We start from the raw sequence: 57,671 nt of genomic DNA, 5'->3' as shown, positions 1-57,671 counted from the left end.
ATTCTCCGAATGTTTCTGGCCGGACCGCATCCGAGAATCCCGTACATGCCGTCAGGGTCCTCGCAGCTCTCCCCTGCGCGGGGCCCTTCGTGCGGGGCCGATCCACCGCGAGCGGAACGAGGTCCCGCCGGGGCCCGGGTGCGGGCTCCGGCGAGAACGGGTCAGGTGTGTTCCACCGGCACCCACAATTCGGCCTCGGCGGTGGTTCCGTCCCGGGAGTACTCCACCTTCAGCAGTTCGGGCCCCGGAACGGTCCGGTAGGCGGGGTTGGCGGGGAACCACTGGCCATAGGCATCGGCCCACAGGCGCTGCAGGGATCGGGGGTGCTCACTGACCGGCCCCGAGGTCGGGAACACCACCCAGGTGCCCGCGGACACCTCCAGGGTTTCCATGCCCTGAGCCCCTGGGGCCGAGGTGGCCGCGCCCTGGTAGTAGTCGATCTCGTTGCCCTCCTCCCGGTCCGGGCCCAGAGGCATCGTCACCCCCAGCACACCGGCGGGTTCCTGGTCGGACAGCTCGGCGATCCGCCTCCGGAGCTGCTTGTCCAGGCCCCGGACGAAGTCCTCCATGGCGGTGTTGCGGCCCAGGTGGACGATCGGGACCCGTGCTCTGGGGCCCACGATCCGAAAGTCCCCCTTGTCCACGATCCGGTACTGCATCGTCTCGCTCCCTTCGACGGTGAGGCGGAAGGCCATCCGCGGTTGGAAGGAGAGCACCGCCCCGGTGCGCCGGGCCTGTCCGGGAGAGATCCCGTGCATGGCGCGGAAGGCCCGGGAGAAGGCCTCGGTGGAGCTGTAACCGTGTTCCACCGCGATCTCCAGCAGAGTCCGGCTGCCACCGACGACCTCGGAGCCGGCCAAGGTCAGCCTGCGCCGACGCACGTACTCGGCCAGAGGCATCCCGGCCAAGGCGGCGAACATGCGGCGCAAATGGTGCCCGGAGGTGAGCGCGACCCTGGCCATCGCCGCGGCGTCCACCGGTTCGGTGGTCCGGACCTCGACCAGCTCCAGTGCCTTGTTCAATCTCTCCAGCACGGTGACTCCTCCTTCGCTCACCACCGAAGTTACGGAGGGGACCCCTGAACGCACCCGACAGTTCGCGACCGTGTTCGATCAGGCCGCTCGGCCCGTGCCGGATTCTCCCCCGGGTCGCGGCGGGGCGAGGGTTCGCAGGAGCCGGAGTGCCGTGCCGACCATCAGCGCCGATGCGTGTGAACTGTACGGAGTTGAGTGAGCACGGACGCGAACTTCGGTTACTCGTGAGTAGTGAACCAGTTCACGCACGCGCATGCTCGTGGAGTGGCAGGTCCCCGCAGCAGGGGCCGCAGAACACGATCAGGAGACCCCGTGAGAGCACACCCCCGCCCCGGGCGTTGGAGCACGGCAGCGGTCGCGAGCACCGCCGCCGGCGCCCTCTTCGCTTCCCTCACACTCACAGCCGGTCCCGCCTCCGCCGAGACCGTCCCCGGAACCGACCCCGCAGACCCCGAGGCCATGGCTCCGCAGAGCCTCGACCTCGGCGGAGCCGACAACTCCTACGAGCTTCTGGACGACCTCCAACAGCCCGACCCCCACAGCCCCGAGGCCCAGAACGACTTCTACGAACCGCCCGAGCCACTGCCCGAGGGCGAACCGGGCGACGTCATCCGCGCCGAACCCTACGAACCCAGGACCGACCCGCTGGGCATCGGCACCTTCCCCGCCGACACCTGGCGCGTGATGTACCTGTCCACCGACGCCATGGGCGAGCCCATGGCCGTCACCGGAACCGTCATGGTCCCGACCGACCCGTGGGAGGGCGAGGGCGAGCGCCCTCTGGTCTCCTACGCCATCGGCACCCACGGGCTCGGCTCGCACTGCGCCCCCTCGGTCGGGCTCGAGCAGGGGCTCGACTACGAGGCCGCCATGATGAAACAGGTCGTCGACTCCGGCAAGGCCCTCGTCGTCACCGACTACGAGGGCCTCGGCACCCCGGGCGAGCACACGTACATGGTCGGCCACTCCCAGGGCGCCGCCGTCCTCGACGCCCTGCGAGCCGCCACCCGCCTGGACGAGGCCGACCTCGGAACCGGGTCGCCCATGGGCGTGACCGGCTTCTCCCAGGGCGGAGGCGCAGCGGTGTGGGCCGGGCAGATGCAACCCGAGTACGCACCGGACCTGACCCTGGAAGGCGTCGCTGCCGGCGGTGTGCCCGCCGACCTGGACCGGGTCGCCGAGAACATCGACGGAAGCCTGTACTTCACCTTCCTGGCGTTCGCCGCCTACGGTTACGACGCCGCCTACCCGGAACTGCCGCTGGAGGAGCACCTGAACGCCCGCGGCCAGTTCCTGTTCGACCAGGTCTCGGACGGGTGCATGATCGACACCCTGCCGCTGGGTATCGGCAAGAGCATGGACGACGTGATCGACGTCGACCTCCTCGGCACGCCCGAGTGGCAGGCCCGGCTCGAGGAGAACAAGCCCGGCGGGACCCCGCCCGAAGCCCCGCTGTACCTGTACCACTCCACCGGGGACGACGTGATCCCGATCGACCAGGCCGAGGAGATGCGCGACAGCTACTGCGAGGCCGGCGCGACCCTGGAGTGGGTGGAGACCTCCTCCGGGCCGCACATGCTCAGCTTCTTCGCCGACACCGCAGGCGCCCAGGAATGGTTGGGTGAGCGCCTGGCCGGTGAGCCCGCCGAGAGTACCTGCTGACCCCACCCGACCAGGCCGGGCCCGGGACGGGCCCACATCGAGCGGCCGCCGCGCAAGTCTCGGAGCGCGGCGGCCGCGTCCTGCGCCGGGCGGTGCGCGGCCCCGCGCTGCGGTCCCCCGCCGGAGCGGCCCTGGCCGGGCCGGTACCGCGTGGACCAGCGCCGCCCCAAATCGTTGATGGGTGTGGAGGGGTCTTGTGGTGCCGGGATGGCCCCGGGCCTCGGTGGTGCTTGGGATCGGGGTGTGGGGTTTCTTGTGGTGCCGGGGGTGGGGGTTCGTCGGGGTCGGGAATTCTAGCCCGGCCGGGTCTTCGCGCAACCCTCGTCGGCGCCACCCCCACACCTACTTCTTTGCGCTGATGGTGGCAGCGTTCTGCGGGGTTGTTCACGGCGCCTCGGGGTGTGCGCTGCGACCCTTTGCGCCGGGCTTTCCCGACCCTCATCGACGAACCCCTCCCACCCCCGGCGCCCCGGCAGCAGAAGAAATGGTGGTCCAACTACCAACCCCCTGGGGCGCGGCATTGTGATCACCGCTTGCGGCGTGTGGGGGGTGGTTCGCTCCTGCGGAAGGCAACTACGGGCCCTTGCGGGGGCAACTACGGCCCTTCGGGTCTGGCCCCGCCTGCTCCCGGCGGGGCATTGAGGCCGGGGGTGGCTGGTGTGTGTGCGCGGTGCCCGGGGGCCGGGTTCCTGGTCTGTGGTGTGGAGGCCCGGGGGTGGTGGGTGTGCGTGTGGCTGGGCGGGGTTCGGCGCGTGGGGATTGCTGCCGGAACCGGCTTCGGCTGTGGTTCTTGTTGCCGGTGTCAGATTCGAGGCCCAGGCGGTGCCGGTCCGGGCGGTTGATAGTGCTCTTGTGGGCACCGTAGGCGGGTGTTGGTGCCCACGCGGGCACTGTCAACGGTGGTTTTCGGTCTCCGGGGCCCGCACGGGGCCGCTCCAGCTCCCCCGGTGTGCTCCAGCTCCACCGGCGGGGGAGATTCTCCGAAGCAGGGGTGCCCACGCTGGTGGGATCCGGCTGCAACGCTCTGCCGGGAGCAAGCGGGGCCTGGGGTGGCTGCGCACACGCCTGCCGCCCCCGGCCTCCATGCGCCGCCGGGAGCGGCCGGGGCCGGCCGTTGCCTCCGCAGGAGCGAGCCACCGTGCACACGCCGCAAGCGGTGACCGCAATGGCCCGCCCCTGGGGGTTGGCGGTTGGGCCCCCATTTCTTCGGGCGGATGGTTGGTAGCGGCCGTGGGGTGTTCGGCGGCGAGAGCGCAACAGCCCGGGGAAGGGGCGGACCGCACACCCCGAGGCGCCGCGAGAACCCCGCACAACGCCGCCACCATCAGCGCGATGAAGCAGGTGTGGCGGGGCGCCGATGCGGGTTGCGGGGAGCCCCGGCCGGGCTACGCTCGACGCTCCGACGAACACCACCCACCTACCACCGGTCCACCGGGCACCACCCCACCAGTCACTGGTCCACCAGCCGGCCACCGACCCACCGGACCCGCCCCCCGCGCAGGGCCACGTTCCCTACCCTGCACCCCCATCAGCGACCTCAGGCGTTGGGGCCCTCCAGCCCGAAGATCTCCGCGAGCCCCTGGTAGGAGTTCAACCGCGCCTGCGGGTCGTGGATCATCGTCGAGACCATGAGCTCGTCCACGCCCGTGCGCGCGACGAAGTCCTCGATCTGCGGCTTCACGGTCTCCTTCGAGCCCACGAAGGAGTAGCGCAGCATCGAGTCGAGCTGCTCCTTCTCGCCCGGGCGCCACTTCGTGTCCAGGCTCGAGGGTTCCACCGGGGGAGCCAGCAGACCGCGCGAGCCGCGGAGCGTACCCAGGAACGCCGTCTGCATCGTGGTGAACAGCTTGCGGGCCTCGGCGTCGGTGTCGGCGACGAACACGTTCACACCGGCCATGGAGTAGGGCTTCTCGAGCTGGTCGGAGGGCTGGAACGTGGCGTTGTAGACCCGCAGCGCCTCGTGCAGCGCCTGCGGGGCGAAGTGGGAGGCGAACGCGTACGGCAGCCCGAGCTGGGCGGCCAACTGCGCGCCGAACAGGCTGGAGCCCAGGATCCACAACGGCACCCGCAGGCCCTCGCCCGGCACCGCGGTCACCGACTGGCCCTGGGCGGCGGGCTCGAAGTAGGCCTGCAGCTCCTGCACATCGGAGGGGAAGGTGGAGGAAGCGGTCTGGTCGCGGCGCAGCGCCCGCATCGTGCGCGGGTCGGTGCCCGGGGCGCGGCCCAGGCCCAGGTCCACACGTCCGGGGTAGAGGGACTCCAGGGTTCCGAACTGCTCGGCGATCACCAGCGGCGCGTGGTTGGGCAGCATGATCCCGCCCGAGCCGATGCGGATCGTCGAGGTGCCCTCGGCGACGAAACCGAGCGCGACCGAAGTGGCAGCGGTGGAGATCGCTCTCATGTTGTGGTGCTCGGAGAACCAGAAGCGCTTGTATCCCCAGCGTTCCAGGTTCTGCGCCAGCTCCCTGGCAGAGCGCAGGGACTTCCCGGGCGTGGAACCCTCGGAGACTGAGGCGTGTTCGAGCACGGACAGTGCGACATCGGACGGCATGTGGTGGACCCTCCCGGACGGTTATGTTCGATGTTCGACGAACATCGAATTACGACGGTACACTCGGGTGTCTGCACGCACAAACGCCACGTCGGGCGCCCGCCAACACACGGTCGGCGCAATCGGGAGGAGGACCGGGTTGGCCCCCAGGACACACAGTCACCCCGACGTCGACGACGTGGAACTGGTGACGGTGCTCTCCGCTCTGGCCGAGCCGACCCGGCTGCGTATCGTGCGCATGCTCGCCGCGTGTGGAGGCGCCGCCGGTACTACCGAGAACGAACGCGCGTGGGGAGACCTGGACCTGCCCATCGCGCAATCCACCCTCAGCCACCACCTGCGGATCCTGCGCGAGGCCGGACTGTTGCGTAACCGTGCCGAGGGCACACGCTGCTTCGTCTCGCTGCGCACAGACGAGATCGACGCGCGCTTCCCCGGGCTGTTGCAGACCGTGCTCACCTGCACCGAAAGCTGAGCGGAAGCGCCGGCCGATCAGGCATGATGATCATGCACTCGTCGGCCTCCAGGAAGCGGCGCGGAAGGAGCTGGAGGGTTTGATGTCTGTGGACACCTACGAGTGGCAGAGCGACTTCGCCCGCAAGTACGTCGGCCTCGGCCGTGAAGAGGGTCTTGAGTAGGGCCTTGAGCAGGGGCGGCGTGCCGGGGCGGCGGACCAGGTCCTGATGTTGCTGGACGACCGGGGTCTGGCTCCCAGTGAGCAGCAGGAGAGCCGTATCCGTTCCTGTGAGGATCTGGAGACCTTGCGCATGTGGATGCGCCGGGTCATCAGGGTCCGTACCGTCGACGAACTCTTCGTGTAACCGGCCCCACGTCACATGAGGGCCGGGCGCCGGCCCGTGCCGGCGCCCGGTTCGGGTGGTCTCAGGCCTCCACGGCCTCGCCGGTGGGGTCGTCGGCCTGCAGCGTGGTCAGGTGGGCGCCGCCGAACGGCCGGCTGGTCCAGTCCACCAGGCGCCATCCCGCGTCCGGGTCGCCTTCGATCTCGACCAGACCGGTGTTGGCCAACGGGGTGTGCTCGATGGTCTCCAGGTCGGTGCCCGACACCCGCGCGCTGGCCCACGAGCGGATCGCCGCACCGTGCGAGACCAGCGCGACGTCCTCCCAACCGCGGGAGGCGATCTGCTCCAGGGACCGGTCGAAGCGGCCCAGGAACGTGTGCCCGTCCGGGCCGCCCGGGATCCGGCGGTCCAGGTCACCGCGTGCCCACGCGAAGGCGGTCGTCACGTAGGTGTGGTGGTCCGCCCGGTCGCTGGACATCTCCAGGTCTCCGGCCTCGACCTCGCGGAGCCCGTCCAGGACCAGAGGCTCCAGGCCGAGACCGTGGGCCAGAGGACCGGCGGTGAGCCGGGTGCGTTCCAGGGTCGAGACCACCAGGGCGTCGAGCCTGCGGTCTCCGAAAGCCCCGGGGAGGGCCTCGGCCTGCCGTTCACCCAAGGGTGTCAACCCGGGGCCGGGTGCATCGGTGTCGAGCAGGCCGGCCACGTTCGAAGGTGTCTGTCCGTGTCTCAGGAGGTAAACGCGCATACCCCCAGGGTCTCGCACCCCGGTCCCGAGTGGGTGAACGAGGTCCGGCGCGTGGGTGTGCGGTGGCTTTCGCCGTAGGGGAGGGCCGGATCGGGGGAGGTTCAGGGGCTCCGAGGGCCCCGGAACGACAGTGCCGGAGGCCGTCGTGCGGCCCCCGGCGGGGTCGAGGAGGATGCGTCGTGTATCGGGCTGGGCCCGGCGGTGGGGGAGAGGGGGCCATGGGGCCGCGGGCCGGGTCTGGTCGCGTTCGTTGTTCTGTCCTGGGGGTGAGGGGGTTATTCGGGGGAACGGAGGCCGGCCAGGAGGGCACCCCATTCGGGGTCGGGGAAGAAGAGGTGGTCCTCGTGCGGGTGCTGGGAGTCCCGGACCTTCACCCCGGGTCTGGGGGAGGGACCCCGCTCGGCCCCCGGGCCCCTCACCCGCTTGGCCTCCACGCAGTTCTGCCCGGCTCCGCTCAGACTCGACTTGCGGAATTCGGGAGTTATCACGATTTGTCCCCCAGATCTTTGATAGCTCTTTCCAGAAATTCGATGGATTGGTTCGCGGTCAGGCTGGCGCTGTGGGCCTCGCGCCACATCGAGTCCATCCGGCGCATGTCGTCGCGCTCCTCGACGAAGACCAGGGAGGTCGGCGTCTCGGAGAAGCCGATGCTCGGGTCGGTCGGCTCGGGGAACTCCATGATCTGGAAACTCCCGAGGGTGGCCCCGTGCATGCCCGCGTCGAAGGGCAGTACGTGCAGGCTCACCCGGGGGCGCTTGGCCAGGTCCACCAGGTGGAGCAGCTGTTTGCGCATGATCTCCGGGGTGCCGGCGGTGCGGCGCAGCGCGGACTCGTCCAGGACGGCCGCGTACTCCGGTGGGTACTCGCGCTCGAGGATCGCCTGGCGCTCGCGCCGCCCGTCCATGTGGCGGGCGATCTTGTCCTCGGGGAAGGCGCTCGTGCCGGTGAAGACCGCCCGCGTGTACTCGGAGGTCTGCAACAGGCCCGGGATCACCTGGGACTCGTAGACACGGATGAAGGACGACTCGACCTCGAAGGAGGGCAGGTCACCGCGGCCGTAGAGGTCCTTGTACTGGGCCCACCAGCCGCGCTCGGCCGCGTCCTTGGACAGCTGCTGCACATTCGCCCACGTCTCGTCGTCGAAGTCGTAGAGCCATGCCAGGGCGTCGAGCTGGTCACTGCGGATGCGTTTCAGCTCCGCGGTCTCGAGTTTGCCGAGCGTCGCCCTCGGGACGCCCGTCTCCTTCGAGACCGCTTCCAATGTTTTCCCGGATTCCTCACGAAAGTCACGAAAGATACGAGCCAGGCGGCGGCGACGGATCGTGGGGCTGAACGAAGGTTTCATGTGGGCAACCTAGCAACGTTCAATCAGAGATTCCCGTGGAATGTAATTTTTGGTGAGCAGCATGTCGCTTCTGCGAAGTTCGATGCGGTGTGCGATGCGTTCCCGGGGTGATGTCCGTTGCCCCGCCGGGCCGTCGTGCTCGGTCGGCCGGTCGTTGTGTGGACGTGTGGTTTCTCTGGGTGAATACACGTGATGTTCCGGGCGGGCACAAATGCGCCGTCCCGATCTCCTCCCTGGATGCGGGGGCTTTGTTCGTTCTCCCCGGACCCCGTCCCGGGGTCGCACCCTCCCCTGGCGCAACCCTCTCCGAACGGCGGTCACCGGGGCCGACGGCCCCCGAAGTGACGTCGGCCCCGGTGCGGTGCACGGGCGGGGACCTGCCTACGGCACGTGTCTCCCCGGCCCCTCCCGCGGGCCGTGACACCACGGATGACCGCGGTGTGCACCGGCCCGGTGGGGTGCGGCCCCGATGCTCCCCCAAGCACCGGGGCCTCCCCTCGTACGGCCGCTCCACCAGCACGAACCGATCGTGAAGATCGGTCCGCCCCGTGCCCGAGGGACAACTCGAGGGCCGCGTCGGCGAACACAGGTGACTCTCCCTCAAGACCGGGAAACGACAGGCGTCCGTTCTCGTCAGCCCGGCCTCACCGTGTTCTGCGAACCCTCACTTCGTCCTCGGGCCGAAGGAGCGGCCCAGGTCATGGCCTCCCCCTGGCGGCGTGCGCCGCCGTGACCAATGTGGAAGGCAACCTCTTTCCCGCTCCGGCGTGACACATCACGCCGTTAGTCCCCCGACATCGACGGGAAAGAGGTCCCTTCCTCCGGGAAACCCGTTCCCGTTCAAGGAGGGTGTCGGCTTCCCGGTGTTCATATTTCTACCACACAAGAATTCTGTCTTCGAACCCGTCTGGGAAACTGGCCGAAGGCGCTTCGTTCGGTCGGGCGCAATAGCGGTATTCCGGATGTGGGGCGACCCGGATGCCGCGCCCGAAGTGCCGGAACTCAGTCAATGCTAGCTGCGTGGTCCGGTCCCTGGGGCGTGTTTTCCCGAAGTCACCCCGAAGTCGTCACGATTCGCCCGCTTCCGGGAGTGATGTCCACTTGCCCTTGTGCGGGGAAGCGCCCGAACCCGGGGTCTCGGGCCGTCCTCGGGGCCGCGCTGTGGCCGGGCCGTTCACCGCACCCGGCACCCCCGCGCGGCGCGGGTCGGCGAGCAAGGGTCCACACGGGCACGGGCGTGCGAACGGGCGGGGCCGTGAAGTGAGTAATTCGTGTCCGTCCCGGACGTTTGTGGGCGTCCAGGATCGGTACATCCGCACACGAACCCCGGCATCACCGACGCGCGGAAGAAGCCGATCCCCATGGCCCCTCCTGCCATCCCCACCCTCCGCATCGGTCCCCTCGAACCCGCCGACCCGGTCAAGATCGGCGGCCATCGCCTGATCGGCCGCCTCCGCGCCGGTGCCATGGGCACCGTGTACGCGGCGCTCGCCCCCGGCGGCGCCCGCTGCGCCCTCGAACTCGCCCACCGCGGACGCGAGCCCACCGCCCGGGCCCCGGCAGTACCGGAGAGCGGCGCGCACCTGCTCACCGCACGCAGAGGCGGTACCCACGCCGCACGCCCCTGGGCCGCGCTGGACCACCTGCCCGGCGTCGACCTGGCCACCTGGACCGACGCGCGCGGCCCTCTGCCCGAGGGTGCGCTCCTGTGCCTGGCCGCCGGCATCGCCGAGGCCCTGGTCGCCGTCCACGCGGCGGGCACCGTGCACGGCGACGTCGAACCGGCCACCGTGATCCTGGCGCCCGACGGGCCCTGGCTCAGGGACTTCGGGATCGCCCGCCGCATCGACGACTCGGCCCCCGCTCCCGTGGCGGGCGCACCCGGGTGGCTGGCTCCGGAACGTTACGCCGGAGCCCCGCCCGAACCGGCCTCCGACGTGTTCGCCTGGGCGTGCGTGGTGGTTCTGGCCGCGTCGGGGCAACCGCCGTTCGGCAACGGTGGCGACCTCGCCGAGTCGGAGGAGCGCGCCCGGCTCGACCGGGTGGAACTGTCCGCCGCACCGCTGGGCCTGCGTCCGCTGCTGCGCCGGGCGCTGTCCGCGGACCCGCGGGAACGGCCCACCGCGCGGGCCGCCGCCCGGGCGTGCCTGCGGGTACTCGAACGGTTCCCGGCCGAGTACCCGCCCCCGGCCGGCCCGGGCAATGGTGGGGGAGCGGGCGGACGGGGTTCTCGTGGCGGGACGGAGGAGCCCGGGGACGAAACAGAGCCGCCCTGCCGGGGACCGGAGGGAGCAGGTGGTTCCGTGCACCGGCCGCGGTCTGCGGAAATGCACCTGGCGGAGCCCGGACCCGAATGGGAGGGCCCTGGTGGAAACGGTGAGGTGCCGTTTCCGGAGAGGGAAGAGAATCTTCCCTGGTTGAAGGTGGAACGACCGTTTTCCGATCCCGGCGGGGAAGGATCCGGAGAGTCTCCGAATGTGCTCAGGTGCGGATACCGGAGAAAAAGGCCTTCCGGTGCCTCTCCGGTGAGGCCCGGACGGACGCGCACACCACGGGGGCCTCGCGAAGGGGCCGGTCCGGCCTCGCCCGCACGCCGCCACCTCGACCGCATGTGGCCCGACGTCCCAGCCACCGACGACGATCCCGCTTGGCAACAGGACCCGCCGCCGCGGTCCCTCCCGGCCGCACGCACCCCGGGAAGACCCAGGGGTTCCGGCCGGGACGCCGTACTCGTGGCCGGCCTCCTCGTACTGATCGTCGTAACCGCGGCCGGGGGAGCCCTCCTCGACGCCTTCGGACCGGAGCAGCCCGAACGCCGCTACCCCCACGCCGCCGGCGACGAACTACTCGTGCGCGCCCGCGACGCCGTGCTCACCGCCGAGACCTTCGAACTCACCATCCTCACCCGCGGGGGCAACGGCACCGGCCCCCACCAGAACGCCCGGACACGAGGACCGACCCTCTACGACCGGGTCCGTTACCAGAGCGCCCCCGAAGAGGCGCTGCGCTGGAACAGCACCGTCGGTGGCGGCGGTCCCACGAGCGACCGCATGTGGTGGGAGGGGCGCCTCCTCGACGCCGGGGACACCTCCCGCGGCGGGGACCGCGCCTCCTGGACCGAATCGGCCGAGCCCGACCGGGCCGACGAGCACACCCGCGAGGCGATCACGGCCCCGCTGCGTTCGGCGGTCGACGGCGGCAGGATCGTCGGGTACCGGCGGGCCGACTACGTCCCCTCCCGGCCCGCCGAGGACGCCTACCCCCACCTCGCCGGCGGGCGCCCCGCCGGCGAACGCGACGCGGTGTGGATCGAGGGGGAGTTCTCCGCCTCCCACAACCCCGCGGCAGACCCGGCCGTTTTCACCCTGGTAACCACCGAGGAAGGGGTGCCACTGGAGTTCTCGTGGGAGGAGGAGGCCCACTTCCACCTGCGTCCCACATCGCTGCGGCTGTCCCCCGAGGACCTGGGCACGGGCGAGGAGGGGTACCCGCGGTGGTGGTACACCGAGTACACCTTCGTCTCCTTCGACACCGGGACGGATCTGCGTGTGCCCGAACCCGGCGAGGTCCGGGCCGGCGGGAGCCCGGCCCGGGAGTGAACCGGAAGGGTCTCCGGAACGCCGCCCGCCGGTGCCACGGGAGCACCGGCGACCGCGGCCGGTTCCGGTGAAGGCACGCCGGAACACCTCCGGCGGGACGGCCCCGGCGCCTGTTCAGGGCGCGGCGGGCTCGCCGGGGTTTCACCGCCGGTTCGCACAACTGTCGCCGGGAGCTGCCACCATCACAGGTGTCCGGACTCGCGGACGGACACCACCGGGATGCCGGGACGGGACGGAACCCGGCACCCCGGTGGGCACCTTCCCCCGCCCCCTGCGGCCCGGCCCCGGAGGCGGGCCGTCGTCAGCCCCCGAGGACGAGACCGAGGTCGACCTCGGTACCGATGAACATCGACCCGACCACCAGGATCAACAACCCGGGCAACAGCGTCACCGCCGTCACCATCGTCACGCGGGGGTTGAGCCGCTGTGCCTTCCGGCGCATGTACTGCGCGTCCGCGCGGCGCATGTCCTGGCTGATGTCGACCAGGGTCTGGCTCAGCGGCGCGCCCAGCTCCTCCGCCTGCTGGATCGCGGTGACGAACTTGCTCAGCGACTCGTTCCGGTTGCGCCGGCGCAGCATCTCGAAGGCCTCCCGGCGCGAGGTGCCCAGCTCCATCTGCTGCAGGGCCAGCTTGAACTCCTCCGAGAGCACCCCGGGCATGGAGTCGGCGACCCGGCCCACCGCAGCGCGGAACGACATCCCCGCGCTCACCGTCACCGCGAGCACGTCCAGGAAGTCGGGCAGCTGCGACTGCACCTTGTCGGCCCGTTCCTGGGCCTGCACGTACAGGTTGAGGTCGGTCATGAAGACGAACGCGAACACCACCACGCCCAGGAACACCTGGCCGGCCAGCAGCACCAGCAGTCCCACACCGCCGTAGAGCACGACCTCACCGGTGCGGCGCCGCACGTAACGTTCCACGGTGAGACCGTCGGGGCGTCCGGCGGCCTCGATCCGCTCGGCGACCGCCGACCGGCGCCGCTCCCCGAAGGACCGAAGGACCGACGGCGCCAGAGGGCCTCCGAGCGCCTCGGTGAGGCGGTGCAGCACGAACACCCCCTCCGAGCCGCGTTCCGGCCGGGGGGTGGAACCGATCGTGGGTCCTTGCACGGTCACCTGCGTGCGGGAACGCAGCAGGTTCACCGCGTACGCGGCCAGCAGCACGACCCCCGCGGCGGCCGCAGCCAGCCCGAGGGGCACCGCCGTGGCGGAGAACTGTCCCATCGACACCGCAACCATGATCCACCTACCCCTACAGCTCGAACCGGGTGATCCGGTTGACCAGTACGAACCCGAGCGTGAACAGCGCGGCCACCACCAGCAGCACCGCGATCCCGGACACGGAGGTGGTCATCACACGCATGATCCCGGGTTCGATCGAGTTGATGAGGAAGACCGCACCCACCGACATGGCCCCCAACGCCCACACCGTGCTGGTCGTCTCGCTCAGGGTCGTGCGCACCTCGCGCCGGGTCTCCTTGCGGTGCTCCAGGGTCGAGGAGATGTTGCGCAACGCCGTGACCAGCGAACCGCCCGACCTCGAGGAGACCACGAGCGTGGCCAGCAGCACCCCGAGTTCCCGGGAAGGCATCCGTTCGCGCAGTTCGGCGACGGCCTCCTCGAAGCTCGCCCCGAGCTTCATCGACTCGGTCATGCGCGCCAGCTCCTCCCCGGCCGGGCCGTCGAGCTCCTCGGCGGCCATAGCCACGGCCGTGGGCAGGGCCAGCCCGGCCGAGGTGGCGTTGCCCAGCACCCGCGCCAGGTCGGGCAGCTGGGCGGTGAACTCCTCCCGCCGCTTGGCCTCGGCCCGGTTCAAGTAGGAGAAGAACAGGAACGCCACCCCGGCAGCCGCCAGCAGCCCGAAGAAGGGAGCCAGCACCTGCCAGACCACCACGACCGCCGACAGCGCCCCGGCCGACAGCGCCACCACGAACGTGGACAGCCGGATGTCGGCACCCGACCGCGCGATGCGCCGGTGCAGGCGTGCGCCCCACTGGGTGCGGAACAGCGCCACCTCCAACCGGGCCATGGGGGCGGCCGCCTCGTGCTCGGCGCGTTCGAGGGCGCTGCGTTCGGCGATCATCCGCTGCTGCTGGGTGCCGGAGACGAACTCCCACAGCGCCCACAGCGCCACGGCCAGCACCAGCACCAGGGCGAGCAGGATCGCCGAGATGCGCCAGTCGGCCAGGATCTCCCAGTTCACCGGGGGTTCCGTCCTTCCTTCGGGGGATGTGGGGGAGGGGTCAGCTCACGGGCGGGCGTCCGGGAGGCTGCTGCGGTGGGGGACCCTGCGCGGGGCCGCCGCCGGGGCCGTTGTCTCCCGCGGGGCCGCCCCCGCCGGCGGCCACACCGAAGGTCGCGGGCACCGCCTCGCCGACGTGGTAGATCCGCCCTGCGATGTGGCGCGGCAGCGGGTGGTGCCGGAAGGAGCCCTCCACGTTCCTGTCGGGTCCGATCGGTTCGGCCTCGAACTCCAGCACCGAGTCCAACCGGAACTCCTCGCGCCGCTTGGAGGAGACCACCGCGATCTCCTCCACCCGGCGCGACCCGTCCGGCCACCGGCCCAGGTGCACGATCGCGTCGACGGCGTTGTTGATCTGGTCGCGCAGCGCGTCGTAGGGGATCAGCCCCTCACCCATCGTCGCGAGCGTCTGCAACCGGTGGATGGCGTCGTCGGCGGAGTTGGCGTGCACCGTCACCAGGGAACCGTCGTGGCCGGTGTTCATCGCCTGCAGCATGTCGACGGTCTCGGGACCGCGCACCTCACCGACGATGATGCGGTCCGGACGCATCCGCAGCGCGTTGCGCACCAGGTCGCGGATGGCGATCGCCCCCTGGCCCTCGATGTTGGGCGGACGCGACTCCAGACGCACCACGTGCTCCTGCATCAGTTGCAGCTCGGCGGAGTCCTCGATGGTCACGATGCGCTCGGTCGGCGGCACGAACGCCGACAACGCGTTCAGGAACGTCGTCTTCCCGCTGCCGGTCCCGCCGGAGACCACGATGTTGAACCGGGCCCGCACCATCGCCGCCAGCAGGATCCCCGTGGGAGAGTCCAGACTGCCCATCCGCACCAGGTCCTCGATGGGGTAGGGCTTGGGGAACCGCCGGATCGTCAACACCGGCCCCGACAGCGACAGGGGCGGGATGATCACGTTGACCCGCTCGCCGCTGGGCAGGCGCGCGTCCACCATGGGGGAGGACTCGTCCACGCGCCGGTTCACCATCGAGACGATGCGGTCGATGGTCTGGTACAGCTGGTCCTCGCCGTTGAAGCTCGCGTCCACACGCTGCATCCGCCCGTCGCGTTCGACGAAGACGTTGTCGGGGCCGTTGACCATGATCTCGGTGACGGTCTCGTCGGCGAGCAGCGGTTCGAGCACCCCCAGCCCCAGCGCCTCGTCCACGACCCGGCGGATCAGTACCGACCGTTCGCGTTCGGCCAGCACCGGGCCCTCACGGGTGAGGATGTGCCCGACGACCTTCTCCAGGCGCACCCGGCGCTGGGCGAGGGTGAGGCGGGTGAGGTCCTCCAGGTTGATCTCGGCCAGCAACCGGCGCCGCCAGTGCGTGACACTGCCGCGGTCGGCGCGCCCCTCCGAGGCGCGGTCCTCCTCCAGACGGTCCTTGAGACCCATCGTCCTCATCCCCCTCGTTCGGTGTCGTCGGCGTGCGTGCCCCTGCACCTACACATTCGGCATGTCCACCCGGCGGGTCAGCGACAGGTCGAACCCGGCCGAGGAGAACACGATCGGCAGCGGGTGGGAGACCTCCACGTAGAACCCGTCGGACTCGTTGGTGCCGCTGGTGACCGCGGCATCCTCCAGCCACACGGGCAGGGCCCGGCGCGCGGTGGACTCGGCCCCCTCCAGCTGCTGGGCGCCGGCCACACGGGCCCCGGCCCGGGCGGCCGACTCCAGGCGTTCGACGGCCACGAAGGCGAAGAAGGCCTCCAGGGCGACCACGACCACCACGAGCAGGATCGGGAAGACGACCGCGAATTCCAGCATCGGCCCGCCCCGGTCGGCGCCGCTGCCCCCGGCGCGCCACCGTGCCGGTCCCCTGCGGAGCCCGGTGCCTGCTCGGCGGAGACCGGCCCACGCCGTCGCCCGCCGCCGACCCTCAACGGACGCCTTGCGGCGCAGCACCTGCTGCTGCGCCTCGTCCCGGCGGCGCTCCCGCCGTGTTCTCATCGGTCGACAGGACCCCACCCTGACTCCTTCTCCGGATCTGCGAGAGCACCACTGGACACACCGCTCGCGACGGAAGGACCCCACCGGTCGGGCTCTCGGGTACTCAACCGCGGTTCCCCCCTCCGGAGCCGTCGAGCGGAGCGACCTCCGGCACGACCGCTGATTCCCCGGTCACGTCCCAGGGCCCGGCCGCGCCCGGCAGGAAGATCGGCATGGACAAGGACACCCGGGCGAACCGTCCGCCGTCGCGTTCGACGATGTCGACGCTCATCGTGTCCTCTCCGTCCCACGGGGGCCGGACCCGTTTGCGGGCCTCCTCGTCGATCAGTGCGGTGTCGTCGGGGGTGACGGCGGCCTGGCGGGCGGCCTCGGACGAGGCGTGGGAGGCATACATCGAGGTGATCCCGATGAGAATCACCTGCCACACCAGTACCAGGGCGAGCATCAGGAACGGGACGACAGCGGCGAACTCGACGACGACCCCGCCGTGGTCCGAGCGGGCCCGACGGAGGGCCTTGCGCCGGTCCGTCCCGTGCTCAACCACCGGACCCACCGGCCCCGTGCGGTCCCGGACCCCGCCCGTTGCCCTGGCTCCCGGCCCCGGCCGAGGCGTTCAGGAACCCCGACACGTCCCGTGTGGAGGGCATGGGCCCGGACGGTGCCCGGCTACCCCCGGGCGGGGTGGGGACCGCACCCTTGCCCGCACCCGGGGAGGTCCCCTCGGGCGCGTCCAGCAGCTCCAGTTCCGAGGCCACCCGGGAGAAGGCCTTGCGCAGCCCCTCGTCGGTGACCTTGGTGGGGTCGCCGTTGTTCTCCCCGGGTTCCAACCCCCGGTAGGAGGCCGGGATCGGGGTGCGCAACACCTGTGTGCCCAGCAGCCGGCGCAGGAAGTCGGGCTGGATCTCGTTCTTGCGGCTGTGCCGGGTCACCAGTGTGAACACGTCGTCCTGCGCACGGATCTGCAACCGTTCCCACAGCGCCGACAGCCGTTGCGCGCCCCGCGTGGAGGGCACGTCCGGGGTGACGGTGACCACGGAGCGGTCGGCCATCTCCACCGCCATGGCCGTGGCCTCGTTCATCGTGGAACCGCAGTCGACCAGCACCAGCTCGTAGCGCGAACGCAGCGCCGTCAGCACCCGTCGGGCGGCCCGTGCGGTCACGTCCTCACCGCGTTCGCCGTGTTCGGGGGCGAGCAGTACGTGCGGGCCGCGGGGGTCGACGTAGAGGGTCTCCGACAGCATGCCCGGGGTGATGTCCTCGCCGGCCTCGACCAGGTCGCTGATGGAGCGCCGGTGCCGCAGGTTGAGGAAGGCGGGCAGGTCGCCGGTCTGCAGGTCCAGGTCGACCAGGCACACCACCCGGTCCTTGGCCGCCGCGGCCATGGCCAGCTGTACCGCGCACGTGGTGGTACCGACACCGCCCTTGGCGCCGCTGAGGGTCACCACGCGCCCGCGCACGCCCGTGACCGGCAGGTCCAGGGAGGCCGACTCCAGGTGGCGGCGCAGGGTGCGCGACCACTCGGCGGCCTTGGCCACCCGGGTCTCCAGCTCGGCGATCCCGGAGTCGGCCGGCATCACCCCGCGGGCGCCCGCCTCCATCGCGGCGGTGAAGGTGTCGGAGTCCATCGTCGTGGACACCAGCAGGACCGCGAGCTGGGGGTGACGGTGCGAGAGGTCGCGTATCGCGTCGAAGACCGGGGCGGGGCCCAGGTCCTGGTGGATGAGGACCACGTCGAGTTCGGGGAACTCCCCGGCGGCCTCGATCAGCGTCGCGGTGCTGCCCCGCGAGGCCACCAGGTCGGCGGTGGAGAGTTCGTCGAAACGCGCGGACAGCACCATCTCCGTCTCGGAGGTCGGCATGCCCGCCAGTACACGGAAGTTCACGGCGTCCCCTCCTCTGCCGGGGCGCGGTGCTGGTCGCCACCGCCGCCACCGCCGCCACCGGAGAACTGGTCGGAGAAGTCGTCGCTGCAGAACTCGTCGGCGCCTGGGTCGCCGCCCCCGTCGGCACTGACCAGCGCCAGGCGGAGTTTGGTGGAGAAGTCCTCGGCGTAGGCCAGTTCCAGCGCCGAGCCCGGTTCCAGACGGAAGGTCACCGGGACCACCCCGGTGCTGCCGCCGTCGGGACCCTCCTGCGGGCGCAGCTCCCCGATGTCGAGCACCTCGACCTCGGTCAGGACCCGTACCGCGCACGCGTCGCCGCGCCCGCCGGCCTGGAACGTGCCGTAGATGTCCACGACCGAGCCGCGTTGGACCTTGCCCGCCACACCGGTCTCGGCGTTGACCATGATCGCGATCTCGCGTTCGCCGGTGGTCAGGGTGGGCTGGGGCTGGACCATGCCGCGCTGCAGGAGTGAACCCTCCTCCAGGTGGGTCGCGGCCACGAGCTCCTGGTCGGAGGGGGTGTCGACGTCGGCCAGGTCGCTGAGGAAGAGTTCCTCGTCGAAGTACATGCGAGGCACGCTCTCCTGCTCCACGTGCTCGGCGCCGACGGCCTGCCCGGCCTCGATCTCGGAGGACACGCGCAGCACGGTCGCGAACTCGCCGAGCTGGTCCTGCTGGCTGCGCAGGTACACGAAGACGGAGGCGAACACGGCCACGGCGCCTGTGGCGGCCACCACCATGAGCAGGACGCCGCGTCGCTGACGGGGGTTCATAGGGGCAGTTCTTTCCGTTCAGGGAATCGTGTCGGGTGCTCTCGGGGGATGTGGGGCGGGCATGGTGCGGTCGGCGGGTCGGCACCGGGCCGGGCATCCGCTCATGGGAGGGGTTCCCGGGACGGACGCGGCCCCCGGGGCTTCATCGGGGGTGGGGGCTGCGTGCCTCCGGTGCGTGTCCGGGGGGTGCGTGGGTGGTGAGGTCGGGCAGGGGCTCGGGTTCGGGGGGCCGGTTGTGGGGCGGGTCGGTCGGCGGGGCCCCGTTGTGGGCGGTACCGCGGGCACGCCCGGGGGCCGTCCGGTGCTCGCGGGGCGGTACTGCTTCGGCCCGCGGTCCGGGCCGGGGGTGTGCGGGCAGCGGGGGAGCGGGCCCCGTGGGCGGAGCGGGCGTCGGCGCCGGTGCGGGGCCGGCCGGGGCCTGCCTGCCGCCCGTGGGGGAGGTGGAGCCACCCTGCGGGGGCGGGGGCTCGCTCGGGCGCGGCGGCAGCGGCCGGGTCGCGTTGCCCGAGCAGAAGGGGCAGGGTCTGGAACGTGTCGGTTCGCCGCACCAGGTGCACAGGGCGGTGCGCAGTGCGCCGGCGGCGTAGGCCAGGGCCTGGGGGTGGGCACTCAGCGCCACGAACTCCACGTACTTGGACGTGCCCCAGTAGACGGGGCCCAGCGGTTGGGCGGGCAGCCGGCGGGTGGCCACCGGGCCGATGGCCCGGGGCAGGTTCTCGTCGAAGGGTCCGGTCAGGGCCGGGTCGGGGGTCGAGCACAGCAGTTGCACCGGGCGCACCGGGCGGAAGGGCAGTGTGCGTTCGACCTCCGGGGGACGCATACGTTCCAGGCTGCGCGTGGGCGCGCAGTAGGCCAGGTAGGACACCGACGGAGCGAGCGACCCCATCTGCTGGCGCAGGGACACCGGGAAGCTCGCCAGGTTGGAGACGTTGCGCAGCCACGCGCCCGCCAGCAGGTGTTTGGGTAGTTCGTCGCTGAGCCCGGCCACCATGCCCGGGGGTACGTAGGGGGTCAGGTAGGCGAGCTGGTCGGCCACGAGTGAGAGCGCCAGGGGTGACAGGTCCACGGCGATGCCGGCGACGTGGTCGTCCCGAGTGGCGCCCCGGGCGAAGTTGACGGCGCGCACGGCCGTCTCCGGCTGCCAGGACGGGTAGAGGGCGACGACCTTCTGGCCCGCCTCGGCCCGTGCGCGGGCGAAGTCGACGAACGCGGCGCTGCGTTCGCCGATGCCGTCTCCGTGCATCGCGAACCGCTGCGCCCGGACCTCGCCCACGTGGCCCGTGCTGGGGATGTCCGCCAACAGGGCGACGGCCGTGGCCGACCGCGGAAGGGCTCTGGACACTGGGCAAGCTCCATCGGTTCTGCGCACTCGGGTGGGTCTGACGCGTCGTTCGGTCCCGCGGGGGTTCGGGGTCGGGGCTCGGTGAGGGGCGCTGTTGCTCGTGGGCGCCACTCGGACGCATCGTAACCAATGTGTCCTCGGGCGTGGGAGGCCCCGCCGGACCTCCCGGGCACGTCGGTGCGGTCGGGGGTGTACGGCGGAGCACACAGGGTCGCGTCCGGGGACGGTGGTCGCCCTGGGGCCGGGGAGAGCCCCGACCAGGCGACTCGCGGCCGGGAACGGGTGGTCGGGGTGGGGCGGTCGGGCCCGGGGTGGTTCGCGGATGGCCGGATGTGGCCAACCGCGGGGTGAGGTGTGGACAGGGATCGGGTCCAGTTGTTATCGGCGGTTCTGTTCCCTTCGTGAGGGTCGTTGCGCACCTTCCCCACGATCCATGCCGGGAGCGCCGAGGGCCAGAGCCGATCTCCTGCCTGTGGACGGCGCGTCCTTCCCGTGCGCCGCGCGGGCCCCGGCGCACGGGCCCTGGGCAAGGCGCCCCGTCCGGGTGGCAGCGGCTCCGTGGCGGCCCCGGAAGCGCTGCACACCCCGTGTTCCGGCTCGCACCCGTGATTCTGTGAGGTTCGCCCGGCCGTGTTCGGGAACGTTCAGGGGCGGTTTCGCGTCATATCTTGAGTAGCCACATCCCCCCGAGGAGATCAACGATGCGCAAGTACAACCGCGCCGCCGCGGGAGCGGCGGCCTGGCAGGTCATCCAGAACACCGGAGGACGGGTGTCCGTGTGGCAGCGGGCCCTCGCCGTCCCCCGCATGCTCGGGGCCAAACTGCGCGGCCGCTACCCCGAGCTGAGCAGCGGCAAACTGCTCGCCATGCTCGTCATGGCCGGTTACATCCTCTCGCCCGTGGACTTCGTCCCCGAGCTCCTCTTCTCGGTGTTCGGCCTGGTCGACGACATCGGTGTCGCCGTCTGGCTCACCACGATGCTGCTCGGGGAGAGCGAGCGTTACGTCGAGTGGGAGCGCGACGCGGCCGCCCAACAGGCCACCTACACCGAGCAGGGCGAGCCCTACCGCGGACAGGCCCGCTCCGGCAGCACCCACCAGGGTGTGTACACCGAATCCGGCGCGGCCGGCCGGCGCTGAGACCGGGGCCGTCCCAGCGGCGGGCGGCCCGGACACCCGGAACGGACGCCGAGTGGCCGATTTCACCGCCTGCGGACGAATGCCCCGCCGTGCCCCGCGGTTGTGCTGAGTACACGGCGCAGGGGCACGCCCTGCTGCCCCCGCAGTGTCGAAGGGAACAACCATGGCCGGTGGCGCACCACTGCAGTCCGCATACGATCCCATACGCACACTCGCGCCGGACACCGCGATGGACGCGGTCACGCTCCGGGTGGGCGATCTGGAGCTGATGAGCTCCTACTACGCGGACGCGCTGGCCCTCGAACCCGTCGAGGAGCGTGCGCACGGGCGGGAGGTCCACCGGGTACTCGGACGGGGGACCGTTCCGATGGTCCGGCTCATCGCCACCCCGGACCTGCCGGGTGTGGACCCGCGCGAGGCCGGCCTGTTCCACACCGCGTTCCTCTTCGAGGACGCCCGGAGCCTGGCCGCGACCGTCTACCGCGCCGCCAAGGACAGCCGCAGCCGGTTCGTGGGATCCTCCGACCACCTGGTCAGCGAGGCGTTCTACTTCACCGACCCCGAGGGCAACGGGATCGAGCTCTACATCGACCGCGACCGCTCCGAGTGGACCTACGCCCCGGACGGCGAACTCCGGATGGCCACCGACCCCCTCGACCCCAACGCCTTCCTGCGCACCCACCTGGACGAGTCCACCGTCGAGACCGCGCCCCGCCTGCCGGGGAAGGTGGGCCACGTCCACCTGCAGGTGGGCGACATCGACCGGGCCCGGGACTTCTACGTCGACACCCTCGGCTTCGAGACCACCGTGCGCAGCTACCCCGGGGCCCTGTTCGCCGCGGCCGGCGGTTACCACCACCACGTGGCGATGAACACCTGGAACAGCAGGGGCGTGGGCCCGCGGGCCTCCCGGCTGGGGCTCGGGGACGTCGCGGTGACCGTGCCGGCACGCGAGGACCTCGACCTCCTGGTCGAGCGCCTGAGGGCGAAGGACGTCGCGTTCGCCGACGACGGGCGGTCCGTCTCCGTGCAGGACCCGTGGCGGACCCAGGTCACCGTCAGCCTGCCCGGTACCGGCGTCGACGACCTGCTGAGACTCTGAGCCGGTTCCGGCCCCTGACACGGGCCGAGCGACCGGGCGGAGCGCTCGAGCGCAGCACGGGTCCTGCCTCGAGGGCCCTGGACGCAGGGCCCTCAACGCCCGTTGGCGGCCAGGGCCCAGTCCCACAGCGCCGCCAACGCCTGCCATCCCTGGAACGCGACCGTGGTGAGCAGGACCGCGGTGAACACCACCGATCCCGCCAACACCAGCACACCCAGTCCGCGGCGCTGCGCACGGTGCCGGGGGGCGCTCACCCGGGGCCGTCCAGGAGCTCCGGTTCCTCCACCAGGGCACCGAACGCGGACGGCAGGCCCTCTAACACCCACCGCAGCAGACGGCCCAGGCTGGGATCGACCCGCCCGTCCGGATCGGTCACGGCGCAGGTGTGGAACACGCGCACCCGGCCGAAGTGGGCACGCGCCGACCGCAGCAGGTTCCCCAGACCCAGCGTATGCTCGGCCCAGTGGGACAACGCCTCCTGGCCGGTACCGTCCGGGGCGATCGAGGTCCCCCGCAACAGGTCCCCACGGGTGACCACCACCCCCAGGCGGGCCCGGCGCACCGCAGGCCCGAGCCGGCGTTCGACCTCCTCCAGCACCTGGCCGTAGGCGAGCTCGGGGTCGCGCGTGCGCGAACGCACCGGGGCGAGCTCTTCACGCTCGGCCGGACCCAGGGGGGACCACACCGCATCGCTCCCGAGCGGGTCCACCACCAGCAGGAACGTGGCTGCCTGGCCCAGATAGCCCAGCTCGCCCACGGTCGAGGTACGGGCGAACCGCTCCCCGGCCGCGTCGTAGAGCTGAAGGAGCAGGGTGCTGCCGCCGGCGCCCACCCGCACCGTCAGGCCGCGGACCCGGTGCCCCGGCAGGGTCGGCAGGGTCCGCGCCGAAGGACGGAGCACCGCGCGGGCCTCACCCAGGCACTGGCGCGCCCCGTGGCCCACCGTGTCGGCGTAGGCGTCCGGGAAGGGCTCGGCGCCCTGCTCCAGCGCCCGGTACAACCCGTTGACCAGGCGGGTCTTGCCCGCCCCGGCACCACCGAAGAGCGGCAGCACCAGCTCGGGCGCCTCCCCGGGACGGTGCTCCAGGGTGTGGGTGCAGTAGGGGCAGACCGTGTGCAGATCGGCGGTACCGAACAGCAGCAGAGTCGGCATACGCGACGCGCACAGGCACACACGCCACAGGATCCCGCGCCGTCCGGGCCGGATCGCGGTGTGCCGGCGCCCGCACTCACACGCGTAGGCCGGATACCCCAGGCGCCGGAAACAGTGCGGGCACACCATCCGCACCCGCCGCAGTACCAACAACGCCGCGTCGACCGCACGGAGCACCCCCACGCAGACCCAGGCCGCGCACTGGTGGAGCGCCACCGCCGCCGTGTACAGGGCCACGTGCGGAGCGAGCAGGAGCGTCCAGGGGGCCGAGGACCGCCAGGTACCACCGACCACCGCGCACAGATCCGCCCAGGCCGGGCCGCCGTGGTAACTGCAGTGGGCAGGATCGTCCCCGGGCCCGGGCGCCGGCTCGTCGGGGTGGGCGCCGGCGAACAGGACCGCGTGCACGGTACGCACGTAGAGCCAGGTCAACGACAGCGCCCCGAGGCACACGGCGACGATCCCCGCCACCAGGGGCACGGTCAGCAGAGCCGCCACGACGATCGGCCAGTTGAGCACCGCGACCACACACACCGGCAGCCCCACCAGGAGCGCGAGCAGCGAGGGCAGGCCGCATCCCTCGTTCCTCACCGGTCCCACCCCTCCCACCAGCGGCGCAGGGGGCCCGGTCCGCGCACGCCGCGCAACCACACGTCGAACTCGGCGGCCAGGGCAGCGGGCAGCAGGCGTCGGACGGCGTTGGTACGGCGGCGCCCCCACGTGGACAGCACCGGGGACAGGACCTCGTCGGTGAGCCGTGCCGCCCGGTCCGCCGCGGCCCCCGGAACGGAGCCACGGGACACGAGCGCGGCACCACCGGCCGCATGTCCTGGTTCGGACACGGTGGACCAAGCGGCCCCCGGCCCCCCGGCACCTGTCTGCCCGGCACCCGGATCCCCGGCACCACGGGGACCGGTGTCCCGTGGCCACGCGTGCGAACGCGCCGCCGCGAAGACCGACGCCGCCAACGCCGGATCCGGACCGTCCCCGACCAGCGCCCGCCCGACACGGTCGGCGTAGGCGTCCAGCACCGCGGCCGGACACCACCCCAGCGCCCCGGCGAGCGTGTCCGGGTCCCGACGGGCCGACAACGTTTCCGCCGCCCGCCGGCGCACCACCTCACGCACCGCGGGATGCGCTCGCTCCGAACACTCCCGCAACACACGCCAGGGCCCCTCCTGCGCGAACTCACCGTCCGGGGCGCGCGCCAACGCCCGCAGCGCCGGACGGGCCCCCTCCCACCCCTCCAGGACACGAACGGCCTCCAAAGGCAGACTCGGCCGCAGCCAGTGCCCGGACAACGCCGCCGCCAACCGGTGCCAGGCACGCAACCGCTCCGGCCACGGCACCGACGTCAACGCGTCCCCGATCCAACCGGCCACCCCCGGCGCGAGCAGATCGGAACGCCACAACCGCACCAGGGTCTGCTCGGCCGGGCCCGGGGCGCCCGCCGGACCCAGCACCCGTCCCAGCAGCTCGGTGTCCAGGTCGTGCTCGGGCAGCCCCGCAGGCGAGTACGGGCGGGCCCGCCGACGCGCGTCCATGAGCTCACGCACGAGCCCGGCCGGGTCGGGGTGGGGTGAGGACACCCGGTACAGCTCACGCAGCACCACACCCGCCGGGTCGCGGTCGCGGGCGGTCCACACGCCCACCGGCCCCGCCGCGATCCGCGCCAACCGCTCCCGGGGCAGCTCCGAGAGCGCACCGGCCAGCCCCCGGCGCACCCCCGCGCGCGCCCGGACCAGCCTCGCCACCGACGGGTCCGGGACGGCGCCCTCGGGCAGGCCCTGGATCAGCCCGGCGACCGCACTGGCCCCGTAGCGCTCCAGAGACCGCTCGGGGACCCCGCACCGGGCGGCCCGCGCCCACGCCAACAACGCCAGGACCCGGTCCGGGTGCAGGCCCGGAGCCCGGCCCTCCAGGAGCGTCCCGATCCGCTCGCGAGCCGCCTCCCGCGCCCGCACCGAGCGCAGAGGCACCGCTTCGGGAACTTCCTCGCCCGCGGCCACCGAACGCAGGGACCGCAGCGCCGCCTCGCTCTCCAGCCGCTCGGCCAGGGATGCCGAACCCGCGCGGTGGGCCAGTGTCCACAGGTCCTCCAGCGCCCCGGACGGCAGATCGGGGCCGTACCCGTCCAGGAAACGGGACAGGGCCCCGGCCAGGGTCCGTCGCGGCAACCAGGAGGCGCCGGCCCACCACCTGCGGGCGGTCTCCCACTGCTCGGGCGTGACCCGGCCCGGGCCCTCCACCACCGAGGAAGCCACCAGGACCGGCCACCAGTCGGCCAGGGAACGTTCCCGCCCCGAGCCGTAGCGCGCCAGGCGCCGCCACAGCTCCGGGGCCTGCTCCGGGCCGGCCGCCACGAGCGCGTGCGCCAGGCCCCGGTGTGCCCCCGTGATCTCCGGAAGGCGGGGCCCGTCCCCCGCCCACCCGTGCTGCGGGGGCCGAAAGACCACGAACCGGGCCCGCAACCCCTCGGTGTCGGTCCCGGGAGGCACACCCACCACGTGCGCGAACGTCTCCCCGGGCCGCCCGCAGTAGGTCGTGAACCCCACGGCCCGGGCCCGAGCGGGCGGCAGCAGGTGCGAGACCAGCGCGACCCAGTGCGCGACCGACGCGCTGTCGGCCACCACCAGCACCGGGTTCCCGCCGTCCACCGCCGCATCCACCGCACCCAACAACCGGGCCACCTCCGAGGCCCGCACCCCGCACGAGCCCTGCCACAGGCCCGTGCGCACCCGGTCCAACGGGGCCGAGGGCGAACGCAGCAACGGCAGCTCCGGGCCGGGGGAGGGCACCTGCGTCCAGAAACCCGCCCCCCACAGCTCCGCCGGCAGCACCGCCGCGTCCGTGTCCCCGGCCCCCGGCCACACCAGGCTGTGCGCGAAGTAGTTGCCCGGCCGCCCCGACGGGTCCGGCCCGTTGGAGACCACCCGGCTCACCACCCGCGCCCCGGCCAGATCCGGCGCGTAACTCAGGCTCACCGGGTGCGCCGAAACCTCCTCCACCGGGACCGACCTCGGCGGTTCGTAGGCGGTGAACCGCTCCACCTCACGCAGCACCCGCGCGTCCACACCCGGGGTCGCAGCGTTGAACTGGTACCCGGCGTGGCCGCCCAGGCCGCGCTCACAGGAGGTGTAGTACAACTGCGCAAAACCCATCGGGTCAGGCCGCCTTCCGTGGTAACTACGTGAACGGGCCCGGTGTCCCCGAGCCGCCGGGCCGGCCCGGCACCACACCGAACTCACCGAGCAGCCACAGGAACGGGTCGGCCACCCGGTACGGGCGCACACCGCCGTGCACCCGCCGCCCCGGCCCCGGGTCCGCACCCAGCGCCGAGACCCCGAAGTAGCGGGCCCGCCGGTAATGGGTACGCACGTGGTCGTCGATGCCGCCCCCGCCCCACCGGTGCAGGAGTTGCTGGATCTGGGCGTGCACGTCCTGGCCGTCGGCCGCCCCCGGATGCGCCGCGTCCGGTTGCGGACGCCGCAGCGGGGAGCCGTCGTCCAAGTGTTCGCGCAGCACGTCGAGCTTGGTCACGCACACCGCCAACGGCACCTCCACCCACCGCCGGGTCGGCGCCCGCCCCAGCACCAGCGCCTCGGTGACCCGCTCCAGCACGTGCAGCGGGTCCTCACCGGGGCCGGCGGGCGGCGGCAGGTCCGTGCCCGGACCCAACAGGTCGCGCACACCCGCCAACCGCAGCGGGTCCACCAACAGCACGATCCCGTCGGCGCGGTCCAAGTAGCGCAGGTGCGCCGCCACGCTCTCCTGGCTGGTCAGGTCCTCCCCGGCGGTGTCGAAGAAGGACAGCAGCGTGTGCCGCGGCGAGCGCACACCCCACGGGGCCCGGTTCCGGGTCGTGAACCGGAACACCAACGGCTCCCGCACGAGTCCCGTCGGCCGCGTGGCCTGCAGTAACGTCGCCCGGTCGTAGAGCGGGGCCTCGTGGTCGGCGACGAACCGCTGCCGGGTCCGGTCGTCCGAACCGCCCACCGACGCGCCCAGACGGGACCCGACCCGGTTCATCAACTCGTGCACCAGCACCGTCATGAACACCGTCTTGCCGACCTCACGCGCCCCGACCAGAGCGATGAGCCGCCCCCGGATCCGCGCGAACCGCACCGGCAGCTGCGCGTGGCACACCGGGCACACCTGCCGGCCCGTCCGCCCCCGGCACCCCGTACAGATCGCGTGCCCGCGCCGTCCGTCCGCGTCGAAGACCGGCGGCAACACCTCGCGCCGCCCCAGATGCGTCCGCAGCGCCGCGTCCTCCACCGGTTCGCAGCGCCGGCCGCGGGGACCGGGCAGCCCGGTGCACCGGAACCGGATCCGCCGTGCGGGAAAGTCCGCGTAGCAGTACGGGCACACCAGCGGCCGCTTCTGCGGCGGTACCGGCAGCGCCCGCGGAACACGCCATCTCACAACCGCAACTCCCGTACCGAGGGTTGACGCAACCGCACCTGAGCCGACCCTTCAGACTCCGACACCAGAAAACACATGAGCCAGCCCGGCCCCGAACCCCGGGGCGGGCGCACCCGCACCTGCGTGTGCTCACCCGCCCTCCGGGGCCCGGCCGGGAAGGTCGCCAACACCTGCCCCTGCGCCACCGAGTGCGGCTGGACCCGGCCCGGGGCGTGCACCACCGCGATCTCGGGCACCTCCCCGGAGGTCTCCGCGGTCAGGTGCACCGTGCGCTCCCGACGCCACCACCCCGCCGGCTCCACCCGGTAGGCCACCACCACCGCACCCGGCACCCTCGTCCGCACCGGAGCGCTCATCGCCTCACCAGCCCCATCGGGCACCGCCGTGTACACCGACACCTCCATCGGGCCCGGCCCCATCGCCGCCTCGAACCCGCCCTCGCGCTCGTACCGGCGCCGGGAACAGAACGAACGGCCGCCCCCGTCCGCGGCCTCGTCCCCGTGCCCGGCCTCGTCCCCGCTCCCGTGCCCGGACCCCGGCGGGCTCCACAGCACCAAGGCACGGGCCGCGTGCTCGGGCCAGGACCACGACAACCGCACCGTCGACCCGAACCGCTGGGTCCGCAGGTCCCGTACCTGCGGCACCTCCGTGACCCGGCAGTGCGCACCCGCCACCCGCTCCTCACCGGCCACCGTCACCGCCAGCACGTGGCTCGTGCCCGGCGGGACCGGCACCCGTACCCCGGTCCGGCCGCCCGCCACCGGCTCCGGAGCCTCCGCCGCCTCGGTACCGAACGCCGCCAGGTCGTGCTCGCTCAGCCGGGTCCCCCGAGGCCACACGGGCTCACGCGGACCCACCCACACCGACACACGGCCGAGCGGGAGCGGGGACCACGACACCACCGTGGACCCGGCCCGGTGCTCCACCGCCAGATCCGGCACCGGCAACGGACCCGGCCCAGGCGCAGCCCGGCGCACCAGCCCCTCCGAGGTACGCGTGAGCCCGGACGAGGTCAGGTACACCACCCGGACCCGGTAGAAGTACTCCCGCCCCGGCTCCACCGTGTGGTCCTGGAACCCCGACCCGTCCGTGGGCACAGCAACACCGTCGCCCGCCCCGCGCGGGGAAGCTCCGCACGCACGCAGCACCTCCACCCGGACCGCCTCCTCCGGCGCCCGCCAGGAACCCCTCACCGAACACCGTCCCGAACGCAGCCGCAGATCGGCCACCTCCGGGGTCAGCATCACCGCCTCCGAAACCACCGGTGCCGAGGAAGCACGGCCTCCACGCACCGCGACCACCGAGTACCGGGCGTCGGTACCCACCGGCAGCTCCGGATCGACCAGCTCGGTCCCGGCCAACTCACCCACCACGGTGCTGCGTGCCGCCGTGCCGCGCCCGGTCACACGTTCCACCCGGTAACGCACCCCGCCCGCCAGACTCGGGCTGGGCTGCCAGGACACCACGGACCCGCGGCCCCGCACCCGCGCCGACACCGACCGCGGCGCCGCCGGCGCGATCTCCGCCAACCGGTCGGTCAGAACCTTGTCGTCGGCGGCCACCTCCACCGCGGACGACAGCGCACGGGCCGCCTCCTCCGGCCGATCACCGCGTAGAGCCTCCTCCGCCCCGCGCACCAACCCCGCGACCTGCTCGCACCGCTCGGCCACCGCCCGACGCAACCCGTGCCCCTCCGGAAGGTCCACCACCCCCCGCTGGGCCTCCCGCAACAGGTTGTCGGCCAACAACGCCCGCACCTCGGCCTCGGTCCGCGTCCCCTCGTCCGGCCCCGGGTCGGCACGCCGCACCGCCGCCGCCAACAGGAGGGCCTCCCGCTCGTCCAGACCCGACCGCACCCACGGGCGCACCAGCCCCGACTCCGACAACGCCGCCGGGCGGCCCCGCAGATCGTCGACGATCTCCCACAACACGATCGCCTCACGCCGGTCCCGGTCGCCGTCCGCCCGCAGGATCGACAGCACGTTCTCCGCGGCCGCCTTGCCGTCGGTGAGGGCCTCCACCCCCAACCGGGTCCGCGCCCGCGCCAACGCCTCCTCGTCCAACCCCGAACCGTCGGCCAGCCGGAACCCGTCCAGCACGGTGAACCCCTGCTCCAGGTTCCGGCGACCGAACACCACCTCCGGCGAGAACACCGCCCCACGTGTACGCAGGTTCTCCCGCAACGTCCGGAACGTGGCCACCGGAGCCCGTACCGGCAGGCGCGGCAGCCCCTCCACCACCTGCACACCCCGGTCGGCCAACACCCGTTCGGCGCGCGGCTCGTCGATGCCCACCGACCGGATCATGCCGCGCAGCTCCGCACGCTCCAACAGCGACGTCGTCAGACTGCCGGCGACCTCGGCCCACTCCCGGCCCGCCTGCACCCGCTCCTGCTCACGGACGGCTGCGAAGTGCGCGTACGTCAGGCACCCCGCCCGCGCCAGGCGCTCGTGCGCCGCCACCAGTTCCACCAGCACCTTCTTCAACGCCCGGCGGCGCACCCGCAGCCCCCGCCAGTGCGTGCACACCTGCTCCACGTGCTCGGTGAAGGCCTCCGGGTCCGTGCGCAGCCGCCGCTCCAGCGCCGGGCCGATGTCGTAGCGCACGAACAGGTCCGCGTGCGGGCCCTCCACCCGCGCGGGTACGAGTACCTCGTCCTCGTAGCGTTTGCGGTCCCGAGCGTCCCAGGACATCGGGCCGTCCCTCCCCTCACGCCGGTCAACCGGAGGTGTGGATCATCCCCACGGCGTCACGGGCACGTTCCAGGCTCTGCCGACTCATCCCGCCGATACGGATGTCGAAACGCACCTGGCTGCCGTGCTCCGGCTCCCAGGCACGCACGTTGAGCAACCCCGTCTCGCTCAGGCGGAACTCCACCCGGAACGGGGTGTTGGCGGGGCTCGGCGGCAACCCGCTCAACAGCGCGTCCCCGATCTGCGCGTTGTGCTCCAGCTCCTCGGAGACCACCGAGCCCGCCTGCTCCCAGACGTCGATCTGCACCGCCTCCTGCTCCGCCCACACCGTCGCGAACCCTTCCTGCGCAACCGCGGGCAGCGGGGTGTTGGCGCTCAACAGGTGACTGACGTACTGGCGGGCCGACAGCGGGTCGTTCTCGTAGACCGGGTCGGCGCTGTCGATGGTCTTCACCCCGAACGCCCGCGGCGACACACCCGTGACCGTCTTGTCGGCCATACGCTCCACCTCCGCGGTGGTCAGCCCCAGGCGGCGGCCCACCTGCTCGGCACGCTCACGTACCGCTCCCGGGTCCTCCTGCGCCCCGTCCATGACGTTCTTGACCTGGCGCACCAGAGCGAACAGAGCAGCGCCCTTGGCCACCGCCAGATCGGGTTCGTGCAGGTGCGGCTCGAAACCGAACCGCTCCCGCAACGCCTCCGTGATCGCCGGGACCCGTGTCATCCCGCCCACCAGCAGCACGTCGTCGAAGGTGTCCACGCCCCGCTCGCGCGCGGTGGCCACGGTGCGTTCGGTGATGGACAGGGTGCGTTCCAACAGGTCGGAGGTGAGCGCCTCGAAATCCTTCCGCCCCAGCTCCACCTGCACTGCCGACCCCGCGAACCGCAGGTTGTGCCGCGCGCTCTCGCGCACGGTCAGCGACCGCTTGAGGCGCTCGGCGGCCGCCGACACGTCCTGCAGGAACTGCTCGTCCCCGCCCGGGTCGGTCTCCGGGTACTGCGCGGAGAAGCGCTCCAACAGGTGGTCGGTGAGCTTCTCGTCCCAGTCCGCACCGCCCAACCGGTGGTCGCCGTCGGTGCACACCACCCGCACGTCGTTGTCCTCGACGCGGATCACCGTGGTGTCGAAGGTGCCCCCGCCCAGGTCGTAGACGAGCAGGTGGCGCGGGCCCCGGCCGGAGTCCAGGCTCTGGTAGTGCAGCGCCGCCGCCACCGGCTCCGGAACCACGTCCAGTACCCGCAGCCCCGCGATCTCCCCGGCCCTGCGGGTGGCCTCGCGCTCGGTCACCCCGAAGTAGGCCGGGACGGTGACCACGACCTCCTCCACCTCGGCCCGCTCGTGCTCGCCGGCCGCACGCGCCAACTCCCGGAGCAGCAGCGCCGAGACGGTCTCGGGGCTGTGCTCCTGCCCGTGGAACTCGAACCGCGCCTGCTCGCCCATCTGCCGTTTGACCAGGGACACCACCTGATCGGGCAGGAGCAGCGCGGTGTTCTTGGCCTCCTCACCGACCACGACGTTGGTGGGTGACTCGAAGAAGACCACCGACGGGGTGGTGTCCTCGCCCGCAGCGTTCTTGGTGATGTGCGCGCGCCCTGTGTCGTCCACCGCCGCCACACACGAGTAGGTGGTGCCGAGGTCGATTCCGTACGTGTTCAATGGACCCTCCTGGTCACGGCGGCGCGGGCACACCCGTGCCGGGCGGACGACGGGCGGTGCCACGGACCGGGGCCGGGGACCGGGTTCCACGGATCCTTTCGGCACCGTTTCCCGGGCCAGATCATATATCCGTGCGGACCATTCTTTGCGCTCCTCGGGAAAAGGGTGTTTCGAAATTGGTGTTATCGGATGTTCTTCGGAGGTGCGGATGATTCGGGGCAAATGTATTTTCTTGCTTTCCCCGGAACGTGAGGGAGGGGTGGAATGTGAAGAAGGGGTGGCCTGCGGCAGCAACAGCCGGACCCGGCCCCTGCAGCCACCGGTGCCGGCGCTCCTTCGGGCGCCAACACCGGCCCGTATTTCCTGAGAGCACTGACAACCGCCGAGGGCGGTGACAGCAGGACCCGAACCACGTACACGCGTGAACCCCGGCCGCAATGCTCTGCCGGGAATGCGCGGGCCCGGACCACGTGGCGGCAGGTTCCGGCCCGGGTGCAGAGTGGGGGTATGCCTTCCGCGACATCAGCCCCGTTGTGGGCTCTGACCGGTGCCGTCGCCGCCGGGGGAGCGCTCGGCGCCGCGGCCCGGTACGGGCTGACCCTGGCTTGGCCGTCCCCGGTAGCGGGGATGTCCTGGACGGTCCTGGCGATCAACGTCACCGGCAGCCTGCTGATCGGCGTGCTCGTGGAGGTCCTCGCGCACCGGATTCCTCGGAACCCCTGGGTGCGGCCATTCCTGGGTACGGGTTTCCTCGGCGGATACACGACCTTCTCCGCCTACGCCATGGACGTGGTCACAGCCCTGGAACGCGGTGCCCCCGAAACTGCGCTGGCCCACCTCTCGCTGACCCTGGCCGGCGCGCTCGTGGCTGCTTGGGCGGCCTCGGCCCTGACCCACCGGATCCTGCAAGGAGGAGACCCGTGAGCGCACTCGCCGTCGCCGTGGGCGCCGCGCTCGGCGCCCCCGTCCGGTTCCTCGTCGACCTGGCACTACGCGGTGTGCTGGGTGCCGCCTTCCCTTGGGGCACGCTCGCCGTCAACGCCACGGGATCACTGCTGCTCGGCGCGCTCCTCGGGTTGCCGTTGTCCCCGCAGGCCATGGCGGTGTGGGGCACCGGGTTCTGTGGCGCGCTGACCACGTACTCGACCTTCGCCCTCGAGACCGTGCAGCTGGCACGCGGCGGTACCGGGCGCCGGGCAGCGGTGTACGTGCTGGTCAGCCTCGCTCTGGGGACCGGTTCGGCCTGGGTCGGCCTGGCCGTCACCAGCGCCGTCGTGAGCTGACCCGGGCCTGCGCCGCGCCCCGCCGCCGACCGCCTCGGCCTCTCAACCGGTGACCTGTTCGATGCGTTCGGCCAACTCCTCCGACAGCATCTGCGAGTAGGAGGCCGTCATGTGGTGGTAGTCGCGGTAGACCACCACGTTCCCGATGACCGGTGCGCACCGGTCATCACCGCAGAACAGGTCCGACATGTCGAGCAGGTGCACGTCGTCCTCCATGGCGCGGGCCGCCTGCACCTGCGGGTCCACGTCCTCGAAGGCGACCTCGCGGGGCACTGAGCACTGAGACAGGTCGTCGTTGTGCTCCTCCAGGCACTCGAACACGTCCCGGTCGGTGACGGGGGTGTCGCGCATGGCCACCAACCGGTCGGTGTGCCGGGCGGCCTCCTCCCACTGCCGGACCAACCCGTCGGCGAGTACGCCGGCGGCGTCGTCGCCCGGGTCCTGCGGGGTCACGTTCCTGGATGCGCTGGAGAAGACCACGTCCGGCTCCATCCCGGCCAGTTCCTCCATCACCGCAGCGTTCCACTGCTCGCACTCCTCGTAGTCCGAGCCGTCGTTCCACCGCACCGGTACAGCGGTGAACGCACACGCCGACTTGGTCAGCGAGACCACCCGCCAGCCGCGCTCGTCCCCGACCCTGTCCAGCGCAGGCACCCACTGGGCGGCGTGGGAGTCACCCACCACCAGCACGGTCCACTCGCCGTCGGGGTCGCCGTAGACACAATCGGTGCGGGGTTCGACGTCCCTGCGTTGGCCCTGGCAGTCGTCCTCGTAGAGCTGGGGATTGTCCTCCTCGGCCTCCACCAGCGGCGGGTACAGTTCCGCGCCGTTGGAGGCACTGCCCTGCGAGAGCGCCGCCGGGCCCACGTGCACCCGCGGGTCGAAGGGCACGGAGGAGAACTGCTGCACCCGGGCCAGCGAGGCGAAGCCCACCGCAGACACCGCCACGATCCCACTCAGGGCCATCACCCCGGCCGTGCGGATGCCCGGGATCAGCCCGCGTTCGCGTACCGGGTCCTCCACCCACACCTTCGTCAACCACGACAACAGGACCGCGGCCGCCGCCACGGCGACCATCTCCAACAGACCCAAGGACGCCGAGCCCGACCACGTCAGCGCGAACACGATCAACGGCCAGTGCCACAGGTACAGCGAGTACGAGATGTCGCCGAAGAACTGCGCCGGGGCCGTGTTCAGCGGGGTCCGCGTGTGCCCGGCCGCGATCACCGCCGCACTGCCCAGCACCGGCAACAGCGCCGTCCAGCCCGGGAACGCGGTCGCGTCGTCGTAGGCCAGCGCGGAGACCCCGATCGCCGCCAGGCCCGCCCACACGAGCGGGGCGCGTGCCGCCGGGGACAGGGCCCGGTGCGCGAGCACGACCGCGACCAGTCCGCCCACGGCCAGCTCCCAAGCACGGGTCGTCGGCAGGAAGTAGGCCGCTGCCGGATTCTGCGCCGTGTGCACCACCGAGTGCGCAAGCGAGACCACCGACAACACGCTCAGGCCTGCGACCAGAACCCTGGGGGTGGTCCGCCACCGCTGTACAGCCCCTGCCCACAACATGAACAGCAGCGGCCACACCAGGTAGAACTGCTCCTCCACGGCCAGCGACCAGAAGTGCTGGACGGGACTGGGCGGGGCGTCCGAGGCCAGGTAGTCCACCGCCTGTTGTGCCAGGTACAGGTTCTCCACGTAGGCGGCCGAAGCGATCAGCTGCCACGCGGCCTCGCTCAGGCGGGTGATCGGCAGGAACACCAGCGCCACCGCACCGGTCACCAGCAGCACCACCGTCGAGGCCGGCAGCAGCCGGCGCACACGGCGCACGTAGAAGCGGGCGATGGAGATCCGGCCGTGCTCGCCCGCTTCCCGGTACAGCAGGGACGTGATGAGAAAACCCGAGATCACGAAGAACACGTCGACGCCCACGTACCCGCCGGGAACCAGGTCGGGGTCGAGATGGTAGACGAGGACCAGCAGCACCGCGACAGCACGCAGCCCCTGTACCTCGGGGCGGAATCGGCGTTCGGCCCGGGCCGCACTCGCGCCGTGGTCCCTTCCGTTCTGTGTGGATGGCGTCGGAGGCCGCACGAACAGTGGTCGCATCGGGCAATCGTCCCGACACAAAGGGTCATTTCCAAGGCGACACGGAACCCTCCCGCGTCTTCTCACCGAATGCTCACCCGGGCTTGGTGCGGCGTTCGCCGACCGCGCCTCCCGCAGGCCGGGCACGAAGGGGTGCGAGGGGCGCGGGGGCGCGGGGTGCACGTGTGAGGCTCTTCCGGATCTGCGCTGTCATGTCCGTTCGTGACACGACCGCTCCAGATCTCCGGCAGACTGGCCTACAGACCCCCGGCGGCCCTCTCTCACGCCCCGGCCCCGGGAACTTCCCCAGCCCCCAGGGCGCACACACGGAGCGGTGGCGTTCCCACGTTCCGTGGCCGTGCTCCCGGTCCCGCCGTGAGAGGAGGGCGCGACCATTTCCCTCAACGACGCACGCACCGCCGTGGCCGGTTCGGTCCTCGCGGCCACCGTCGTGGTCGTCGTACCCGCCGTGCTCCACCCTCTGATGGGGCCCTGGACGCTGCTGTGGCCGGCCCTCGTCATGGCCGGCGCCGGGTTCCTGCTGGTGGGCGGCCGCGTCACCATCGACCGGCCCGGCCGGCGAAGCGGCGCCCCGGACCGCCGCGAACGGCACGCGGGCGGCCCCGCCCACGTGCACGGCCCCACCGTCGGCGACGAGGCCTCCCACCCCTACGCCGGCGGCCCCGCGCACGGCACGCGCGTGGGCGAGATCGCCCTGTCCACGGCCGCTGCCGACTACGACCTGCAGTTCTCCGCCGTCGTGCACTGGCGTTGGTCCGGCCACGTCGACCTGACCGTGCGCAACCCCCTGGCCCCCGCGGTCCGCGACGTCGTGGCCCGTGCCGCGGCCAAGGTCGCCCGTACCCGGCCGCGCGACCACGCCCGGGCCGAGTGCGACCTGGGCGCCCACCTCGCCGTCGAGAGCGCCGTGACCGCGACCGGCATCGTCGTGTGGGCCGAACAGGTACGGCTGCGGCTTCCCGAGGAGGACGCCGAACGCCTGGCCCGCCTCAGGAACCTGCGTAAGGACCTCGGCCTGCGCTCCGCTCTCCAGGAGACCGAACGTGGCCACGCCCCGATGGGCGGGGCACACCGCGAGGATGCGGGACTCCAGGAGGAGGCGGGACGCCGCGGGGACGACGCACGCGGCGAGGGCGCGGCGCACCACCCCTGGTCGTGGGGCGAGCGCACGGCGCCGCCGCGCAGCGGGGGAACCAGGACCGGTCGGCGGCCGTGGAGCGGCCACGGCACCGTGCCCGCCGACCCGGACCCGCAGCCGTGGAGCGGGCAGAGCCCCGGCCCCCTCGACCCCGAGGGGGAGCCCGGGGCCGGAGCCCGGTCCCGGTTCGAGTCGCTCTCCGAACCCGGCGGGTCCGGGGGAGAACACGACTACGTCTACCTCGACCCCGTCCACGGCATGCCCGAGGAACCGGTCTTCACCGGCCCCGGGCCCGGGAGCGACGTCGACGACCACGGCTACGAGAGCTACTGGTGGCCGGCCGAGTCGGTCCCCGAGAGCGCGGAGGAGGACGTCCAGGTCGCGATCCTGCGCGGCCTGATCGACGCGGTCCCTGAGCGCGCCGCCCGTGAGGAGTTCGCCGAGAGCCAGCTCCACGCCCTGGAGAAGGCCGGCTACACCGAGGTCGCCCGCCGTGTCCGGGAGGGTTTCTGAGACCCGGCCGCCACTCGCCTCACTCGAAGCTGTAGGCGTCGACCTCGGCGATCAGGGCCGAACGCCGCTCCTCGGACAGGAACGAGGCCGTGAACGAGTTGCGTGCCAGGGAGCGCAGGTCCTCGTTGCTCAGCCCCAGGTGTTCCTGCACGCCCAGGAAGTTGTCGTGGACGTGGCCGCCGAAGTAGGACGGGTCGTCGGAATTGATGGTGACCAGCAGCCCGGCCTCCATCAACGCAGGCAGGGGGTGCACGTCCAGGGTGTCCACGGCGCGCAGGCGCACGTTGGAGAAGGGGCACACGGTCAGGGGCGTTCGGGACTCGGCCAGGCGGGTGACCAGGTCGGGGTCGTCCAGGCAGCGGATGCCGTGGTCGATGCGCTCGGCGCCCAGCAGGTCCAGCGCCTCGCGGATGTACTCGGGCGGGCCCTCTTCCCCGGCGTGTGCGACACGGCGCAGCCCGAGCTGGGCGGCGGCGTCGAAGACCTCGGTGAACTTGGACGGCGGGTGGCCGACCTCGGCCGAGTCCAGGCCGACGGCGCTGAGGTGCTCCAGGTGGGGGCGGGCCGCCACGAGGGTCTCCATGGCCTCGGAGGCGGGGCGGTCGCGCAGGAAACACAGGATGAGGGCGGTGGAGACGCCGTACTCGTCCTCACTGGTCTTCAGTGCCGAGGTGATCCCTTCGAGGACGACCTCGAAGGGGACCCCGCGGCTGGTGTGGGCCTGCGGGTCGAAGAAGATCTCGGCGTGCCGGACGCCCTGGGAGGCCGCGCGGGCCAGGTAGGCCAGGGTCAGGTCGCGGAAGTCCTCCTCCGTGCGCAGCACGTCCATGAGCTCGTAGTACAGGTTCAGGAAGGACTGCAGGTCGCTGAAGGAGTAGGCCGCGCGCAGTTCTTCGACCTCTGAGTAGGGGAGGGTGATGCCGTTGCGCCGGGCCAGATCGAAGGCGAGTTCGGGCTCGAGGGTGCCCTCGATGTGGACATGGAGTTCGGCCTTGGGGATCGGCATGTGCACGAATGATCTCTCTGGTCGATTTGAGGTGGTTAGTGGCTATTGTGACTGATCCCGTCGTGTGGCCGTCGCCCCGGTGGCCGATGACCCGGTGATCCCGTCCCGGTCCGGCCCGGCCTCGGGAGAGTGCGCACGCACCGGGGGCCGGCGTGCCGCACCGCCCCGCTCCCTCTGTCGAAAAACGGTGGGGACCGGACCTTCACGAGGACACCGCACTCGTGCCCGAGCCAGGTGCTCCCCGCCACCGGGCCCCGGCCGTTCCGGCACACCTGCGCACAGGCCCGCCCATCTGCTCGATCACGCATGACCGGCGCAGGTGGGGGTAGCGGGCGGGTACCCCCGTGGAAAAGGCGAGGACCTCGACGGAGGGCACAGCATGGCCACGAAGGATCTGTCCGGCATTCCCCGAACACGCGTACCCGACGCGAGCCTGTCCCTGCTCCGGGACGGTTACGTCTTCATCTCCTCGACCTGCGACCGCCTGCAGACCGACGTGTTCCGGACCCGGCTGATGCTGAAGCGGGCGTTCTGCGTCCGGGGAGCCGGCGCCGCTGAGCTGTTCTACGGCAGCGGCCTGTTCAGCCGGAAGGACGCGATGCCGCCCACCGTCGTCCATCTGCTGCAGGACTACGGGAGCGTGCAGATGCTGGACGGCCACGCGCACGCGGAGCGCAAGCGCCTGTTCCTCGCGCTGCTGGAAGCCGACGGGATCCGGGACTTCACCGCAACGCTGGCCGAGGTCTGGGAGGCACGCGCGGCCCGGATCGCGGCCGGTGAACGGATCGAGCTGTACACGGAACTCAACAGGATGCTCACCGAGGCGGCCCTGCGCTGGCTGGGACTGCCCGCGACACAGAACCAGGTCCGTCTGCGTTCACAGGAGCTCTCGGCGATGGTCGACCACGCCGGGACGACGGGTCCGCACAACGCGTGGGCGCGGATGATCCGGCGCCGCAGCGAACGGTGGGCGGCCCAGGTGATCGCGCTCATCCGGTCGGGTGACCTCACACCCCGGCCCGGCAGGCCCGCCGACCTGATCGCCAGACACACGGAGGAGGGGCGCCCGCTCAGTACCGAGGTCGCCGCTGTCGAGCTGCTCAACGTCGTACGACCGATCGTCGCCAACGCCCGGTTCGTCGTGTTCGCCGCGTTGGCCCTGTGGCAGCACCCGCAGTGGAGACAGGAGTTCGCACGCGGGGACCTGTCCCGGCTCGAGCCGTTCGTGCAGGAGGTCCGCCGCTTCTACCCGTTCTTCCCGCTCATCGGCGGGCGCTCCGTGCGTCCCTTCACCTGGCGCGGTTATGCCTTCCCCGAACAGAGCTGGGTCCTGCTCGACCTGTACGGCACGAACCACGATCCCCGGTCGTGGTCCGAGCCCGGCTCCTTCCGCCCGGAACGCTTCGTGGACAGGGAACCGACGGCCTACGACCTCGTCCCCCAGGGCGGCGGGCCCTACGAGACGGGACACCGGTGCCCGGGGGAGCGGCTGACGATCGCAACGGTGGAGACGATGGTGCGCTTGCTGAGCCTTGCCGACTACACCGTCCCGGCCCAGGACCTGACCTACACGATGCGTGCGATGCCCGCGCTGCCCCGCAGCGGCCTGATCGTCAGCGGTGGGTCCCGGTGAGCTCGGACCCGGCCGCGTCCGGCGGAGAACGGCCGCCGTCAGCGGCATCGCGGTCTCCGACCGCGGCAGCGACCGTGCCGTGGTCGTCGCGGACGCCTGGTGTCCTGCGCCGTCGTGACGCGGACGAGCGGCATGATGGGCCCATGGAGACCCCTGCCCGCGCCACCCCCGGGGCTGCGACGGTTCCGCCCGGGGAAACGCTGTCCCCGGTCCCGCCCCCGATGCCGGGACCGGCCCTGCTCCGACAGTCCTGGGTGGACGTCGCGTTCGTGCACTGGCCGGTGGATCCTGCCGCAGTGGCCCCGCTGCTGCCCGCGGGCACCCGGCCCGACACCCTCGACGGGGCCACTTACGCAGGGCTGGTCGCCTTCCGGGTGACCAGCTCCCTGGTCGCGGGCACCGCGCCCACCGGAGCATTCGACGAGGTGAACGTGCGCCTGTACTCCGTCGACGACCACGGGCGCCGCGGGACGGTGTTCCTGACGATGGACGCCGACTCCGTTCCCGTCGTCGCCTCCGCCCGTGCCGTGACGGGGCTTCCCTACATCTGGTCGGACCTGTCCCTGAAGCGCGGCCCGCACGGTCGCCGTGCGGGCGCGGTCCGGCGACGCTTCCCCGGAACGGCTCGGGGGTCGTGGTCCCTGAGTGTGGGGGAGGCCCTGGACGAGCACGGTGCCCTGGAACGCTTCCTGACCGCGCGTTGGGGACTGCACGCCCGTCATCTGGGGCGTACGCGGTGGCTGAGGATCAGCCACCGCCCCTGGCCACTGCACCGGGCCGAGCTCCTGCACCACGACGGCGACCTGTTGGCCGCGGCCGGCGTGGAACCGGTGACGCGGGAACCCGCCTCGGTGCTGTGGTCACCCGGTGTTTCGTGCTTTCTGCTGCCGATCACTCCGTGAAGCCCGACGCCGCCCCGGCCGGCCGGGGCCCGGCCCGTTCCACGGCCGGTGCACACCAGTGCGGGCGCGGACCGGGCCCCGGGGCTCACCCCTCGTGTGCGTTGATGTCGTCCGTTCCGAGTGCGGGGCCGTGTTCGTAGGCCGTCACGGGCTCGTCGGCGGGAACCTCTGGGTACGGGGGGATCTGCGAACCCGAGAGCTCCGGGGCGGTCAGCTCCATGTTGTTGCTGCTGAGGAAGTTGCCGACGTCGCTGCGCAGGGTCGGCAGCATGCTGTACAGCCGGTCGCCGGGGCACTGAGTGGACTGCAGGTCACGGTGGCCGACGATCGCGCTGGTGGGGCGGTTGTAGTGGTAGCACAGCCACGCGCAGGTCTCGATGAGCGAGCTCCACAGCGCGTTGGTGGGGGAGGTCGAGGTGTAGGTGCCCTCGTTCTCGATACCGACGGCGACACCGTTGTAGTTGGCCACGTGGGTACCGACCAGGTGGTAGCCGCCGTCGACCGCCAACAGCGAGCCGGAACGGCCCTCCATGATGTGGCCGCCGCGGCTGATGGTGTACTGCTGGCCGCTGTCGATCCAGCCGTTGTTGTCCATGTGCCAGTTCTGGATGCCGCGCGAGAGTGAATAGGCGCGGGCCAGGGTGTAGTCGGTCTGGTTCGCGGTCGCGGTGTGGTGCACCACGATGTAGGTCGGTGCGCCGGAAACCGTCCCCGGGGTGCTGCGCGGGGCACGGGCGTTCCAGGCGGAGCGGTTGTGGATCGTGGGGAACGGCGCGCTGGTGGCCGAGGTCCGTGCGTGTGCGGGGGAGGCGAGTCCGCCCAGAGCCACGGCGCCGGCGGTACCCGCTGAGGTGAGGAGCATGCCGCGTCGGGAGAGCAGGTGGGGGCGGTTCTCGTTGTCGCGTGACATTTTTCCGTCCAATGGACACGGGGGAATTCCGAGCGCAAGAAATGTAACAGGGCGTCGACGTTCTTGTCTGTAACCGCGAGATATCGATCGAGTGGATCCGTTGCATTTACTGTGCGTATGCAAAGGGGGATCCCGTTGTTTTTGTCACCTCGGGCCGAAATGTATCCGGTACCTTTTGTTGTGCTGTGGGCGGCCTCGGGTCGGTAACCGCAGGCAGCGGGTGGTGCGGGAGTCGAACTTCCTTGCCCATTCGGGCGACGGTGTCTTGCCACGGGCTGTATGAATTCGAGGGAAGGAAGGTGTTCCTCGGGGGCGGCTGTCGGAATGCAGGGCCATTGTGCCGGGGAGCCACTCCTTTTAGAGTGCGGGTCGAGGAGTTCTCAGCTGCTCTCGGAGGGGCCTTCCTCCACCAGCCGTTCCCAGGCCTCGGAGAGGCTGAGCAGGCCCTCCACCACCTGCGTCCGCTCGTCCGGGGAGAACTCGGCCAGCAGCAGTTCGTCGAGGTGGGCCGCGTGTGCTGCGGTCTCGGCGAGGATCCTTTCCCCTTCGGGGGTGAGGTAGAGGAGTTTGCGCCGTGTGTCACTGGTGCAGGTGCGGCGCTCGATGAGCTGGCGGCGGTCCAGTCTGCGGGCGACATCGGCCATGGTGGACCGGTCGAGCGCTGCCGCGGAGGCCAGTGAACCCTGGTCGCCCCCGGGGGTGCGCCGGATCGCGCGCATCACGGCGAACTGCGGTCCGGTGAGTGTGGAGTCCACGACGCTTCCCCACAGTGCGGTGTAGCTCTGGAAGAGGCGCCGTACCAGGTATCCGGGCGCGGTGAGAAGCTCAGGGGGGATGTCCTGCCGCGGTTGGTCCTGCCCGTCCGTACGGCCGCGTGCGTGGTCCGTCCGGTCGCTGTCTCCCACTGTTCGTCTCCTTCGGTGTACGGCCTTGCTGCCGGGTTGGACGGGCCGGCAGCCCGGACGGCGCAGTGTTCCGCGGCCGAGCCGGGGGCGACCCTATACCGCGCGGAGCAACGATCGATCCGCGGCCTTCACCGAACGCCACGGAAACATCACGCGAACCGAACTTTACACAGAACCACTTGACGTGTGTCCGATCACAGTAGATAGTCAGCATACGGATTGTTTGAGTACTGATGATCTGTGGGTGGCCACGGCTCTCCCCGTGGCCACGACCGGAAACCACCCGCGGTTGGAGGAGTCATGGACCAGAACAACCTCAACGACATGTGCGTGCGCCAGCTGTCCCTCAGCGGTGTCCGCGACGGCGAGACCGTGGCGGTGCTCTCCCAGGGCGAGGAGCGCAGCGACCTGGCCGACGCCTTCCTCTTCGCAGCCCAGGAACTCGGTGCGAACACCTTCCACATGCGCCTGCCCAGCGCACGCGGTGACGGCGGCGCGTGGGCCGTCGGCCAGTCCGGCCTGGCGGGCAACCAGGTCGCCGTCGACGCCCTCAAGCAGTCCGACATGCTCATCGACCTGACCTTCCTGCTCTTCAGCAAGGAGCAGTTCGAGATCCAGGGCGCGGACACCCGCATCCTGACCGTGGTCGAGCCGCCCGAGCTGCTGTCCCGCCTGATGCCCACCCGCGAGCTGCGCGAGCGGGTCGAGTACGGCGCGGAGCTGCTGTCCAAGGCCAAGACCATGCGCATCACCAGCCCCGCCGGCACCGACGTGACCTACAAGCTCGGCGTGTACCCGACCATGAGCGAGTACGGCTACACCGACACCCCCGGCCGCTGGGACCACTGGCCGGCCGCCTTCGTCTTCACCGGCGGGGCCGACGACGGGGTGGACGGCACCATCGTGCTCTCCCCGGGCGACGTCCTGCTGCCGTTCAACACCTACGTGCAGACGCCGGTGACCCTGAAGATCGAGAAGGGTTTCATCACCGACATCAGCGGCGGCCTGGACGCCGAGCTCCTGTCCTCCTACATCGCCTCCTTCGACGACCCGCGCGGTTACGGGATGTCGCACGTGGGCTGGGGACTGGACGAGCGCGCCCACTGGCACGGCCTGACGCAGTTCCCCGGCGGCATGGGCATGGAGCTGCGTTCCTTCTACGGCAACGTCATGTTCTCCATCGGACCCAACAACGAGCTGGGCGGGCCCAACGACACCCCGTGCCACTTCGACATCCCGATGCGCAACTGCAGCCTCTACCTGGACGACGAGCCGATCGTGGTGGACGGCGACATCACCGTGCCCGAGATGCGTCCGACCGGACGCCGCTGACCCCCTGCCGGCACCGCCGCGCACACCACAAACGAGGAGGAACCGGTGACCGACTACCGGATCGGCCTGGTCGTTCCCAGCTCCAACCTGACCATGGAGACCGAGCTTCCGCGCATGCTCCGCGCACGGGAAGCGGACCGGCCCGAGGAACGCTTCACCTTTCACAGCGCACGAGCCCGCATGCAGCAGGTCACGCCCGAGCAGCTGCGGGCGATGAACCAGCAGAGCGAGCGCGCCGCCGCCGAGCTGGCGGACGCACGCCCGGACGCCGTGGCGTCGGCGTGCCTGGTCGCCATCATGGCCCAGGGACCCGGCTACCACTGCACCGCCGAGGACACCATCAGCGGTGTGCTCGACGCCGAGGGCGCCTCGGCCCCGGTCGTGTCCAGCGCCGGCGCCCTGCTGTCGGGCATCTCGGCGCTGGGGGCCAAGCGCGTCGCCATCATCACGCCCTACATGAAGCCGCTGACCAAGATGGTCGCCGACTACATCGAGGACAGCGGGATCGAGGTGGTCGACGCGGTCAGCCTGGAGGTCTCGGACAACCTCGCGGTCGCTGGGCTCGACCCGGCCGATCTGGAAGAGCACAGTCAGCGGCTGAACCTCGGCCGCGCCGACGCCCTGGTGACCTCGGCGTGTGTGCAGATGCCGTCCCTGCCGGCGATCCCCGCACTGGAGAAGCGCGTGGAACTGCCCGTGCTCTCGGCCGCGACCGCGACCACCCACCGGCTGCTCAGCGAGCTCGGTCTGCGGACCGAGGTCCCCGACGCCGGCAGTCTGCTCAGCGGAAACCACCCCGGGAACTGACATGAGAGAGTTCCTCGCCTCCCGTGGGGTCCACCCCTCACTGCACACGTACTTCGTCACGGCGCTGTCCTACATGGCGCTGGGCCTGTTCTCGTCGCTGATCATCGGTCTGATCCTGCAGACGGTCGGCGAGCAGGCCGGAATCGGCTGGTTGGACGAGGCCGGGACCATGACGATGGCGATGATGGGCCCGGCCATCGGCGCGGCCGTGGCCTACTCCCTGAAAGCACCGTCGCTGGTGCTGTTCTCGGCGGTGGCCACCGGGGCCTTCGGCGCCGAACTGGGCGGACCGGCCGGGGCCTTCCTGGCCACGGTGCTGGCCACCGAGGTCGGAAAGCTGATCTCCCAGCGCACCCGCCTGGACATCGTGCTGACCCCGTCGGTGACCGTACTGGCCGGTTTCGGGGTGTCCTGGGCGGCCGGACCGGCCATCGACAGCGGTATGCGCGGCCTCGGCCAGATCATCATGTGGGCCACCGATCAGCAGCCGGTGCTGATGAGCATCCTGGTCGCCGTCCTCATGGGGATCGCGCTGACCCTGCCCATCTCCAGCGCGGCCATCGCGGTCATGATGGACCTGAGCGGACTCGCCGCAGGGGCCGCCACGATCGGTTGCGCTGCGCAGATGATCGGCTTCGCGGTCACCGGGTTCCGGGAGAACGGTTGGGGCGGGGTGGTCTCGCTCGGACTGGGAACCTCGATGCTCCAAGTGCCCAACATCGTGCGGAACCCGCTCCTGTTCGTCCCGCCGACGGTCGCGGGCGCCGTACTGGCCCCCATCGCGACGGTGGGGTTTGCGATGGAAGGCAACGCCGCGGGTGCCGGTATGGGCACCTCCGGTTTCGTCGGCCCGCTCATGACCGTCGAGACGATGGGTTTCAGCGTGGAGGTGCTGCTGATCATCGTGGCCTTCCAGTTCGTCCTCCCGGCGCTCGTCGCCTGGCTGGTCTACCTGCCCATGCGCCGCATGTCCTGGATCACCGACAGCGAACAGCTGATCCGACAGGACTAGGGCCCACCAGCCCCACGGCCCCCCTGTAGCCAACCGCACTCTCATCCCTGTTGGAGTAAGGATGCCGTCCCGTCAGTCCTATGAAGTGACCGTTGCCGGAGGCGGCCTCGGAGGCCTCACGGCCGCCCTGGCCATGCGCCGACGCGGTCTGCACGTCACCGTCCTGGAACAGGCCCCAGAGCTGGCCGAGGTCGGCGCCGGAATCCAGTCCGCGCCCAACGCCAGCCGGATCCTCGTCCGCCTGGGCCTGCGCGAGAAGCTCGAAGAGATCCGTACCGAACCGCAGGACCAGGTCCGGCGGCGCTGGAAGGACGGAAGCGTCATCGGTCTGACCCCGCTGGGCGACCGGTGCAAGCGCGAGTTCAACGCGCCCTACTGGCACTACCACCGGGCCGACCTGCACCGCGTCATCCTGGACGCCTGCACCGACCCGGAGGGCGCCGGTCCCCCCGTACAGGTGGAGATCAACAGCCAGGTCACCGATGTCGACGACAGCGACCCCGAACGCCCCGTGGCGATCACTGCGGACGGCCGCCGCTACGCCGCCGACGTGCTCGTCGGCGCGGACGGGCTGAAGTCCCGCGTCCGCGACGCGGCCGGCTTCCCCGACACGCTCCGGTTCTCCGGCGAGATGGCCTACCGGGCCCTCATCCCCGGGGACAAGATCGCCGCCGACCCCGCCACCCGCTGGCTGGTCGACCGGTTCCAGAGCACTATCTGGTACGGGCCCGACCGCCACCTGGTGCACTACATGATCAACGGCGGCGAGTACCTGAACGTGGTGGCGATCGTGCCGTGCCCGCCCGAGCTCGCCTCGCACAGCTCGGTGCCGGCCTCCGTCCAGGAACTGGCCGACGCCTTCCCCGGCTGGGACGACCGGGTGACCGCGATGCTCTCCAAGGCCGAGAGCACCGGCGCCTGGCCGCTCCACTACCGCCGCCCCGACCCGGGGTGGGTCGACGGAAGGGTCGCACTGCTGGGGGACGCGTGCCACGCGATGCTCCCGTACCAGGCCCAGGGCGCCTCGCAGGCGATGGAGGACGCCGCGGTCCTGGCCGAGGAACTGGGTACCGTTACCGTCGACAAGGCACCGGAGGCGCTGGCACGCTACGTCTCCCGCCGGGCGCAGCGAGCCGCCATGGTCCAGGAGGCCTCGCTGGCCAACAAGGAGCTGTACCACTTGCCCGACGGTCCGGAGCAGGAAGAACGCGACCGCAAGCTCCGTGACTTCCACGGGGAATCGGCGATCTCCTACGAACTGTTGTGGCGTGGGACACCGCTGGACGATTCCGACTCCGAATCCTTCTCCTACCAGTTCATCCGCTGAGGAGACCCATGAAGCCCGCCGCATTCACCTACCACCGTGCCCGCGACGTCGACGGGGCCGTCGACCTGCTCAGCGAACTCGGCGACGACGCCAAGATCATCGCCGGAGGGCAGAGCCTGGTCCCGATGATGAACTTCAGGCTGGCCAGGCCCGCCCATCTGGTCGACGTCACGGCTCTTCCCGGCCTTTCCGGCATCAGTACAGACGAGGAAGGGCTGCACATCGGCCCCCTCACCACCCATCGGGCCGTGGAGACCGCGCCCGACTCCCTCCTCGGCCCCGACCACGCGGTCCTGCGTGAGGCGATGGCCTGGGTGGGGCACCTGCCGATCCGCACGCTGGGCACGGTGGGCGGCAGTCTCGCCCACGGGGACGCGACTGCCGAGTGGTGCCTGCTGGCGGTCCTGCTGGACGCCCGGGTGGTGGTCCGTGGCCCCGGGGGTGCCCAGCGCACCATCGAGGCCGCCGACCTCTTCCTCGGCTTCTACATGACGACCCTGGCGCCCGACGAGGTCATCGTGGACGTGGTCTTCCCGAGACCGGCGCCGCACTGCGCGCTCACCGAGTTCGCCGAACGCGCCGGGGACTTCGCGGCCGTGGCCGCCGCTGTCGACCTCGACCTGGCCGCCGACGGCACCGTCCGCGGCGGCCGGGTGGCCCTGGGCGGGGTGGCCCCGGCCCCGGTACGCGTACCCGAGGCCGAAGCGGTACTGCAGAACGGCGGACCGGCCGGCCCGGAGCTGTTCGCCGCGTGCGCCGAGGCGGCCGAAGCGGCGATCGATCCCCCCTCGGACGCCGACGGCAGCTCCGACTACCGCCGGGTCCTGGCCCGGACACTCATCGTTCGTGCATGCGAGGAGGCCGCTGCCCGATGACCATCACACACGCAGCCCCGCAGACCGGCGAAGTCCCGGAGCAGAAGGAGACCTGGACCGGTACCGCGGTCCGCCGCAAGGAGGACACCCGCCTGCTCAGCGGCACCGGGACCTTCGTCGACGACGTCAGCCTGCCGCGCATGGTGCACGCCCAGTTCGTGCGCGCCACGGTCGCCTCGGGCCGGCTGCTCTCGGTCGACCTGTCCGAGGTGCGCCGTGTCCCCGGGGTGGTCGCCGCCTACAGCGCCGCCGACCTGGACCTGAACGACATCACCGCGGTCCTGGACCGGCCCATCGAGGAGTTCGTGCCGACCGACATGCCCATCCTGGCCCGGGACCGCGTCCGGTTCGCCGGTGAGCCCGTGGCCATCGTCGTCGCCGAGGACGCCTACGCGGCCGAGGACGGGGTCGAAGCCGCACAGGTGGAGTACGAGGTCCTCGACGCGGTCCCCTCCGAAGAGGTCGCCCTGTCCGAAGGCGCACCCACCGTCCACGACCAGGCCCCGGACAACACGCTGCTGGACGTGTCCATGTTCGCCACCGAGGGCATCGACGAGGTGTTCGACTCGGCCCACTACGTGGTGCGGCTCGACACGCGCAGCAGCCGGCAGAACGCCCTGCCGCTGGAGACACGCGGCGTCGTGGCCTCCTGGAGCGCACGCGACGAGAACCTGCTGGTACAGACCTGCACCCAGGTGCCCCACACCGTCCGCACCGCCATGGCCCGCTCGCTGGGGCTGGCCGAGAACCGGGTCCGCGTCGCCGTCGGCGACATGGGCGGCGGTTTCGGAATCAAGTGCGTGGTGGGGCGCGAGGAGATCGCCGCGGCCGCGGCCGCCCTGCGACTGGGCCGGCCCGTCAAGTGGATCGAGGACCGCAAGGACGCGCTCACCGCTTCGTTCCTGGGCCGCGAACAGCACTACGACACACGGGCCGCGTTCGACTCCGAAGGCAGGATCCTGGCCCTGGACGCCGACATCGTCTGCGACATGGGGGCCTACTCCTGCTACCCCTTCACCGCGGGTATCGAGCCGCTGATGGCCTCCGCGGAGATGCCCGGCGTCTACAAGGTGCCCGCCTACCGGGTGCGGGCCCGCGGCATCACCACGAACAAGGCGCCCACCGCCCCCTACCGCGGGGTCAGCCGGCCGCAGTTCGTGATGGCGATGGAGCGGTTGTTCGAACGCGCGGCCCGGGAACTGGACCTGGACCCGGTGGAGATCCGCCGGCGCAACGTCATCACCCAGTTCCCCTACACCGGCGTCAACGCCGTCACCTATGACCCGGGCTCCTACCTGGAGGCGCTGAACCTGGCCGAACAGCTGGTCCAGGACGAGGGCTGGTACGAGCTGCGCGAGTCGGCCGCCGCGCAGGGGCGCACCATCGGCATCGGCTACTGCTGCTTCAACGAACGCAGCGGCTACGGCTCGGACGCCTTCGCCAAGCGCAAGATGAGCGTCGTGCCCGGGTACGACCTGGCCGAAGCACGGATGGACACCTCCGGGACGGTGGTGGTGAGCACCGGAACGCTCAGCCACGGCCAGAGCCACGAGACGACCATGGCCCAGATCGCCGCCGACCGGCTCGGCCTCGATCCCACACAGGTCAAGATCCAGCAGGGCGACACCGAACGTATCGCCTACGGGTGGGGCACCTTCGCGAGCCGCTCCATCACCATCGGCGGAAGCGCCGTCTCACGGGCCGCCGACAAGCTCGGCGAGAAGCTGATGCACATCGGTTCCCACATGCTGGAGACCACACCCGACAACGTCGAGCTCCACGACAACACGGTCCGCCGGATCGACGACCCCGACCGGGCGGTCAGCTACGTGGACATCGCCGACATCGCCTACCTGCGGCCCAACCTGCTGCCGAAGGCGATCGAACCCGGACTCGTCGGCAACGGCGACTTCGACACCCCGGGTGACGGGACCTTCTCCAACTCCACCCACGCCGTGGTCACGGAACTGCACCCCGGCACCGGGAAGGTGGAGATCCTGCGCTACCTCTGCGTGGAGGACTGCGGAGTGGCCATCAACCCGCAGGTGGTCGACGGACAGGCCCGCGGAGGCATCGCCCAGGGCATCGCCGGGGCCCTGTACGAACGCATCACCTACGACGACCAGGGCGAACCCTCGGCGGCCAGCTTCATCGACTACAAGGTGCCCACCGCCGCCGAGATCCCCGACGTGGCGATCAGCCACCTGGAGACGCCCTCCCTGCTCACCGAGAGCGGGGCGAAGGGCAGCGGTGAGGGCGGCACCATCGGTGCCCCCGCGGCAGTGGTCAACTCCGTCAACGACGCCCTGCGCCACACCGGGGTCGAGTTCGACGCCACACCCATCACCCCGGAGCAGGTGCAGCAAGCATTGGAGGCCCACTCATGACCGACCGTCTCCTGATCACCCTCACCGTCAACGGTGAGGAACACGAACTGCTCACCCCGGCACGCCGCACACTGGTGGACGTCCTGCGCCACGACCTGCACCTGACCGGGACCCACGTGGGCTGCGAACACGGCGTGTGCGGTGCCTGCACCATCCTGGTCGACGGGGCACCGGCACGCGCCTGCCTGATGTTCGCCGTGCAGGCGGAAGGGCGGCAGATCCGCACCGTGGAGTCGCTCGCCGGCCCCGACGGCCTGGGAGACCTGCAGCGCAAGTTCTCCGAGCACCACGCCCTGCAGTGCGGTTTCTGCACACCGGGCTTCCTGATGCTGGCCGAAGGCTTCCTGGCCGACAACCCCGAACCCACCCGGGAGGAGATCCGCGAGGCGGCCTCCTCCAACCTGTGCCGGTGCACCGGCTATCAGACCATCGTCGACGCCATCGGGGCGTGCGCGGACGAACGCCGAGCATCCTGCGGCGCCGTGTGCGGCCGACCCGCCGACGACCCCGCCGATGAGAGGAGCCGGGCATGATCCTGGAGAAGAGCACCTTCGTCGAGGCCTCCCCCGAGGAGGTCTTCACCGCGGTCAACGACGTCGAACGGATCGTGACCTGCGTTCCCGGAGCGGCACTGGACGGCCGGGACGGCGACACCTACCAGGGAAACGTCAAGGTCAAGGTCGGCCCGATCAGCGCCGCCTACTCCGGAACCGTGCGTTTCCTCGACGTCGACGCCGAGCAGCGCACGCTGCGGGTGCAGGCACGCGGCTCCGAGGCCGGCGGCAGCGGTGACGCCGAAGCAGCGGTGACCCTCGGTGTCGTCGAACGCGAGGGCGGCTGCGTCCTCAACATCGAGGCCGACCTGCTGATCCGCGGCAAGATCGCCCAGTTCGGCAAGGCCGCCATCGGGGCCGTCTCCGACCGGCTGCTCCAGCAGTTCGCCGACAACCTCTCCCGGATGCTGCGTGAGGGCTCGGGCCCCGCGCTCGCCGCCGCTGCCTCCGCCCCGGCGGGGCAGGTCCCGCCCCAGGCCGGGCCCGCCGATGCGGCTGCTGCCGCCGCCCCCGCTCCCGCGCCGGCCGGGGACGAGCTCGACGGCCTGGGCCTGCTCGTGGGCCCGAGGACGAAGAAGGTACTCCCGTACGTGGGCGCCTTCGCCGTCGGCGTGCTGCAGGGCCTGCTGCTCGGCAAGCTCGCCTCCCAGTCCAAACAGATCGCTCTGCTGAAGGAGGTCCGCCGTGGCTGAGCTGGACACCTACGGTGACTCGACGGCCGACACCTACGCCCAGGCCGGGTTCGGCTCCCAGGTACGGCGAGGTGCACGCCCCGCAGTGGTCGTGGTCGACCTGAGCCGCGGGTTCACCGAACCCGGCTTCCCCAGCGGCGCCGACCTCACCCCGACCGTGGACTCCACCGCCCGCCTGGTGGAGAGCGCCCACGCCGCCTCGGTCCCGGTCATCTACACCGTCATCGCCTACTCCGAGGAAGAGCTCGCCGGCGACTGGTACCGGTGGCTGGACAAGGCACCGGGCATGCGCGGGATGCGCGAGGGCAGCGCGGCCGTGGAACTCGACCCGCGGCTCACGCGCGGCGACCGCGACCCCCTCATCGTGAAGAAGGGCGCCTCGGCCTTCGCCGGCACACCACTGGCCACCATGCTCACCGGGCTTCAGAGAGACACGCTTCTCGTGTGCGGCGCGACCACGAGCGGGTGCGTGCGCGCCACCGCCGTGGACGCCGTACAGGCGGGTTTCTCCGCCCTCGTCCCGCGCGACTGCGTGGGGGACCGGGCCGAGGGCCCCCAGGAGGCGGCCCTGTTCGACCTGGACGCCAAGTACGCCGACGTCATCGGGCTCGACGACGCCCGCACCTACCTCTCCCAGGCCCGGGCATGAGCCGGCCCCGACCCCGTCTCCAGGAGGAAACGACCATGTCCGAAAGACCGATCCACCAGGAGGCCCTCGCCGACCTCGCTGACGTCCCTGCCGTCGGACGCTGGTTCCGCTCGGGCGGCCTCCGGCTGCACGCGCTCGACTACGGGGCCCTCGAGCAGGCCTCCGGGACCGATGAGCGGCCCAGCCTACTGATCCTGCCCGGGATCACCAGCCCCGCGATCTCGATGGACTTCGTCGCCCGCCGACTCACCGACGTGGCCCGGCCCGTGGTCGTGGACCTGCGGGGCCGGGGCCTGTCCGACGCCCCGGGCGACGGCGACTACAGCCTGAGCGCCTACGCCGACGACGTCGAGGCCGCGGTCGAAGGGCTGGGGCTGGGCCGGACGGTCCTGCTGGGGCACTCGCTGGGCGCGCGGATCGCCGCGGCCGCCGCGGTCCGACCCGGCGCCGCCTACACCGGGTCGATCCTGGTCGACCCGCCGATGAGCGGGCCGGGGCGCGCGCCCTACCCCACCACGTTGGAGGCCTTCCGCAAGCAGCTGCAGCAGGCCCAGCGCGGTACCGACGCCGAGGAGGTGGCCGGTTTCTGGCCGCGCTGGTCGCTGCGCGAGCGCGAGCTGCGGGCGCGCTGGCTGGCCAGCTGTGCCACCGAGTCGATCGACGCCACCCACCGCGGTTTCGAGGCGGAGGACTTCTTCGACTACTGGGGCTCGGTCCCGCAGCCGACCACGCTCGTGTACGGAGCGGACAGCCCGGTCGTGGACGCGGCCGGAGTGAAGGAAGCGGCGGAGGCCCACCCCGGAGCGGAACTGGTCGGGGTCGAAGGCGCCGGCCACATGATCTTCTGGGACGCCCCCGAAGGGGCGATGACCGCCGTGCGCGAGTCGCTGGCCTCGATGCCGAAGGCCTGAGGCCGCAGTGCCGTGTCCGGGCCGTCCGTCCTCCGGCCCGGACCTCCGCCGTGTGGGCTCCCCGTGTCTCGAGCCCTCACGGCACCTCCGCGGGGCTCCTCAGGTGGGTCGCGCACAGGTCGGGCTCGACGAAGGCCTCGACCCGCTCGACCGCGGTCGACGACCCCCATGCCTCCATCGCCCCCTGCATCAGTCCCAGGTGCAGGGGGCACACCACGTCGGGCCGCTCCGTGGCCAGTTCGAGGAACGGACAGTGGTGCACCCCGATCTGCTGCCCCTCGCCGTCGGGGAGCAGCTCGGGTGCGAAACCCAGCTCGTCGAGCAGGTTCATCAGTGCCGACACCGGCTCGGCCGACCCGGACGTGTCCGCGGCCGCCCGGGACCGGCCCCACGAACGGCCGGCCTCGATCGCCCGGCGGCCGGGGTCGGGCTCTCCGGCCAGACCCGCGGCCAGCGCTTCGGCCAGCACCCGATAACTGCGCGGTCCCGTCGGGTCCATACCCGGGACCGGCCGGTACAGGCGAGCGGGCCGCCCCGGGGCACCGCGCCCGGAAGTGGTGTGCTCCACCTGGCCGTTCGCGGCCAAGGCCTCCAGGTGGAAACGGGCGGTGTTGGCGTGCACACCGAGCCGCTCGGCGATCTCGGCGATCCCCAACGGCCGCTCCGCGCCGCGCAGGAGCCGCAACACCTGCTCCCGGCGCCCTGCCGTGGGGCTGCCCCGTCGGGGCCCCGCCTGCCTGCTCTCCCGGGGCTGCGTGTCCTGCCTCTTCACTGCGCGGCCTGCGGGGGAAGCCCCGCCACCAGGGGCGTGTCCACGCCGACCACACCGACCCTCGAAGCGCCGCCGGGCGAGTCCAGTGAATCCTCGCGGCCCGGCAGGGGCTGGGTGAAGAACTCCTCGTTGTCGGCTAGGTAGGCCCCGAACTCCGTGGGCAGGTCGTCCTCGTAGTAGATCGCCTCGACCGGGCACACCGGCTCGCAGGCGCCGCAGTCCACGCACTCGTCGGGGTGGATGTAGAGCATCCGGTCGCCCTCGTAGATGCAGTCGACCGGGCATTCGTCGATACAGGACCGATCCAGCACGTCCACGCACGGTTGGGCAATCACGTAAGTCATGTCCCGAGTTTATACGAGGGGCTCTTGTGAAAACCAGGGGGTGCCGACAGCACCGCCCGGCCGGGACGGTGTCAGCGCCGGGAGAGCGGTTCGACGACCGAGTACTCACCCGGCAGACCGGCCTCCACGGTGTAAGACGGATCCAGCCCGTGGACCCACTCCCGGAAATCGCAGAAGGACACCGGCAACCCCCGTGCCTGAACCGGGTCCGGCCCGTCCATCGCCTGCAGGTGCAGGTGGGGCTGGTGCGCGTTGCCGCTGCTCCCGCATTCGGCGACCTGCTGGCCGGCACCGACCTGGTCGCCGACCGTCACACGCAACGAACCCCGGCGCAGCTGCGCGAGGAGGATGTGGGACGACATGTCGGGGTAGGCCACGACCACGTAATTGCCGACCATGGCCGGAACACCCCGCGCCTCCCGGGAGGACCGGTTCCACGCGTAGGGCACCCGGGCCACGACCGACCGGTGCGCCTCGTGGTCCTCCTCCCCGTCGTGCGCGGCCATGACCACGCCGTCGAGCGGTGACAGGACCGGACGGCCGTGGGAGAAGAAGCGCTCCGGCGGCTCCGTGGCCAGCACGCTGCGCCAGTCCCGCGCCCGCACGCTCTGGTTCTGCTCGTCGACCCCGACGAAGTCGATGGCGTAGCGGTCGGCGAGCGACTCCGTGCCATGACTGGGCACGCGCCGCAGCGGGCTGTTGCGGACCAACCACCGTCCGGTGAACGGTAGGTCGAGAACAGTGGCCGAACCCATGTGTGCCCCCTCGACGCCAGGTACCCCGTACCACGAAGTTATGCGGTCAACTGCCGTGTGACCAGGGGTAAGGCCCCGCGTGTGATCGAGGGGGTGTGGGACGGGACGGTTCGGGGCCGGTCACCCCTGCGTGGCCAGCCATTCCTTGCAGCGCTCACGGAACCACGCGAGCACCTCCAAGACCTGCTGCCCGCCGTCACCGGACAGCGACTCCAACCGGAAGTTCGGCCGGCGGTCGAGCGCGTCCTCGGGCAGAGCGATCCCCGGGACGGCGTTGAACCGGTCGAGCAGTTGGCGGCGCATGCCCACCGTGTCGAACGGTGGACGGCTGTGCAGGTGCTGGAAGACCACCTCGGCCGTACCCATCTTGGGGTAGAGAGTCAGGGCCCACCGTTCGTGCGAAGACGTCAGCTGGTCCCAGGTCAGCATGAAGCAGCTGGTCTCGGCCCCTTCACCCCACCTCAGCGCTCCACCCAGGCCGTCCCAGCCGTCGATGAGCTCCAGGACCGCCCTGGTGGTCCCGGCCGATCGGTTCTCCACCAGTTGTTCACGGAAGCGGCGCTCACGCTCGACCGCCCTGTCGATGTCCAGCCCCGTCAGTTCGGCCAGCGTGGCGGCCGGAACGAACCGGTCATGAGGCATACCGGCCTGCTCGGCCGCCGCGGTGTCGGCGAAGGCGCGGTCCCGGTGCGGGGCGTCCTCGTGCTCGGCCAAGTACGTGGCCACGGTCGCTGGACGGGTGCTCGCCAACAGCGCCAGTTCCCGATGCGTGGTCCAGTTCTCCGAGGCCACCATGGCCAACGCCTCGCCGATCCGCTTCCCGGAGGCTTCCTCCAACAATCCCCGATCCTGTCCCGCGTCCAGCGGGGCCGGCCACAGGACCTTGGCGCGTTCGGCCAGCTCGGCGGCGCGCTCTTCGATCTCGGGGCGGCCCCAGCTCGCGACCTCCGCGATCTCCCGGTTCATCCGGAGCGCACTGGAGTCGAAGATGCCCCGCTTGCGGTCGAACATGTGGTTGGAGAGCTTGGCGTTCTGCGCGGTCAGGGTGAGGTTGCCCAGCGTGTGCAGCAACCGCGTGTGCAGCTCTTCCCCGCTCTCACCGGGGTCGGACTGGGTGCTCAGGAGCGCATGCCATTTTTCGGTCGGCTTCTGCGGAAGCACGTGCTCGATGCTCAGCCGGGCCTTGGTGAAGTCGACCGGTTCGGGGGAACCGAAGCTCTCCTCCAGCCTGCGCAGTACGTATGTGCGTTGCGGTCCACGGCCGGACCAGTAGAAGTTACGCGTGGCCACGGCCTCGTCCAGGATGCGGTCGGTGGGCCAGCGCCGCCGAGGATCCGACAGGTAGCGGTGCACGGAGTCGGACACGGATCCGCCGGGAGGGATCTCCTTGGGCGAGGACATGAAGATGCGGTTGAGCCCCTGGGTGGGAACACCCGCGATCATCCGCCTCACCATGAAACTCTCCACGTAACCCAGGGCCCTGATCAGCTCCTCGGTGTCGGCGTGCCCCTGGTCGCGGAGCACCAGCAGATGCAGAGCGAGCGGCCGGTAGATCATGTTGCCCCAGTCGACCAACCGCTGCAGGATCGCGGCCAATTCCGGATGGTCCTCGTACCCGGGGTCGATGACACGCTGGAGGAGTTGGCCGCGCCGCCTCAACTGTTGCAGTTCTGCGCGCAACGCCTGCTCGCCCCCGTCCAGGGCCACCTTTTCCAGGCGTGCCTTCTGCCCGTGGTAGACCTCGCTCTGCTTGGCCCGGTCGTCGCCGCGTAGCACCAGGTCCAGCCAGGCCAGGGTCTCCAGCTGGTCAGGGCCCAACTCCTCCTGCATGGGCAACCAGACCTCGTCGTAGACTTCCTCGTCGCTCTCGGGAAGAAGCATGAAGACGTGATTGCGCAGCAGATCGGTCTGGCTCAGGCTCTTACCGGTGTTGTTCAGCGACTCGAAGATCCGGTAGACGTTGTCGTCCTTCTCCGCCAGGATCTCCACCAGGGTCATGCGATGACCGATGGTCTCCTCCAACCGCTGGAGATCTTCCTCCTTGTGGTCGGCGACCATGCGCGAGAAGTAGTTGTAGGCGAAACCGACGTTGTCGTCGGAGCCCGCGTCCACTTCCCTACGAACAATGGCGTTGTAGGAGGCCCGGTCGACCTGGGTGGGGGAGATGCGGTACCTGTCGTCCTTCTTCTCGAACCGGTTGATCAGGTACACACCGTCGATCTTGTCCGCACCGCTGAAATCGTCCGCCTCCAGGACCTCGACTGCGCTAAGCCGGTCGCGAATCGCTGCCAGGGCGATGGACAGCGTCGTGAGCCGCTGCTGGCCGTCAATGACCAGGATCCGGTTCAGCTTGCTGACGAAAGACACCTGCGGAGCGAGGACGACCGAACCGATGAAGTGGGACGCGGCGGATCTGCCCGAATTCTCCGCTGCCACGTCGGTGGCCACCTGTTCGGTGAGATCGTCCCAGAGCCGGTCGAGCTCTTCCTTACCCCACGAATAGGGGCGCTGGTACAGCGGAATCTGGAACTGCCGGGTGCCCTCGACCAATGCTTGGAACGTGGTTTCTTTGGCCTGCATGAGAGCGCCTCCTCCTAAAGGGTACGGAAAGTGGGACGGGGACGGCATCAGGAAGGGGCCGGTACGTCTTACCGGTGAGAACCCGGCCGGTCCGGGGAAGCTCCGGGGTAGAGCCTGTCGCCGACCTAGTGCTGTGGCCGGAAACGTTCACCCGGGTGTGCTCAGGCCGCGGTGGCCAGTGGGC

Annotated in this window: 48 protein-coding genes; 21 read left to right on the top strand and 27 right to left on the bottom strand. The window is 71.3% G+C overall.

Features of this window, described 5'->3' with window-relative positions:
- Positions 1-161: 161 nt before the first annotated feature.
- Positions 162-1,034: an AraC family transcriptional regulator gene (locus D456_RS0111330; RefSeq protein ID WP_017576300.1), complete on the bottom strand. Its 873-nt coding sequence runs from the start codon at positions 1,032-1,034 to the stop codon at positions 162-164.
- A gap of 312 nt (positions 1,035-1,346) precedes the next feature.
- Here D456_RS0111330 and D456_RS0111325 point away from each other — a divergent pair, with 312 nt between their 5' ends.
- On the top strand, positions 1,347-2,696 hold the full coding sequence (locus D456_RS0111325) for a lipase family protein (protein WP_017576299.1): 1,350 nt from the start codon (positions 1,347-1,349) through the stop codon (positions 2,694-2,696).
- 1,537 nt (positions 2,697-4,233) lie between these two features.
- Here D456_RS0111325 and D456_RS0111320 read toward each other — a convergent pair.
- The gene (locus D456_RS0111320) at positions 4,234-5,247 is read right to left on the bottom strand and encodes an LLM class flavin-dependent oxidoreductase (RefSeq protein WP_017576298.1); all 1,014 of its coding nucleotides are present in this window, start codon (positions 5,245-5,247) and stop codon (positions 4,234-4,236) included.
- 139 nt (positions 5,248-5,386) lie between these two features.
- Between D456_RS0111320 and D456_RS0111315 the strand changes: the two genes are divergently transcribed.
- Positions 5,387-5,722 (top strand): ArsR/SmtB family transcription factor, encoded by a 336-nt coding sequence (locus D456_RS0111315; RefSeq protein ID WP_017576297.1) that lies wholly within the window; start codon positions 5,387-5,389, stop codon positions 5,720-5,722.
- Between the two features lie 208 nt (positions 5,723-5,930).
- Positions 5,931-6,068 carry a hypothetical protein gene (locus tag D456_RS27465; RefSeq protein WP_017576296.1) on the top strand — a complete coding sequence of 46 codons (138 nt, stop codon included), beginning with the start codon at positions 5,931-5,933 and terminating at the stop codon, positions 6,066-6,068.
- A gap of 61 nt (positions 6,069-6,129) precedes the next feature.
- Here the strand turns inward: D456_RS27465 and D456_RS0111305 are convergent, their stop codons facing one another.
- From D456_RS0111305 to D456_RS23995, 3 genes are all read right to left on the bottom strand, one after another.
- Positions 6,130-6,792 (bottom strand): histidine phosphatase family protein, encoded by a 663-nt coding sequence (locus D456_RS0111305; RefSeq protein ID WP_017576295.1) that lies wholly within the window; start codon positions 6,790-6,792, stop codon positions 6,130-6,132.
- 275 nt (positions 6,793-7,067) lie between these two features.
- Positions 7,068-7,280, bottom strand: a complete 213-nt coding sequence (locus D456_RS25610) for a DUF397 domain-containing protein (protein ID WP_086002083.1) — start codon at positions 7,278-7,280, stop codon at positions 7,068-7,070.
- Positions 7,277-8,113: a helix-turn-helix domain-containing protein gene (locus D456_RS23995; RefSeq protein ID WP_272980393.1), complete on the bottom strand. Its 837-nt coding sequence runs from the start codon at positions 8,111-8,113 to the stop codon at positions 7,277-7,279. The genes D456_RS25610 and D456_RS23995 overlap by 4 nt, the downstream gene beginning before the upstream one ends.
- A gap of 1,385 nt (positions 8,114-9,498) precedes the next feature.
- On the opposite strand from D456_RS23995, the gene D456_RS0111290 reads away from it, so the two are divergent.
- On the top strand, positions 9,499-11,736 hold the full coding sequence (locus D456_RS0111290; RefSeq protein ID WP_017576292.1) for a serine/threonine-protein kinase: 2,238 nt from the start codon (positions 9,499-9,501) through the stop codon (positions 11,734-11,736).
- Positions 11,737-12,037: 301 nt separating this feature from the next.
- On the opposite strand, the gene D456_RS0111285 is transcribed toward D456_RS0111290, so the two are convergent.
- The 8 genes from D456_RS0111285 to D456_RS0111250 form a co-directional block, all read right to left on the bottom strand.
- The gene (locus D456_RS0111285) at positions 12,038-12,976 is read right to left on the bottom strand and encodes a type II secretion system F family protein (RefSeq protein ID WP_193373828.1); all 939 of its coding nucleotides are present in this window, start codon (positions 12,974-12,976) and stop codon (positions 12,038-12,040) included.
- A 13-nt stretch (positions 12,977-12,989) separates the two neighbouring features.
- The gene (locus D456_RS0111280; protein ID WP_017576290.1) at positions 12,990-13,940 is read right to left on the bottom strand and encodes a type II secretion system F family protein; all 951 of its coding nucleotides are present in this window, start codon (positions 13,938-13,940) and stop codon (positions 12,990-12,992) included.
- A gap of 40 nt (positions 13,941-13,980) precedes the next feature.
- Positions 13,981-15,375: a CpaF family protein gene (locus tag D456_RS0111275; protein WP_017576289.1), complete on the bottom strand. Its 1,395-nt coding sequence runs from the start codon at positions 15,373-15,375 to the stop codon at positions 13,981-13,983.
- Positions 15,376-15,423: 48 nt separating this feature from the next.
- Complete coding sequence (locus D456_RS0111270; protein WP_017576288.1) at positions 15,424-15,747, bottom strand: TadE/TadG family type IV pilus assembly protein; 324 nt, start codon at positions 15,745-15,747, stop codon at positions 15,424-15,426.
- A 286-nt stretch (positions 15,748-16,033) separates the two neighbouring features.
- Positions 16,034-16,483, bottom strand: coding sequence for a TadE/TadG family type IV pilus assembly protein (locus D456_RS0111265; protein ID WP_017576287.1), 450 nt, complete (start codon positions 16,481-16,483; stop codon positions 16,034-16,036).
- Positions 16,467-17,813, bottom strand: a complete 1,347-nt coding sequence (locus D456_RS0111260) for an AAA family ATPase (RefSeq protein ID WP_017576286.1) — start codon at positions 17,811-17,813, stop codon at positions 16,467-16,469. Before D456_RS0111260 ends, D456_RS0111265 begins: the two co-directional genes overlap by 17 nt.
- A complete protein-coding gene (gene cpaB / locus D456_RS0111255; RefSeq protein WP_017576285.1) occupies positions 17,810-18,586 on the bottom strand; it encodes a Flp pilus assembly protein CpaB in 777 nt (258 codons plus the stop codon). Before cpaB ends, D456_RS0111260 begins: the two co-directional genes overlap by 4 nt.
- A gap of 142 nt (positions 18,587-18,728) precedes the next feature.
- The gene (locus D456_RS0111250) at positions 18,729-19,928 is read right to left on the bottom strand and encodes a hypothetical protein (protein ID WP_017576284.1); all 1,200 of its coding nucleotides are present in this window, start codon (positions 19,926-19,928) and stop codon (positions 18,729-18,731) included.
- Between the two features lie 701 nt (positions 19,929-20,629).
- On the opposite strand from D456_RS0111250, the gene D456_RS0111245 reads away from it, so the two are divergent.
- Positions 20,630-21,067: a YkvA family protein gene (locus tag D456_RS0111245; protein ID WP_017576283.1), complete on the top strand. Its 438-nt coding sequence runs from the start codon at positions 20,630-20,632 to the stop codon at positions 21,065-21,067.
- 163 nt (positions 21,068-21,230) lie between these two features.
- Positions 21,231-22,169 carry a VOC family protein gene (locus tag D456_RS0111240; protein ID WP_017576282.1) on the top strand — a complete coding sequence of 313 codons (939 nt, stop codon included), beginning with the start codon at positions 21,231-21,233 and terminating at the stop codon, positions 22,167-22,169.
- Positions 22,170-22,261: 92 nt separating this feature from the next.
- On the opposite strand, the gene D456_RS27080 is transcribed toward D456_RS0111240, so the two are convergent.
- The 6 genes from D456_RS27080 to D456_RS0111210 are packed head-to-tail and all read right to left on the bottom strand — an operon-like array spanning position 22,262 to position 32,097.
- Positions 22,262-22,423, bottom strand: coding sequence for a hypothetical protein (locus tag D456_RS27080; protein WP_017576281.1), 162 nt, complete (start codon positions 22,421-22,423; stop codon positions 22,262-22,264).
- Positions 22,420-23,913, bottom strand: a complete 1,494-nt coding sequence (locus D456_RS0111230; RefSeq protein ID WP_239643813.1) for a TRAFAC clade GTPase domain-containing protein — start codon at positions 23,911-23,913, stop codon at positions 22,420-22,422. Before D456_RS0111230 ends, D456_RS27080 begins: the two co-directional genes overlap by 4 nt.
- Positions 23,910-26,483, bottom strand: a complete 2,574-nt coding sequence (locus D456_RS0111225; RefSeq protein WP_017576279.1) for a GTPase-associated protein 1-related protein — start codon at positions 26,481-26,483, stop codon at positions 23,910-23,912. The genes D456_RS0111230 and D456_RS0111225 overlap by 4 nt, the downstream gene beginning before the upstream one ends.
- Before the next feature lie 25 nt (positions 26,484-26,508).
- Positions 26,509-27,747 carry a TRAFAC clade GTPase domain-containing protein gene (locus D456_RS0111220; RefSeq protein ID WP_040699111.1) on the bottom strand — a complete coding sequence of 413 codons (1,239 nt, stop codon included), beginning with the start codon at positions 27,745-27,747 and terminating at the stop codon, positions 26,509-26,511.
- The gene (locus D456_RS26845; RefSeq protein WP_026115769.1) at positions 27,744-30,440 is read right to left on the bottom strand and encodes a fibronectin type III domain-containing protein; all 2,697 of its coding nucleotides are present in this window, start codon (positions 30,438-30,440) and stop codon (positions 27,744-27,746) included. Before D456_RS26845 ends, D456_RS0111220 begins: the two co-directional genes overlap by 4 nt.
- Positions 30,441-30,465: 25 nt before the next feature.
- Entirely contained in the window at positions 30,466-32,097 is a 1,632-nt protein-coding gene (locus D456_RS0111210) for an Hsp70 family protein (RefSeq protein ID WP_017576277.1), read from the bottom strand.
- Positions 32,098-32,604: 507 nt separating this feature from the next.
- Between D456_RS0111210 and D456_RS0111205 the strand changes: the two genes are divergently transcribed.
- Both D456_RS0111205 and D456_RS0111200 read left to right on the top strand, forming a co-directional pair.
- Positions 32,605-33,021, top strand: coding sequence for a fluoride efflux transporter FluC (locus tag D456_RS0111205; protein WP_026115768.1), 417 nt, complete (start codon positions 32,605-32,607; stop codon positions 33,019-33,021).
- Positions 33,018-33,380 carry a fluoride efflux transporter FluC gene (locus tag D456_RS0111200; RefSeq protein WP_017576275.1) on the top strand — a complete coding sequence of 121 codons (363 nt, stop codon included), beginning with the start codon at positions 33,018-33,020 and terminating at the stop codon, positions 33,378-33,380. The genes D456_RS0111205 and D456_RS0111200 overlap by 4 nt, the downstream gene beginning before the upstream one ends.
- A gap of 42 nt (positions 33,381-33,422) precedes the next feature.
- Here D456_RS0111200 and D456_RS0111195 read toward each other — a convergent pair whose 3' ends face one another.
- A complete protein-coding gene (locus D456_RS0111195) occupies positions 33,423-35,483 on the bottom strand; it encodes an acyltransferase family protein (protein WP_204366773.1) in 2,061 nt (686 codons plus the stop codon).
- A 400-nt stretch (positions 35,484-35,883) separates the two neighbouring features.
- Here D456_RS0111195 and D456_RS0111190 point away from each other — a divergent pair, with 400 nt between their 5' ends.
- Positions 35,884-37,134: a hypothetical protein gene (locus tag D456_RS0111190; protein ID WP_017576273.1), complete on the top strand. Its 1,251-nt coding sequence runs from the start codon at positions 35,884-35,886 to the stop codon at positions 37,132-37,134.
- Between the two features lie 19 nt (positions 37,135-37,153).
- Here the strand turns inward: D456_RS0111190 and D456_RS0111185 are convergent, their stop codons facing one another.
- Positions 37,154-38,140: an adenosine deaminase gene (locus D456_RS0111185; RefSeq protein WP_017576272.1), complete on the bottom strand. Its 987-nt coding sequence runs from the start codon at positions 38,138-38,140 to the stop codon at positions 37,154-37,156.
- Positions 38,141-38,519: 379 nt separating this feature from the next.
- Here D456_RS0111185 and D456_RS0111180 point away from each other — a divergent pair, with 379 nt between their 5' ends.
- Both D456_RS0111180 and D456_RS23990 read left to right on the top strand, forming a co-directional pair.
- Positions 38,520-39,773, top strand: coding sequence for a cytochrome P450 (locus D456_RS0111180; RefSeq protein WP_017576271.1), 1,254 nt, complete (start codon positions 38,520-38,522; stop codon positions 39,771-39,773).
- 143 nt (positions 39,774-39,916) lie between these two features.
- Positions 39,917-40,675: a YqjF family protein gene (locus tag D456_RS23990; protein WP_083904559.1), complete on the top strand. Its 759-nt coding sequence runs from the start codon at positions 39,917-39,919 to the stop codon at positions 40,673-40,675.
- Positions 40,676-40,760: 85 nt separating this feature from the next.
- Here the strand turns inward: D456_RS23990 and D456_RS0111170 are convergent, their stop codons facing one another.
- Together D456_RS0111170 and D456_RS0111165 are read right to left on the bottom strand one after the other, a co-directional pair.
- A complete protein-coding gene (locus tag D456_RS0111170) occupies positions 40,761-41,585 on the bottom strand; it encodes a peptidoglycan recognition protein family protein (RefSeq protein WP_017576268.1) in 825 nt (274 codons plus the stop codon).
- A gap of 380 nt (positions 41,586-41,965) precedes the next feature.
- Positions 41,966-42,490 (bottom strand): MarR family winged helix-turn-helix transcriptional regulator, encoded by a 525-nt coding sequence (locus tag D456_RS0111165; protein WP_017576267.1) that lies wholly within the window; start codon positions 42,488-42,490, stop codon positions 41,966-41,968.
- A gap of 300 nt (positions 42,491-42,790) precedes the next feature.
- Between D456_RS0111165 and D456_RS0111160 the strand changes: the two genes are divergently transcribed.
- From D456_RS0111160 to D456_RS0111115, 10 genes are all read left to right on the top strand, one after another.
- Entirely contained in the window at positions 42,791-43,822 is a 1,032-nt protein-coding gene (locus D456_RS0111160; RefSeq protein WP_017576266.1) for a M29 family metallopeptidase, read from the top strand.
- 45 nt (positions 43,823-43,867) lie between these two features.
- Positions 43,868-44,629 carry a maleate cis-trans isomerase family protein gene (locus tag D456_RS0111155; RefSeq protein ID WP_017576265.1) on the top strand — a complete coding sequence of 254 codons (762 nt, stop codon included), beginning with the start codon at positions 43,868-43,870 and terminating at the stop codon, positions 44,627-44,629.
- A 1-nt stretch (position 44,630) separates the two neighbouring features.
- Positions 44,631-45,641, top strand: coding sequence for a PTS transporter subunit IIC (locus tag D456_RS0111150; protein WP_017576264.1), 1,011 nt, complete (start codon positions 44,631-44,633; stop codon positions 45,639-45,641).
- 61 nt (positions 45,642-45,702) lie between these two features.
- Positions 45,703-46,968: an FAD-dependent monooxygenase gene (locus D456_RS0111145; protein ID WP_026115767.1), complete on the top strand. Its 1,266-nt coding sequence runs from the start codon at positions 45,703-45,705 to the stop codon at positions 46,966-46,968.
- An 8-nt stretch (positions 46,969-46,976) separates the two neighbouring features.
- On the top strand, positions 46,977-47,843 hold the full coding sequence (locus D456_RS0111140) for an FAD binding domain-containing protein (protein ID WP_017576262.1): 867 nt from the start codon (positions 46,977-46,979) through the stop codon (positions 47,841-47,843).
- The gene (locus tag D456_RS0111135) at positions 47,840-50,230 is read left to right on the top strand and encodes a xanthine dehydrogenase family protein molybdopterin-binding subunit (protein WP_017576261.1); all 2,391 of its coding nucleotides are present in this window, start codon (positions 47,840-47,842) and stop codon (positions 50,228-50,230) included. Before D456_RS0111140 ends, D456_RS0111135 begins: the two co-directional genes overlap by 4 nt.
- Positions 50,227-50,763 (top strand): (2Fe-2S)-binding protein, encoded by a 537-nt coding sequence (locus D456_RS0111130; protein ID WP_017576260.1) that lies wholly within the window; start codon positions 50,227-50,229, stop codon positions 50,761-50,763. The genes D456_RS0111135 and D456_RS0111130 overlap by 4 nt, the downstream gene beginning before the upstream one ends.
- Positions 50,760-51,476: an SRPBCC family protein gene (locus tag D456_RS0111125; RefSeq protein WP_017576259.1), complete on the top strand. Its 717-nt coding sequence runs from the start codon at positions 50,760-50,762 to the stop codon at positions 51,474-51,476. The genes D456_RS0111130 and D456_RS0111125 overlap by 4 nt, the downstream gene beginning before the upstream one ends.
- Complete coding sequence (locus D456_RS0111120; protein WP_017576258.1) at positions 51,469-52,125, top strand: isochorismatase family protein; 657 nt, start codon at positions 51,469-51,471, stop codon at positions 52,123-52,125. Before D456_RS0111125 ends, D456_RS0111120 begins: the two co-directional genes overlap by 8 nt.
- Before the next feature lie 35 nt (positions 52,126-52,160).
- Positions 52,161-53,036: an alpha/beta fold hydrolase gene (locus D456_RS0111115; RefSeq protein ID WP_017576257.1), complete on the top strand. Its 876-nt coding sequence runs from the start codon at positions 52,161-52,163 to the stop codon at positions 53,034-53,036.
- A gap of 76 nt (positions 53,037-53,112) precedes the next feature.
- On the opposite strand, the gene D456_RS23985 is transcribed toward D456_RS0111115, so the two are convergent.
- From D456_RS23985 to D456_RS0111095, 4 genes are all read right to left on the bottom strand, one after another.
- Positions 53,113-53,724 carry a helix-turn-helix transcriptional regulator gene (locus D456_RS23985; protein WP_040699107.1) on the bottom strand — a complete coding sequence of 204 codons (612 nt, stop codon included), beginning with the start codon at positions 53,722-53,724 and terminating at the stop codon, positions 53,113-53,115.
- Between the two features lie 80 nt (positions 53,725-53,804).
- A complete protein-coding gene (gene fdxA, locus D456_RS0111105) occupies positions 53,805-54,152 on the bottom strand; it encodes a ferredoxin (protein ID WP_026115766.1) in 348 nt (115 codons plus the stop codon).
- A 71-nt stretch (positions 54,153-54,223) separates the two neighbouring features.
- Positions 54,224-54,907, bottom strand: coding sequence for a M23 family metallopeptidase (locus D456_RS0111100; protein WP_017576254.1), 684 nt, complete (start codon positions 54,905-54,907; stop codon positions 54,224-54,226).
- 120 nt (positions 54,908-55,027) lie between these two features.
- The gene (locus D456_RS0111095) at positions 55,028-57,487 is read right to left on the bottom strand and encodes a DUF262 domain-containing protein (protein WP_017576253.1); all 2,460 of its coding nucleotides are present in this window, start codon (positions 57,485-57,487) and stop codon (positions 55,028-55,030) included.
- Positions 57,488-57,671 lie beyond the last annotated feature (184 nt).

The organism is Nocardiopsis kunsanensis DSM 44524, assembly GCF_000340965.1.
GTDB classification, from domain to species: domain Bacteria; phylum Actinomycetota; class Actinomycetes; order Streptosporangiales; family Streptosporangiaceae; genus Nocardiopsis; species Nocardiopsis kunsanensis.
This window is presented reverse-complemented; position numbering and strand designations above follow the sequence as displayed.

Coding starts and splice junctions, on each gene's coding strand:
- D456_RS0111320 (WP_017576298.1), bottom strand. CDS start 5,247: ATGCCGTCCGATGTCGCACTGTCCGTGCTCGAACACGCCTCAGTCTCC.
- D456_RS27465 (WP_017576296.1), top strand. CDS start 5,931: ATGTTGCTGGACGACCGGGGTCTGGCTCCCAGTGAGCAGCAGGAGAGC.
- D456_RS0111305 (WP_017576295.1), bottom strand. CDS start 6,792: ATGCGCGTTTACCTCCTGAGACACGGACAGACACCTTCGAACGTGGCC.
- D456_RS0111290 (WP_017576292.1), top strand. CDS start 9,499: ATGGCCCCTCCTGCCATCCCCACCCTCCGCATCGGTCCCCTCGAACCC.
- D456_RS0111285 (WP_193373828.1), bottom strand. CDS start 12,976: ATGGTTGCGGTGTCGATGGGACAGTTCTCCGCCACGGCGGTGCCCCTC.
- D456_RS0111275 (WP_017576289.1), bottom strand. CDS start 15,375: ATGGGTCTCAAGGACCGTCTGGAGGAGGACCGCGCCTCGGAGGGGCGC.
- D456_RS0111270 (WP_017576288.1), bottom strand. CDS start 15,747: ATGCTGGAATTCGCGGTCGTCTTCCCGATCCTGCTCGTGGTGGTCGTG.
- cpaB (WP_017576285.1), bottom strand. CDS start 18,586: ATGAACCCCCGTCAGCGACGCGGCGTCCTGCTCATGGTGGTGGCCGCC.
- D456_RS0111245 (WP_017576283.1), top strand. CDS start 20,630: ATGCGCAAGTACAACCGCGCCGCCGCGGGAGCGGCGGCCTGGCAGGTC.
- D456_RS0111240 (WP_017576282.1), top strand. CDS start 21,231: ATGGCCGGTGGCGCACCACTGCAGTCCGCATACGATCCCATACGCACA.
- D456_RS0111225 (WP_017576279.1), bottom strand. CDS start 26,483: ATGGGTTTTGCGCAGTTGTACTACACCTCCTGTGAGCGCGGCCTGGGC.
- D456_RS26845 (WP_026115769.1), bottom strand. CDS start 30,440: ATGTCCTGGGACGCTCGGGACCGCAAACGCTACGAGGACGAGGTACTC.
- D456_RS0111205 (WP_026115768.1), top strand. CDS start 32,605: ATGCCTTCCGCGACATCAGCCCCGTTGTGGGCTCTGACCGGTGCCGTC.
- D456_RS0111195 (WP_204366773.1), bottom strand. CDS start 35,483: ATGCGACCACTGTTCGTGCGGCCTCCGACGCCATCCACACAGAACGGA.
- D456_RS0111185 (WP_017576272.1), bottom strand. CDS start 38,140: ATGCCGATCCCCAAGGCCGAACTCCATGTCCACATCGAGGGCACCCTC.
- D456_RS0111180 (WP_017576271.1), top strand. CDS start 38,520: ATGGCCACGAAGGATCTGTCCGGCATTCCCCGAACACGCGTACCCGAC.
- D456_RS23990 (WP_083904559.1), top strand. CDS start 39,917: ATGGAGACCCCTGCCCGCGCCACCCCCGGGGCTGCGACGGTTCCGCCC.
- D456_RS0111170 (WP_017576268.1), bottom strand. CDS start 41,585: ATGTCACGCGACAACGAGAACCGCCCCCACCTGCTCTCCCGACGCGGC.
- D456_RS0111160 (WP_017576266.1), top strand. CDS start 42,791: ATGGACCAGAACAACCTCAACGACATGTGCGTGCGCCAGCTGTCCCTC.
- D456_RS0111150 (WP_017576264.1), top strand. CDS start 44,631: ATGAGAGAGTTCCTCGCCTCCCGTGGGGTCCACCCCTCACTGCACACG.
- D456_RS0111145 (WP_026115767.1), top strand. CDS start 45,703: ATGCCGTCCCGTCAGTCCTATGAAGTGACCGTTGCCGGAGGCGGCCTC.
- D456_RS0111140 (WP_017576262.1), top strand. CDS start 46,977: ATGAAGCCCGCCGCATTCACCTACCACCGTGCCCGCGACGTCGACGGG.
- D456_RS0111135 (WP_017576261.1), top strand. CDS start 47,840: ATGACCATCACACACGCAGCCCCGCAGACCGGCGAAGTCCCGGAGCAG.
- D456_RS0111130 (WP_017576260.1), top strand. CDS start 50,227: ATGACCGACCGTCTCCTGATCACCCTCACCGTCAACGGTGAGGAACAC.
- D456_RS0111125 (WP_017576259.1), top strand. CDS start 50,760: ATGATCCTGGAGAAGAGCACCTTCGTCGAGGCCTCCCCCGAGGAGGTC.
- D456_RS0111115 (WP_017576257.1), top strand. CDS start 52,161: ATGTCCGAAAGACCGATCCACCAGGAGGCCCTCGCCGACCTCGCTGAC.
- fdxA (WP_026115766.1), bottom strand. CDS start 54,152: ATGACTTACGTGATTGCCCAACCGTGCGTGGACGTGCTGGATCGGTCC.
- D456_RS0111100 (WP_017576254.1), bottom strand. CDS start 54,907: ATGGGTTCGGCCACTGTTCTCGACCTACCGTTCACCGGACGGTGGTTG.
- D456_RS0111095 (WP_017576253.1), bottom strand. CDS start 57,487: ATGCAGGCCAAAGAAACCACGTTCCAAGCATTGGTCGAGGGCACCCGG.